The sequence below is a fragment of the Priestia sp. AB genome (genome assembly GCF_028369225.1).
In the GTDB taxonomy this organism is placed as follows: Bacteria; Bacillota; Bacilli; order Bacillales; family Bacillaceae_H; genus Priestia; species Priestia megaterium.
Genome location: NZ_JAQMYN010000002.1, coordinates 576,716 through 634,386 on the forward strand (window position 1 = coordinate 576,716; position 57,671 = coordinate 634,386).

Below are 57,671 nucleotides of genomic sequence, written 5' to 3' on the forward strand. Positions count from 1 at the left end.
CTGTGGAAAAGTTGTATTAATAAAGCGCTCGCAGTCATCGTTGGACGTATCGAGCAGCACAACAGAACCGTTTTGGTGGTGAAGACAAATTGGATCTCCAGCGCCTGTTGTTCCTAAAAACCAATAGTGTTGATAGCGAGATGATAACTCAAATGTTTCGCATAATGTTGTTAGCTTTCCTTTGGATGAAACGAACTCTAGAAATGGTGAAGCTTCTTTGGGCAATCCTTTTTCTATTAGCAACTTCTTTATCTCTTCATCAATATCAAGGGGTGCAAGCTGTTCGGCATCAAACTTCATTCGTTTTTCCTGTCGTTGCATCACATTTGACAACTTCTTTCACTCCTTTTCACCATTTGCTCTTTCTTTGCTTTTGTTTATTATAAAAGAAATCCAGCTCGTATTATATGCTACAAATGAACTTAATTAGACTGAAAATTTTTCCAATCTTTATTTATATAGCCCGATTTCCTCTTTATAAACACAGGTAAAAAGAAACCGATCAGATTTTCTCCAGTGAATTCTGCTTTTAAAAATAATTCTCATTCCCTTCTTCCCTTTTCAGCATACTCTCGCCTCTTATAAACAGGCTCAATCTTTATTATTCCAATTTTTTCTACTTTTTGCAACTAGGACTTATCTCACCATTTCTTATACGAGATTAATAACTTGACAAAATACTAAAATAAGCAACAGTAATTATTTACAAATTTTTAAACTTTATGGTTTAATAGGTATGTAATTCCTGTTTTTTACTATATTTTTTTGGAGGTTTAACATGAAAAAAGGGTCAATTTATCGTTTTATTGCTTTTGCTTTAATGTTCACCTTGTGTTTTAGCCAATTAGGCTTACTGAAAACACAAGCGGCAGGCAATCCTCCTGCTAACGAAAAAACATTAAGCATTGGTAAAGCAGCAAAAGGAACATTTACAGAACCAGAACAAACACATTGGTACAAAATTAATCCTTCTAAGCAAGAGGTAGCAAAATTTTCACACTACCGAATTAAGCTTCAAAGTGATGATGAAGTAAACATCACGGTTTACTCTAGTCTTGAAAATGCCAAAAACAACGTGGCATTTGACCGTTATATGGGATACTCCTACAAAGATGAGCCTGCTCAGCTTGATTTTCCAATCGCTTGGACTGGCCCTTATTATGTGAAAGTTGAGTATTATGGAAGCGAAGACGAAATGATTGAAGAAGACGCGGAAGACGGTTCAACTTCTCCAGAACCACAGCCGGAAGAAAAAACAGAAGTTCCTTACACAATCAGCTATGAAGGCGCTTCACTACCACCTTCTCAAATGGTGGCAGAAGAATGCCCAGCTGAATTGAGTACAAGCCAAAAAGAAAACGGAAAAGGTATTTTAAAAGATTTGCGTACGATTCGTGACGCTGTACTTTCAAAAACAGCAAGCGGAAAAGACCTTTCTTCTCTTTATTACAAAGCCGCTCCGTTTATCAGCTCTAAAATGATTATCGATAAATCGATGCGCGAACAAGTATACAAAGATTTAGTTCAGCTAAAAGGTCTATTTACAGATGTAGCGAAAAACGGCGCATCAAGCACGTACATGATTACAAGTGCTGATCAAAAAGCAATCAATGATTTATACAGCATCGCTTATAAATCCGTTCCGGCTGCTTTAAAGAAAGACTTAGAAAAAGTAGCAGCGCAGACAAAATTAAAAGACGTAACGGAATTAAACGTATCGTCTGTATTAGTAAGAGCTAAGTTAGTTAGCGCAAACAGCGTTTCAATAAAAGCTGAAACTCGCTATATTGTTAAATTAAAAGATGGTGCAAATGCTAAATCATTCAAAACAAAAGCACAGTCAAAATCAGCAAGCATTGAATCTATTAATCCATTAAAACAATCAGCTGCTTCTTTTGATAATATGTTTGTTATTCAATTAGATGACAGCAATGGAAAAAGCTTCAGCACGTCATCTGCTCAAGGTAAAATGACGGCAAAACAAATTCAGGCACTTCCTGAAACTGAATTTATCGAGCCGGTTCAAGAGTACCACGCTCTTTCAATGGATTCACAATATCCGTATCAATGGTCATTAAATAACACGGGTAAAAATGACGGTACTCAGCATGCCGATATTCAATATGAATCGCTTGAAAAGTTACTAAACAGTCAAAAATTAAAAGATACGGTTATTGCCGTTGCGGATACGGGTGTCGATTCATCACTAGCTGATTTAAAAGGCGTGGTGGATACAAAAACAGGCTATAACTACGTGGATCGTTCGTCAAATGCAACTGATGACAATGGACATGGAACTCACGTAGCAGGTATTATCGCAGCCTCTGCAAACAATAACTATTCAATGGCCGGCATTAATTCTCATGCGAAAATTTTACCGGTTAAAATTCTAGACGCATCTGGTAGCGGAGATACAGAACAAATTGCGTACGGTATTAAATACGCGGTTGATCACGGTGCAAAAGTCATTAACTTAAGCCTTGGCGGATCTTACAGCCGCGTGCTTGAATATTCGTTAAAATACGCATACGATCATAACGTAACGGTTGTAGCTGCAAGTGGAAACGACGGTATGGAAGAGCTCTCTTACCCTGCTTCATCCGCCTATGCGATTTCAGTAGGCGCATCAAACCGTTTAGATATCGTATCTGACTACTCAAACTACGGAAAAGGATTAGATATTACAGCTCCTGGCTCTGATATTCCAAGTCTTGTTCCAGACGGAAACGTCACTTATTTAAGCGGAACATCCATGGCAACACCTCACGTGGCAGCCGTTGCGGGATTATTGCTATCACAAAACCCAGGCTTAAAGCCAAAAGACGTTGAAAAACGCCTAACGGATACAGCTAAAGATATTAAATTTGATGAAAAAGATGCTCCTGTATACGATGACGAAGAAAGTCCAGCAGAACCCCCTGCTCCAGGCTACGATTACGTATCAGGATGGGGACGTTTAAATGCGTACAGCGCAGTAAGTGCACAGCAGCTGCAAGCGCAGGTAAATCCATTTGTCAGCACGCAAAAAATTATTACAGGTAAAGCTCAAAGCGGTTCAACTGTTAAAGTAATGAACGGTTCAAAAACACTTGGCACAGTTAAAGCTGATGCAAAAAATACGTTCTCTGTGAACATTCCAGCTCAAAAAGCTGATACCGTTTTACAAGTAGTTGTCACAAACGGAAAAGCAAGTACGAGCATTCGTGCAGTTGTTCAAAAAGCACCTGCCAAACCAGCGGTAAAAGCGGTGACGAATAAAGATGAGTATGTAACAGGAACGTCTAAAGCGAATTTTACGGTAAATGTTAAAAACAGCGCTAAAAAAGTGATTGCTTCAGCAAAAGCTGATGCAAAAGGCGCTTTCAAAGTAAAAATTCCAAAACAAAAAGAAAACACAGTCTTGTACGTCACGGCTACAAACAGCCAACAACAAGAAAGTGAAGAAGTAAAAGTCACGGTGCTTGACGTTATTGCTCCAAATGCACCTAAAGTGAATCCAGTCAGCGACGCGGATACAGCTATTAAAGGAACAGCTGAAGCAAATGCAGCTGTTGTAGCGAAAGTGAACAACAAAGAAATCGGCAAAGCAAAAGCCAATGCAAAAGGTCAGTACAGCATTACGATTAAAAAACAAAAAGCAGGTACAGCAATCAGCGTAACAGCAGCAGACGCAGCCAACAACACAAGTAAAGCTACGACTGTAAAAGCGAGCGATAAAACTCCCCCTGCTGCACCAAGCGTAAATGCTGTCACAACAAAAAGCACGGCTGTAACAGGTAAAGCAGAAGCAAATGCTACCGTAACGGTAACAGTAAACAAAAAAAGCATTGGCTCTGCTGCTGCAAACAGCAAAGGACAATACTCAGTAAAAATTAAAAAGCAAAAAGAAAAAACAGTCTTAAGCGTAACCGCAAAAGACAAAGCGAACAATACGAGTAAGGCAACAACAAAAACAGTGACAAAATAAAGAAAAAAGGCGCTTGGCTTATGGCCAAGTGCCTTTTTGTTATAACAGCTGTTTGTTTTTAAAGTATTTCCACATTCCCCACGTTAACACAATTAACATAACGATAATAACAGCAGTAGCCCAGTGGGAATTCTGATATGGAATCGGTACGTTCATTCCAAAAAATCCGGTTACGAACGTCAGCGGAAGCATAATCGTTGAAATCAGCGTTAAGACATTCAGCTTTTCAGATGAAGTTGCATTGGTAATAGAATAATACGTATCAAGTGCACTGTTTACGAGGTCTCTAAACGTTTCAGCAGAATCTACAATACGCTCTAAGTGGTCAAGCAAATCAATGTAGAAAGGAACATTTTCTTCTCGTATATCGAATTTCCACTTTCCATTAACCGTTAAGAAAATTCGGCGCTGAGGCAGAATAACGCGACGGATTAAGATAATCGTTCTTTTTAACGCCAAGAACTCTTCTGTCACTCCGCGCACTTCTTTGTTGTAGATTTCATCTTCTAATTCATCAATACGCATGTCGATTCGGTCTAAAATCGGGAAGTATTCGTCCGTGATGCCATCAATCAAAGCATATAATAAAAAGTCGGCGCCGCGGTTCATAAACTTTGGATAACGTGAGCACACAGCATCCATTTTGCGAAGCCAGCCCATTTTATGTTTATGAATTGTTACTACGTAATTTGATCCGACAAAGGCATTTAACTCAAGCGTCGTAATCTCGTCATCACTTTCTTCGTTATAGCGAAGCGCGTGAAAAACGAAAAATTTATAGTCTTCGTAATCATCCATTTTAGCGCGAGGACTGTCGTGTAAGCAGTCTTCAATCGCCAATGGGTGAAAATCGAATAATTTAGCAATTTGAGCAAGCTCTTGTCCGTGGACATCATACAAATCAATCCACAGCAAATTATCAGGATTGCGCAATTTCTCATGCACGTCTCCTAAATCAAGATTCGTTACCATTTCTTTTGTTTCATCATCATATAAGTATGTTTTAATCATTGATTTTTCACCTCACATCATTGAGGCATTAAGGAGTATTTTCCTTCGTTGAAATGAGAGGAACACATACACCTTTGTTGCCCCTATCTTGTTTTGCAGTAACCTTCATCGAAATGGGGTCATCAGTGCCCATTCATCTCACCTCCTAATTAGTTGAAGGAACGCTGACTTGTAATACAGCTACTTCACAAAGTTTAATTTTAACATACAATCCAATTCTAGCGTAGCGCTTTTTTCAAAACCTTTTCCTCACCTTTTAAAGTTTCAAACAAAACTTCCGATACTATAAAAGCAGTTATAATCGGCAATCGATAACTAATAAAGCTTGAATCCTCCCGCAAAGGTTCACCTAATCGTAGACGATCAACCCCTCAAGGGGGATCGCCTACGATTAGGTCTAGAAAATCTGCCAGGGCCAAAGACCGGCCATGGTAGATTTTCTACACCGATAAACATTATATGTGTGATGGGGAAAAACGTGTAGGAATTTTTGGACTTTCATCGAATACTTACTTAACAAACTTAGATTACGAAAAGGACTGATGAAACATGCATTTTAAACGTGAAGAACCGTTTCGCTTTTTATTTGAGACTCCCATTGTTGGAACGTTTTCCATTGCTAAATACGACAACAAAGAAATCGATTCTAAGCCAGGTCCTTTGTCTGTTATCGACCTTTCACCAAAAGGAATCAAAATAATCACACCGCTTGATTTACCTATTTTCAACCATCAAATCCAGCTAAAAATCAGCTTTTATTTAAATGAAAAACCCATCCATATTACCGGACTTTGCGTGTGGAAAGAAAAACGGCACACCGAATACCTTTATGGTATTGAAGCGTTTAACGATGCGGAAGAACAAGCAATTTTAATTACAGAGCTCAAAACCTACGCCAAGAAAAAACGAGATACACAATAAAAATAGCGCTCATTTGTTTTACTCCCCTTTTAAGATGGCAATACTACGAACGACTTCGATAGAAAAAGGTGAGACGATGAGCAGCAAAGCAAAAAAAGAGTGGATTGGCGGTCTCGTACTATTTTTACTCGTCAGTTTTGTCAGCATCACATTTGCAGGCTATCATACGGTGAAAGCTGCCGTTGATCAAACGTATGTACCGCTTGAGCATGGGCACAAAACACACGTCAATTTAAAAAAAGGGCAACCGTTTTCCCTGCTTTTAATTCAAGAGAACCATCAAAATACGTCATTTGTATATATGACTGTTAATAAACAGCATGAATCAATAAAAATGACCCACTTGCCAGGGTCAACTCAGCTCGGCAATGAAACACTGCGAACCATTTATCATCGAGGAAATATGAATGCTGTCGTAAAGAACGTCGAAACGTATGCAAAGCTTCCTGTTGATTATTATGTCAAAATGGATCAGCAGGCAGTCGTCGATGCTGTAAATAAATTAGGCGGCATTATCGTCACAAACAAACGTGCTTTTGAACACAGCAACATTGTTTTTCCAAAAGGATCGATTCGCCTTAACGGAAAAGAAGCGCTTGTTTTTTTAAAGGAGCGTAATGAGCAAGACATCTTTACTGCCCATGAAAGACAGCTGTCCGTCGCAAAAGCCATTTTCAGTCAAGCAGCCACGGTACCCAATGTTGCAAAGCTGCATTCTCTTGTATTTACTCTCGCTGATCACATTGAAACCAACGCAACGTTTAATGATATCAAACGGATTCAAAAAACCTATAAGCCGGCCGTTGCTCACGTAGACAAGCAGCAGTTTCCGCAGAACGAATGGAATCAAAAACAAGTCACAACGCGGCTGTATAAGCATTTAGAACGCAGCGAGCTGTTTTTATAAAGAACGCCTCACGAAAAAACCATTGACCATAGGCTCAATGGTTTTTTATGCTACTTATCTTCAGCAGGCACTACTTTTTCATTTATTTTAACCACAATTCGTTCATCCCGTTCATCTTTAAAACAGCTCTTTTGATAAAAAGAATGATCATTAGGCGGCCCAATGATCACCGTATCCGTAATCGGAGCAACGGCTTCTGCTACTTCGCTTGCGCTTACTCCGTATGCTTTTTGAAACACAACCGGAGGCGTTAAGCGCAGCACGTCGGATCCTTCTGTAGACTCAAATTGATCATTGTTAAAAAAGAGATGAAGATGCGCTTCTTCCGATAGAGGTTCAATCCAATGCCACCAGCCCATCGGTATAAAAACAACTTCTCCTTCTTTTATCCGGTAATTGTGCATGCTGCTTGTATCAGGGTCCAAGATAGACACCTGCACTTCACCTGAAACGACGACATCCAATTCCCACGCATTTGGATGCCAGTGCGGTTCTCTCATATGCCCTTTCGTCATATATAAATCAACAAACGCTCCTCCAAGCATGGCAGGCAGCTGAGTTGAGGTTAGCTGATACGCTATATTTTGATCATTTCGTTTGAACAGGACGTTTTGCTTATAGTTTACTGACAGATTAGGCGTTCCTGAGCTTTTTTTAATATTGGAATTATCCGGCACAAATCCAGATTTACTCATAGTGTCATACCCTCTTTTCATTAAAAAGTTATATGCACTATCCTATTAAAACTTTTAGCTAAGGGTGTTTTAATTAGAAAAAATAAAAAACGAGCGTTTCCACTCGTTTTTCATCCGACAAGACGTTCAATTTTCTTTTTCTTCCATACAAATCGATAATAGTTGTACTGCAGAATTAAGCTGACCACAAACGCTGCTGGATATCCAACCCAAATTCCTTTAATCGCAAGAGAGGTAAACTGCGATAACACGTAGGCTACGGGCACTTCTACACACCAAATAGCCATAATACTAAATACCGTAGGCCACAGCACCGTACCGCTTGCTCGCATCGTAGCGGTAATAATTTGCGCATGACCGAAAATCAAATAGCTCCAAAGTGTTATAACTAACAGCTCTTCAGCAATATGGAGCGTGTGCTGACTTGTTAAAAACAGAGCTAAAATTTGATTGGAAAAGAGATAAATAAGTAAAATCAATACGCTGCCAATAACGTAATTCAGCATAATTCCAGAGCGGATAACTTCTTTTAACCGCTCAAATTTATTGGCGCCAATCGACTGCGCCGCAAAAATAGAAACTGCAATTCCTAAGCTGATTGCCGGCATTTGTACATAACTTGCCACTTGGTTCACCGCTCCGTACGCTGCTGTAGCGTCTGAGCCAAATCCGTTTACAAACGTAATAACCGCAATTTCAGAAAGAGAAACTAAAATCATATTGATACTCGCTGGAATCCCTAAACGCATAAGCAGCTTTAAAAGCGTTCCGTCCATTTTTAATGAAATAGATGAGTCAAACTTTAACGGATGATTTTTCTTGCGTAAATAGATAATCATAATAATGAACGTTAATACGGTTGAAAACACCGTTGCATACGCAGCGCCGTAGACTCCAAGCTTTGGCACTCCGATCCATCCAAAAATTAAAATCGGAAGAAAAATGAGGTTTAAGACCGTACTCACAACTAAAAAGTAAAAAGGCGTTTTAGAGTCTCCGGTTCCGCGCATAAACGTCGTATAAACAAAGTATAAAAACAAAACAGGAATCGCCACAAACAAAATGCGCGCGTAGTGAACCGTTACGTCAATAATATTAGCCGGCGTTCCCATAATCCGAAGAATATCCGGAGCAAATATGCTTCCCAAAACAGCAAGCACAATTCCGACTAAAAAGGTAAACGTGAGCGTGGTACCGATAATTTCTTTCACTCGTTTTTCATTTTGTGCCCCGTACGCTTGCCCGATTAAAATCGAACTTCCTGAACCAATTCCAATTGAAAACGACACGAGCAGAAAAAACAGAGGAAAAAAAGCGGAAATAGCGGCTAATGCATCAACTCCAAGCGCTCTTCCGACAATAATACTTCCCGCCAGCTGCCCAACGGACTGCATGGCGTTACTTAACATGAGCGGAATTAAAAACACAAGCATCAGCTTACTGACGGATTTTTCTGATTCCACTACTTCACTTTTAACATGTTGATTCTTCACACCTATTTCTCCTTTGTATCAGCTTTCGGCGAATGATAGCCTTTTTCGCCGTAAGGCTGCAGCTTCTCTAACCATTTCGCTTCCAGTTTCAGCAAATCCTTTTTTGAAAGTGCTTTTTCTTCTTCTCTTTTAATCGTTTCCAGCATCTCAATTGAAAAAGCATCCGCTCCGTACGTATTCCACTCGTTTTGAAGCTCTTTATTTTGATGAGTGTTCGTCTTTAACGTGAACTTTACGCCGTTTAATGTTTTAACGTTAGGCGTAGAGCCAATGTAAATCTTATCGTTGTGAAGGTTTTTAATTTGATACACGCCGCCTTCTGTTTTTACTTCTTTCGCTAGCTGCTTCATTTGTTTTTTATAGTCTTTTGAGTCCATACTCATCTCTGTCTCTCCTTTTCTCCAGTAGCTGCTTCCGTCTGCGCTGCGCTCTAAGAAACCGTATTCAATTAAATAGCGCCGCAGCACGGCGTAGTCGCCATAAAAAGGTGTTAACATATCGTTCACTTCTTTTTCGGTATACGTGCTGCCAAAAGCAAAATGTCCGCTTAATTCTTCAAGAACAACAAGACGGTGTTTTTCTTGCAAGTGAAAGGTGCGAAGAGGTCCGTTTAAACCTTGTGGAAAGTTCTTCGCTAAAATTTTTTCACGCTCTTCATCACTGACGCTGTAGCGCTGACTTCTTCTAGGCGCCGTATTTGTTACGGGTGCCGCCTTTTCTTCTTCCCCGTCGTTCAACAGTTCCATCAGCGTTAAAAACACTTTTGCCTGACGCTCTTTTTTCTTTAACGTAAAGCGGTGATTTCGAATGGTCGATGAACTGCCGATTCCCATTTCTTTTTGAATATCGCTGTCGCTTTTTCCTTCTTTAAAAAACTTCACTAAATTTTTTTGATGATCAGAAAGACCCGTTACCTCTTTATCTAGCCCTATTAAATGATGGAATACAGACCCGTGCTGCTGTTCCACATGAAGCTTCATATAGCGTTTTGCTCCATAAAAAACACCTTCCACCGGATAAATAATGCCTTTTTCAATGCTTTCACCGCACAGTAAGCAGTGGTAGTGATCTTCGCTTTCCCCGTACCCTTTCTTCATCTCTTCAAAAGATGATTCCCAAAACAAATCGTTCACCATAAAAATAGACACCTCTCTATTTTGTTTATTAATTTATAAACAAATATATTATATGTTTATAAATATGTCAATTCTACGTTTATGATACATAAAAAGATGGAGACATAACGAAATGACTCCAATCAACTGCTAAAAGGAACAAAACAGATCAAACCTACGTTGACCATAACAAAAAAACAAACCACGAATCAAACACGTTGATCAATGGTTCGTTTTTTACTTGAGCTAAAATAATTTCGTCCCGGTCTCTTTATTCCATTCACTTAAATACGGAAAATCCTTAGATACGACAGGCTTATCATCCAAAAGCGTAATTAATTCCAAGCGGTTGCCGTCAGGGTCATTAAAATACACGCACGCCGCTGGCATCCATGTATGAACAATCGGCTCTGTTTGGGGCTTTCCAAACGACGTCTCTTCCGGTTCAATGCCTTTTGAACGCAGCCACGTTAACGCTTCATGAATATCTGCTGCTTCAATTCCAAAAGCAAAATGACTGCTTTTCAACTCTTTTTCATCGGTTTCCCAAAGTCCAAGCATCTGCTTTTGTTCCCCAATAAAGAAAAAAGCACAGCGCCTCTCTTCAATTTTATGAACAAAAGTCAGCCCAAGACCTCTATAAAACTCAATCGAATCCTCCAAATCCCGCACCTGCACATGCGTCTCATAAATACTCTTAATCATAGCCTTCCCTCCATCCTTTTCTACTACTATAAGCCATCACACACCAAACAGCTTCCTAACAAAGAATGAAAAATTATCAGTCTTAAGAACGAGAATCCCCAACACAAACATGCAGACCTGAAATTCCTAACAGCACTAAGGTTTTGATCTTGACTTTGACTAAGGTTTTGAGGCCACGCCTTGCGGGGTAGCCTCAAAACCTTAGTTCCAGAAAAACCCCCATGGCTGCACTCTAGCCATGGGGGTTTTTCTACATCGATAAATTAAACGTGAGCTTTTGCGAGGCCGATACAGATACCGCCTGAAATAATCAGTACACTCGCAAGAGATACATAGAATAATTGACGCTTTGTTTTCTTTTCTCCCAAGAAGACAATACCGCCAAAAATGGAAATAACGATACCCATTTGCGATAATGAAAAGCTTGTTGCTACGCCTAGTCTTGATTGAGATAAGAATAAGAACATGTTTCCAGATGCCCAAATTAGACCTGGTAAGATATTACGAATCGTATATTTGTTAAATGGCTTATGTTTGTATGTAATGATTAAACCGCCAATTAACATACCAATTGCTTGCGGGAATAGTGCTGCCCATGCGTCTACGTTGAAGATACGTGCGATAACTACGTAAACTAAGAATCCAAGACTTGAAATGATAAGAGTGATAACTCCTTTTTTCGTTTGTCCTGGAGCCCCTTGTGCCCCTTCTTTTTTACCGTCTAATGAAGAAAGCACGACGCCTGCTAGTATTAAAAGAATCGCAATAGATCCAAGCACAATCGTTTGAAGCGTTGACCATTCTTTAAATACAATAACACCAAAAAGAGCTGTTGATACTAATTGCATACCTGTTGAAATCGGCATTGACTTTGAAACACCAAGGTATGGAACACTTTTAAACTGATTGCTTTGACCTACTGACCAGAACAAACCTGAAACAATCCCGACAATAACGAGCGTTGGTGTTAACACCGGCTGCACAATCATAAACTGAACAAATGAAAGAATCAAAGCTCCAATAATTGTTCCAAGCGTTTGACTGTAAGGCCCACCGCCCATCTTCATACTAACTAAAATCATGCTTCCCCACGCAACGGAAGGAAGAACACCTAGCAAAATATCCATCTTTCTCTTAACCTACTTTCCTATTTCTAATCTATGTACATCGTATGTAACGACTTGCTGCTTTTCTCTCATCAAGGGCAAAGAGCCAAGCACTTATACTCCCTCGAACATTCCCCAAAAGGTTTTGATGCCTACCCCGCAAGGAGGGCAGCAACCGCTTAGGTCTAGAAAATTTGATAGGACTGCTCTTTAGTCCTATCAAACTTTCTACATCGATAAAAATATATAACGTTTTCATAAATGGTGGTAAAACTGCTACTTTTTGCTGCTCGTACTATACTAACACGAACATTTATTATTTAGCTAGAAATTTTTTTGATTATTTTTTAAAAACAGAAAAAATTTTTTTCTTTTTGCTCCGCAGCTTGCTTTTTCCTCTTATGTGATCTTCAATCAACAGAAACGGACGCCTCTGCTGATTGAAAATAAGAAGAGATAAAGCCTTTTCATTTTAGTTAGCTACAGGCTTACAAAATTGCTCTACTACTTCTTTGGCTGGAATGGAGCTGATCGCACCTTTTCCAGTTGTCGTTAAGGCACCGCTTGCATTTGCAAAGCGCAAAATAGCATCGTGGTCGCGGTCAAGAATAGCCGTTAAGTTTTCTTGTGACACATCGCGGCTTAATAGCTGATAAAGGAATCCGCCAATAAACGCATCTCCTGCACCTGTTGTATCAACAACCGCTACTTTGTAACCGTTTGATTCATAGACAGCTTCTTTTGTATAAAGCGTTGCGCCTTCTGCACCTTTTGTAAACACAACTATTTGAACGTCACCTGTAAATAGAGACTGAATTGCTTGCTGTTCATCTTCAATTCCTGTGATAAACGATAGCTCGTCGTCTGAAATTTTGACAATGTGCGCTTGAGGGATAAATTCTAAAATTGTTTGACGGCATAGCTCATGGTCTTTCCACAGCGGAAGACGTACATTTGGATCAAAGCTGATAACGCCGCCTTTTTCTTTCATGCTTTTAATCGCTTTCATATGAGCGTATTTCATAGGACTTTCAACTAAATCAACCGAACAGAAGTGAAGAACATCGTTGCTTGCAAACCAATCTGGGTTAATTTCGTCTTCAGTTAGCAATAAATCCGCTGAAGGATTACGATAGAAGCTGAAATCTCTTTCTCCGTCTTCGCGCAGAGAAACGAAAGCTAAAGCTGTGTTTGCTTCTTCTGTACGATAGACCATATCAGTACCTACTCCTACTTCACGAAGCGTATCTACTAGAAAGTCTCCAAACGCATCTTCTCCAACTTTTGTAATAAGCGCTGACTCATTACCGTATGTAGCAACAACTGCTGCAACGTTTGCCGGCGCTCCGCCTGGCACACGCGTAAACGATTCCACTTCTTTCAATTGAAGACCTTTTTGAGCTGGAATCATATCAATTAATACTTCACCGATACTAAATAACTTACCCATTCTATTCACCTTACTTTTCTTTTTTGTCATATTGTCATACTATGTTCCAAAAAATCCTTAAATCAAATTATACGTCTCAAACATCTTTTTCGTAAAGAGAAATTTCCAATTTATTTTAAAAAATCGTAAATTATCGTTTTTTTCTCACAATCTTTTATGGGTTATCTCCCTTCCATCCCTTGTCAAATCTGGGATTTAAATGACCTTCTTAAATAAAGATCACAGAATAAAAAAAGTTAATTTCCAGTTTAAACTGTTTATCTATTCATTTTTCGTTCGACATCTCTTTCCTTATTTCCTGTTTATTCGCCTCAGATATGCAAATAATGATAAAAATTCGTGTTTTTACCCCTATTTAAGAAGGAATGCAGAAAAATGTGTCGAATAGACTTAGGTAGGTATATGACATTATGTATGTTACACTAAATACAAGGCAAGGAAGGGAGAATCAGTCATGAAAATCAATGTTTTTCTAGACGACTATCGCAAGTGCCCTGACGGTCATGTTTTAGCCGAAACGATTGACGAATGTATTGATCTGCTAAGGTCATTCGATGTTGAACATTTGTCACTCGATCATGATTTACTCAGCAAGACACGGAATGGATTAATGCTCGTGCATTTTATGGTAAAGCATCATTTATATGCCGATCGAATTACGATTCACTCTGCTAATCATTTAGGCAGCAAAGCAATGTACAACTGCTTTAAGGAAGCTCAAAAAGAGCATAAAATGCCAAACAACATTAAAATTCTAAGATGCCCTCTGCCTCTTCGATGATATCTGCACCCTCACACATTCATTTCAACAGAATCTGTCCGATTCAATTCTCACAGACTCCCTGTTTCTATAAAATGAAGAACGATACTGCTTGTTCGATACGTATAGATGTGAATACGCTTTAAGCAGTTTATATTATATAGAAGAAAACCGCTCTAAAATACCGTGATGATAGCTTTAAAAAGCAGACTATATGGTATAAAGAGCGGTTTTTTGCTATTTAGACAGTTTAGCAGAATCCAAGTCAGCTGAGAGAGCAGCCGGCTGATTTTTAACTTCTTTTAGCTGCCTAGCGTTCACGAACCAGTAAATGCTTCCTACAAACAATCCTCCCCCTACGATGTTTCCGAGCGTAACAGGAATTAAATTATGAAATAGTCCAGCAGCCGAAATCGCATCAGGATGCGGAAGCAATAAAGCTAGGCCAAGAAACGTCATATTTGCCACGCTGTGCTCGTATCCTGATGCAACAAATGCAAACAGCATCCAAAAAATGAGCATGATCTTTGCCGCATCGCTTTTAGTGCGCGCAGCCGTCCAAATCGCAAGACAAACAAGCCAGTTGCAAAGAATGCCGCGAAAAAATAATTCACTGACCGGCAAATTCATTTTTTTAGCTGCCAGCGTCATAAGTAAATGGTTCGGTTCAATTCCTTTAAACAAACCGGTTCCGGTAATTAACAAACAAAGCCCAAACGCACCTATCGCATTTCCGATAAAACACCACGTCCAGTTTTTGACCGTATCTTTCCATGTGGTGACTCCCGATAGCGTACTGACTGTATAAACCATATGATTTCCCGTAAACAATTCAGCTCCTGCAAATACGACAAGCAGGAGAGCAACAGCAAAAGATAATCCCATGACAAGAGAAACGACCGGTAAAGAAGCAGAAGCTAAAGGCGCTCCTACCGATAGAGCTAATATAACGCCCAGTCCTACGTAAGCACCCGCTAGCACAGCTAACAGCAAATAACTCGGCAAATGATCATTCACAAGCTTCGTTTTTTCACGGGCTAACTCATTCATTGACTGCAGTGAATTCTTAAGCAAAAGCGTTTCCTCCTTTTATTCATCTTAGACGCATACTTTTTCTTCTGTTTTTTCCAAAAACCATGAAAGAGCAGAAGCTTGCTTCACCACTTCACCAATCACAATCATCGCGGGGTTGCTGACTTGCTGTTCAGCAGCCGTGTCTACGATTGTGCCAAGCGTACCTGTAACCGTGCGCTGATAAACCGTCGTGCCTTGTTCAATAAGAGCGACCGGCGTATCCGCGCTTTTTCCGGCGTCTGAAAGCTGACGGCAAATATACGGCAAGTTTTTAACGCCCATATAAATCGCAAGCGTATCAACTCCTTTTGCTAAATGCTCCCAGCGAATACTTTCCGGCTTGCCGCTTAAACAGTGTCCCGTCACAACGGCAAACGAACGGCTCAGCTCACGATGCGTCACAGGAATTCCAGCATAAGCAGGTGCCGCGATGCCCGCTGTAATACCCGGAACGACTTCAAACGAAATTCCGTTTTGAACGAGCACTTCTGCTTCTTCCCCGCCTCTTCCGAAAATAAACGGATCTCCGCCTTTTAACCGCACGACGGTGTTTCCTTTTCTTGCGTAGCATACAAGCAAATCATGAATATCATCTTGAGAAACGCAGTGATCACCAGGCTTTTTCCCGCAGTAGACGAGTTCGGCTCCTTCTTTTGCATACTGAAGAAGAACAGGGTTCACTAGTCGGTCATATAAAATAACGTCTGCTTTTTCTAAACATTTTGCTGCTTTTATCGTTAGCAAATCTGGATCTCCTGGTCCGGCTCCTACAATGTACACTTTTCCTTGTCTCATCTTCTGCTTCGCTCCTTTGAGTATGTCCCCTTGAATTTTTGTGGCGCGTTGAAAATCAACGCGCCTCGTTACTTATTCTTCAATTAAAAGATACAGCAAATCTCCTTCAACAGACGCTTCGTACGTGTCTACACAGCCACTGTCTGGCTCTTGTACGTTACCGTCATGCAGGCAAATTTTCCAGTCGTGCATCGGACAGAACACCGAGTCGCCGCTCACGATTCCTTCACTTAGCACCCCGCCTTTATGCGGACAGCGATTTTCAATTGCCCGTATTTTTCCGCTTGATAGCTTAAACACCGCAATTTCTTTTCCGTTTACTTTTACTGTTTTACCCAGGCTTACCGGAAAATCATGAATAGACCCCACGCATACTTTTGTAATGTTTTTATTCACCATCTTTATTTCCCCCCAGCATTATGATGTGACAACTGTTTCGAACAGCTCTTTTTTCGTCTTTTTGCTTTCGACGATTTCTTTCCAAGGATCACGGTACGTAGATAACGCTTCGTCCATACGCATATTCAGCTCTCTTCTCGTCTCAGCGTCATCAAGCACTGATTGAATGTGCGAAAGTCCCATGCGCTCAATCCATGCAGACGTACGCTCTAAGTAATTAGCCGTTTCTCGGTAATACTGCAAATACGCTCCTGTAATGTCCATCAATTCTTCGTCTGTTTTTACTTTATACAATAAATCTCCGCCGCGAAGATGCGTACCTCCATTTCCGCCCACGTAAATTTCCCAGCCGCCGTCAATTCCAATAAAGCCAATATCTTTAATACCTGACTCAGCACAGCTTCTCGGACAAGCAGATACAGCCATTTTCACTTTATGAGGCGTCCATAGTCCTTCAAATTTTTTCTCAAGCGCAATTCCAACGCCCATTGAATCCTGCGTGCCAAAGCGGCAAAACTGTTCGCCGACGCATGTTTTCACCGTTCGCAGCGACTTGCCGTACGCGTAGCCAGAAGGCATATCTAACTCTTCCCATACGCTAGGCAAATCTTCTTTTTTAACACCAAACAAGTCAAGACGCTGACCACCCGTCACTTTTACGAGCGGAATTTCATATTTATCAACAACATCTGCAATTTTTCGTAAATCTTCTGCATTTGTGACGCCTCCGTACATGCGAGGAACAACAGAATACGTGCCGTCTTTTTGAATATTTGCGTGCATGCGTTCATTCACAAATCGTGATTCGCGTTCATCAACGTATCCGGTTGGATTCACCATACCTAAATAATAATTCAGCGCCGGACGGCATTTCGAACAGCCTTCTTCATTGTTCCAGCCAAGTACATTCATAACTTCACGCGTATGCGAAAGACCTTTTGCTTTGATTTCTTCGACAACTTCATCTCGTGACAGAGTCGTACAGCCGCAAATCGCTTCTTTTTGAGCCGCTGCGTCAAAGTCAGCGCCAAGAGTATGCTGAAGCACTTCCGCTACAAGCGGTTTACATCCTCCGCAAGAGCGAGAGGCACTTGTACAAGCTTTGATTTCATCAACCGATGAGCATCCTTGTTTTTGGATAGCTTCCACAATCGTACCTTTTGTTACGCCGTTACAGCCGCAAATAATATCATCGGCGCTCATGCTTGCTACTAAGCTTTCACCCGCGTTACCGCCAGATGGCTGTAAAATTGACACTTTTGCGACATCGGATACATCTTCTTGCTTTTGAATCATTGAAAACAGTCGATTTCCGTCGCTGCTGTCTCCAAAAAGAACGGCTCCTACGATTTGATTCCCTCGCAAAACAAGCTTTTTATAAATGCCGTCTTGTTCGTCGAACACTTTGATCGCTTTTTTCTCTTCATCTTCTGTAAAGTCTCCTGCTGAGAACACTTCAACACCTGATACTTTTAGCTGCGTGGATAAAACCGATCCTTCATAAGGCACTTTTTCTGCCCCGCAAATCGCTTTTGCTAATGCTTTTCCTTGTTCATACAGAGGTGCTACCAGTCCATATACCATTCCTCTATGCTCTGCACATTCTCCAACCGCGTAGATGTTTGAAATATCCGTTTGCATATAGTCATTTACAACAATTCCTCGATTTACGTTAAGTCCCGCTTCTTTTGCAAGCTGAACATTTGGCTTAATTCCCACGGCCATCACGACTAAATCAGCTTCTAAAAACGTACCGTCTTTAAAAGATAATCCTTCAACTCGCTCATCGCCGACGATTTCCGCCGTTTGTTTTTCAAGCAAAAACTTCATGCCTTGTTTTTCTAATTCGTTTTGAAGCAATTTGCCCGCTGTTGGATCAAGCTGACGTTCCATTAAATACGGAGCTAAATGAATGACAGATACGTCCATTCCTAGATTTAACAGTCCGCGCGCCGCTTCTAATCCAAGCAGTCCGCCTCCAATAACCGCTGCTTTTTTATACTGCTGAGATGCCTGCAGCATTTCATCCGTGTCTTTTATATCTCGAAAAGCCGTAACTCCTTTTTTATCAGAGCCTGGAATTGGAAGAATAAAAGGAAGAGACCCCGTTGCTAAAATCAACTCATCATACGATTCTACTCTGCCGCTGTTTGTCGCTACTTCTTTTTTTATCGAATCGATACTAGTAACCGTTTCGCCCGTATATAATGTAATATTGTTTTCTTGATACCAGTTCCAATCGTTTAGCGTAATGTCTTCAACATTCGTATCTCCTTGCAGCACTTTTGATAGTAAAATACGATTATAGTTCGGATGCGGCTCGCTTCCGAAAATCGTAATTTCAAACGCTTCGCTTGAAACCTTCAGTACTTCTTCAATCGCTCGAACTCCAGCCATTCCATTTCCAATCAATACGAGTTTCTTTTTTTGCATCTTCCATTCCTCCCCTGGCGTCTATACCTGCTTGTTTCAAAGATATATTTTCTATGCATCTTTAAAGATATATTTAAGATATATGAATTTTCTGAATCGTTCAACTTATGTGTTAGATTATCTAACACAGTTATGGTATGTATGCGATTCCATTGCGTTAACAGCAAGTAAAAAAAATAAGTAGTCTCACTACGTCTTAATTGAGATCATCCTTTGCATTTTATTTTGTGATATTTTTCACAACATTAATTTAGCAAGAATAAATAACCTGAGCTATGATAAAAATCACTCCTATTAAAAATGAGCAATAGCTTCATAGTCTTTTTCTAAAGACTTGGGTTAGTATCCTGGCATCTATCCTTTTATCAGAACAAGGAAAAGTCATAATCTTATAAAACTATAAAAAGACAAGCCCTCCTTCTTTTGAAAGAGGGCTTGTCTTTTTATTCTCCTGTAAACCAATTCACAACATATTCTCCCCACACCTCATTTCCTTTTTTCGTTAAATTACCGCTGTCTTTATTTATATATTCTCCTAAATGAAAGGGCCAAATGAGCGAGTGATTCATATAATATACCCAGTTTGCTTCAGATACTCCCCTGATCGCTTCTACCCCTTCTTCATAGGACTCCGTTTGTGAAATGTAAGGCTGTGAAGGCTGAATCATAAGGGTTTTTTTCAAGTCTTTAAGCTGATGAATCAGCTTGTCTGTATTTTCAAGCGTCTCATCTAGCGTAAGATGCTGATAATCATTTTTAAGAGGTGCTTCAAACAGAATAATGTTTGGCTGAAGTTGATCAATTTGATCGGCAATATGTGAGGATAAAAGCTCATCAGTTGTCCCGTTACCATATGAAAGTGTTTTAACCGTAAATACATCACTTCCATATGTAGCTGCTAGCTCTTTTTTTAACTGCTGTGGCCACCCTGCTTCCTTCGCGGATGTGGCAAGCACAAGAGTCAGAGGCTTTTTATTTGCGATAGATGACTCTATTTGCTTTGTAATAAAGTCCGGAAGATTTTTTGTATAAGCAGATACATCGGAAAACTGTTTTTCTTTATGTACAACAGCAGTTTTTACTTCACTTGCCTGCGCTTCCGTTTGCTCCTGCCAGTGCTGCGTCCCTGCATACATCACCGCCCCGCACAAAACAGCCGCCGCCACATTTACCCCAACCATCGCCTTCATTCAATCTCCCCTTTACAAGTTCTTCTTACAATCTCAGCAAATTGCTTTCATAAAGAAGAACTCAAAATTAGTAGCTCCTGCGAATATACCCTCAAAGGCTCATCCGGATAGGTCTAGCAACTCTACCATCACTGCTCTTCCGTGATGGTAGAGTTGCTACATCGATAATAGATATATAAATAGTATAGATTAGTAGAATTTGGAATGGGGGACCTTTCGTACGTAAAATCTCTACAAATACGTATATACTTCGCATATTTCCTAGCGAAACGTGAAGTTTCCGGGGAAATTACGTCACGTTTCTTAAAAAGAAACATAATATACGTTCATTCGCACAGGTGATCTTCCCCTTGTACAGTAGAGATACCGGCGGAATACAGCAAAAACGCGTTTTTGAAAAAGGAAGGCTGCATGCAAAAAAGCTCATTTGATCAAATTGCTTCATCTTTTCATCCATTAATTGTGTCGATGATTAAAAAATTTCATATTTACAAAGACTACGACGAATATTATCAAATTGCGTTGATTGGTTTATGGAGAGCGTATCAAAAATTTGACGAAAGCAAAGGCTCTTTTTCCGCTTATGCCTACACAACCGTGCGCGGTACGATCCTATCTCATTTAAAAGGCACCATTTTATACGAAGAACGTGAAACACCTGCTGAGCAGAATCTGCTTTCACTGAACGAAGATCTCGCTCTCCCCGTTCCGTTAGAAAGTGAAATCATCAAGCAGCATATCGAACACTTAACAGGGAGAGAAAAAATCTATGTACTCGAACATCTGCTAGAAGGCTACTCATATAAAGATATTGCCTACAAATACGGAGTCTCCACGGGAGCCGTTAAAAACTGGGGAAAAGCAGCTCGCAAAAAGCTAAAAGCCTCGCTTCTTCAAGAGTAAGAAAAGGAGGAAGCTTATGATAAGCTTCCTCCTTTCGTTCATATGTGTAGTCCAAACGATTGTTCATATGTAGGACAAGTTTATTCGATAAATCGAACGCATCATGCCAAGACAACCGGACTTTCTAAACAGTAATTGCGAATAACAGCCGCTCTGGCCAGCTTTTTTTCTAAACTGTAATAAGAAAGCTTAACTGGAATGAACGTTCCATCTTTGAAGTGAATTAGCATGGAGGTTGGATCAACTGTAGCAAGCGTGTGTGAAGTATGAACATGAGAGGCAAAAATCCAGGCACAACTATAGTCATTTGGCGAAGATGTCGGAAACGCAATGGTGGCTTGTGAACGATTAATAACAAGCGGCGTAAGCTGTTTGTACGGAAACATTTTTCGAACGGCGGCAATCGATCCCTTAAACGTACTTAATTCTCGAATGCACGCTTCTTCTAATAATTGCTTACACGTCTTGCTTAGCATATATTCTCCTGCTTCATCCAGCACCTTTGTGCGGTGAATAGGATCATTCACTGGAATCAATGCTTTTGTCGTCAAACCAATTTGATACTTTTCATCATTTGTCATACATCTACCCCCTTTGCTACTTTATAACTATTCTATACTATCGAAACGGGAAAAATCTAGTCTTTTTTTCTCATTATTTGAAATATTTTGAATATATTTTATATCAAAGAAAAAAGCGCTGAAACCAGCGCTTTTTCTCTTAGATGAAAATGTCTAAAATAAGAACCATTGCAAACGCCGCAAACGATAGAATCGTTTCCATCACTGTCCACGTTTTTAACGTTTGAGCCACTGACATATTGAAGAATTCTTTGATTAACCAGAAGCCAGAATCATTTACGTGCGATAACATTACAGAACCTGCGCCTGTTGCTAGCACCAATAGCTCCGGGCTTACGTTTGGCATGGTTGCTGCAATTGGGGCTACAATACCTGCTGCTGTTGTCATTGCCACTGTTGCTGAACCAACTGCTGCACGAATTAACCCGGCAATCACAAACGCTAGTACGATAGGAGAAAGATGTGCATCTTGAGCAAATCCTGCAATCGCGTCACCCACACCGCTTGCTGTTAAAATTTTATTAAAACCGCCGCCTGCACCGATGATTAAAATGATCGAAGCAACGGGTCCAAGACATTCGTTTGTGAATTTTAATAGATCGTCTTTGTTGTATCCTCTTGCAAAACCGAACGAATAAAAAGCAAACACTAACGAAATCAACAGCGCTACGATTGGACTTCCAATAAAGTTTGTTACGTAGCGAATCGTACTTGTTTCTGGATAAACGAACCCAGTGATCGTTGCTAAAAGCATTAATAGTACCGGAAGTAGGATCGTGAATAACGTAATCCCGAAGCCAGGAAGATCTTTATGCTTCGACTCTGTGAACTGCTCCATAATTTCACCAGTTGGCTCTACGTGAACACGGCGTGAAATGAACGATCCGTAAATCGGGCCCGCCACGGCTGCAGCTGGAAATGCCACAACTAATGAATACAAAATCGTTTTACCTAAATCTGCTTTAAAGATATCCACCGCTAGCATCGCTGCTGGATGCGGAGGTACTAAACTGTGAACAACGGCTAAGCCGGCAATTAATGATAAACCAATTTTAATAAGTGATGTACCCGTATGCTTGGCAATTACAAACACAAGTGGAATTAATAGTACAACACCAACTTGGAAAAAGACCGGGATACCGCAAATAACGGCTACAACCATCATTGCCCAGTGTACGTTCTTTTCACCGAATACGTTAATTAACGTGCGGGCAATACGCTCGGCTCCGCCTGACTCTGCCATCATTTTACCTAACATCGTTCCAAGACCAAGAACAATCGCGATAAATCCTAAGACGCTCGCTACTCCTTCTTGGAACGCCGTTACGATATCAGGCAGCTTCATACCTGAAATAAGACCCATAAACAAAGCCGCGACAATCAGTGCTACGAACGGATTTGTTTTAAATTTAGCAATTAAAAAGATAAGTCCGACAATCGATACAATCGCATACAGCAAAAGACTTGCTTCATGACTTAATCCGAATACTGAATTCATATGTTCATCCCCTTAGTGTGACCATTTTTCATGTACGTACATCCAAATAATGTATACGCTTTCAAATATTTTCTAAAGTGAACGCACATCGTACGTTCACTTCTTTCTATTTACTTAGTAATTCAACCGTTTCTCGAAGCGTTGTTTTTGCTCCAACATTCCCAGGGAAAATGATGTACGCAATGCCTGGAAACTTGCTTTCCTCTCCCGTTACCCATACCGGAATGCCCGGCTTGATTTGTCCGGCAACCGTCGCACGCTTTACTGATAAGCCGTTTACGCCAATGTCACTTGACGTAATGCCGCCTTTTGCAACGATAAAGTTTGGACGAACGTTCAAGCGGCGAACAATGCTTGTAACCGCATCTGAAATTTTCACCGATAATTTAAGCTCTTCTTCTTTTTTGCCTTCGCCAAGATCTAAGCGCTCGCGTCTTGTATACACAGCTACCGTTTGACCTTTAGAAATAAGCTTCTCTGCTCCATTGATAATACGGTTCACTTCTGCTTCAAACTTTTCAGGTTCTAAGACAAGATGACAATCAAATTCAATAAATTCAATGAAGCTGCATTTCTTCAATTCTTCTAACTGCTCTGTTGTTTTTTTAACATGCGAACCAACCATAATTAATCCGCCGTTTGACGACTTTTCTTTAATGAGCTCTTCTTTTGTTAACAAATCTTTATCGCTCACGCCGCCCATTACTTTTGTTAAAGCCGCAGCGCTGCGATACATAAAATGCTTTCCAAGCTTCATCGCGCGAAGAAGCGCAATCGTCACAACTTTTACATCTACATAATCCACTGCGTTCACGATCACTTTGTTAAAGTCTTTCACTTCTATTAACTGATTTGTGATCGTCACTAAATCAAGTGCACGAATACTTCCGAGCGAAATATATGTTGTATGACTTGCTTTGAATTTCCCTTCTGACTTTTCTTCTACCCACTGGCCTAAATGAGATTTACTGTAGCCAAACGTACGGTCTTTTGCAAACTCGGTTTCTCCTGCCGGCACCAAGTAGTCTTCATCTTGCACGTAGTGAATGTTATCAATGGTGAATCGTCCGCCTTCTTTAAAGAAAGGAAAGATCACTTCGCCGTCAAGCACTTGATTGGAGTGCTGTTCAACCGTTTTCTTTAACACTTCTGTTTCTAACGGATAGTGACCGCGAAGAGTCGAATCACCTCTGCTGATAATTAAAAACTCTTTATCTACTTCAGCCGCTACCTCTGTAATAACAGCGGCAATGTCCGCGTGGGCTTTTTCCGTTTCAGAAGCGGTAAATCCGCGTGAATTTGTTAGGATAAAAAACATGGAGTTTTCTTCTAAAAATCCTTGCTTGATGCTGTCTTTGGTCCAGTCTGTGTACACGGAAATACCGTTAACCGTTTGAACACCCGTTGGATCATCATCTAGCACGATGATTTTTTGATTAAACGTCAGCAGCTCTTCATCAAGCATTTTTTGTACAAGTGCCTCATCGACCGCTGGAATGTTTTTAAACACATCGCTTACAAGACGTTTTTCATCTTGTTTAATCATGCTTCCACCTTCTTTTTCACTTCAACGTTTGCTAATTTTTCATAGTACTGCACAATTCCGCCGTGATCATCGCTTGCTTTTCCGTCTACTTTTAACGCATGGAAAATTTCCACAAGCTGACTTGAAAGCGGAAGCGGTACGCCAATGTCATGAGCCGTTTCCATCACGTTTGTCATATCTTTTAAGTTAATATCAATGCGTCCGCCTGCTACAAAGTTGCGGTCTAAAATAAGGGGTACTTTTGCATCTAATACAGCGCTTCCTGCTAATCCGCCGCGAATCGCTTGATACATTTTTTCAACGTCAATGCCTGCTTTGGCTGCTAGTACAAGTGCTTCAGACATCGCTGCAATGTTTAAGTTTACAATCACTTGGTTTGCAAGCTTCGCCGTTACGCCGCTTCCGTTTTCTCCAACAAGCGTTATTTCTGCTCCCATCGCATGAAGAATAGATGAAACGCTTTCAAAGATATGTTCATTTCCTCCGACCATAATCGCAAGCGTACCGTCAATTGCTTTTGGCTCTCCGCCGCTAACCGGAGCGTCTAGCATGTGAATTCCTTTTTGTGCAAGTTCAGCCGCAATTTCTTTTGATGCTACCGGTGAAATGGAACTCATATCGATGATAACGCTTCCTTCTTTTGCGCTATGAATTAACCCTTCTTCTCCAAGCACTACGCTTTTTACATGATGTGAAGCCGGAAGCATCGTGATCATCACGTCGCTGTTTGCTGCAACTTCAGCAAGGCTTTCTGCTCCAAATCCTCCTGCTGCTTTCACTTCTTCCACTGCTGCTTTATTAATATCGTAAACCGCTACCTCAAAACCTGCTTTTAATAAATTGAGCGTCATCGGTTTTCCCATAATTCCAAGTCCAATAAATCCAACGCGTTTTGTCATTTTCGTTTCCTCCCCTTGTTGTATACGTTTTCAAATACGTTTTTAAAAAGAATGTATACGTTAAAATATTTTTTGTATACATTTCTGATAATTTTGTATACACTCATCATATTCGCATTTTATTTATTTGTCTAGACTTTTTTTAAATAGAAATTATTTCTAAAAGCGAAACTTTCCGTCCCACCTTTTCAAAAGTTATAGTATGATTTGGGTATACGCGTACAAAATGATAAAAACTAAAGAGAGAAAGAGACGAGATTTCCTCGTGTCGAATGCTAGAGGTGAAGCAGAGTATGTTAAGAAATCAAGGTTCTCGTTCGTCTCATCACCCTTCTTATGAGATGATTCGAGATAAAATTTTAAATGGTGAGCTTGAAGGCGGTACAAAAATTGTCGAAGAAAAATTAGCGAGCGAGCTTGGATTTAGCCGAACGCCGATTCGTGATTCTATTAGACGCTTAGAATATGAAGGACTGATTGTTCGAAAAAAAGTGGTGTCGCCGACAGAAAAAGACTTACGCAACTTGTTTGAAGTGCGAATGCTGCTAGAAGGCTCAGCTTCTAAAGCTGCTGCAACTTTTTTGTCTGATAACGAATTAGAAGAATTAAAGGAATGCGTAGACATCGGAAGAAACGGCTCATTTGAAGACATTATGAGCGCGAATGAACGTTTTCACGCCATTATTGTGAACGCAAGCAACAATGACGTAATGATTAATATCATCGACCGCATGCAGTCGATCATTTATTTATTCCGTCATACGGTCGTATTTTACAACCGCCCGTTTTTAATTGACGAACATGAAGACATTTATAACGCTATTAAAGAACGCAATGCTGAAAAAGCTGAAGCGTTAATGCAGGAGCATCTTCAAAAAGATTTAGAGTTTTGCCTGCATTTGCTTCAGCGAAGACAATAAAAAAGCTGCCAATCGGCAGCTTTTTTATACGTACATCTTTTCTTTTATAGAAATGTCAGCTAACTGTCCGCTGCTGTTTTTGAACACCACGTGTTTCTTTGAAAACTTCGTTGGCGAATCAATACCGGCTGCTGCGGCTAAATTAAACAATCCTTCACGTAATGACAGCACGTAGTTGCACACGCGGTATGACTTTTCTTCAATAATAAGCGCTTTTTGCAGCTTTGGATCTGTTGTCGCTACGCCGACTGGGCACTTATTGTTGTGACAAACCTGCGCTTGAATACAGCCAACAGAAAACATAAAGCCTCTGGCAATATTAACGCAGTCGGCACCCAGTGATAAAGCCGTCGCAATTTTATCAGCCGTTAACAGCTTGCCCGATGCAAAAAGTTTTACTTGATCACGAACGCCATACTTTTTAAGCAGGTCATCCACAAAAGGAAGTCCTGAAAACAGCGGTACCCCCGCTCCGTCCGCTAGTTCTTGAAACGATGCGCCCGTTCCGCCTTCTGCTCCGTCGATCGTAATAAAATCAGGTCCGCTTCCTGTCTCTTTCATATAGGCCGCCATTTCTTCAAGATCATTTGTGTTTCCGACAACCATTTTAATGCCTACTGGCTTGCCGCCCACATTTCGAAGTTTTTCAATAAACTGGAACATTTCAGGATACGATGCAAACTCTTTAAAACGGTTTGGACTGTCTACCGATTCTCCTGGCTTCAAGTTGCGGATTTCTGCGATTTCTTCCGTTACTTTAGAACCGTCCACGTGACCGCCTCGCGTTTTAGCTCCTTGGGCGAGCTTAATTTCAAACGCTTTGATTTGCTTCATTTCGCTTTTCTTTTTAAATTCTTCCCATGAAAATTCGCCTTCTTTTGTCCGAACGCCATAGAGTCCTGGCCCAATTTGAAAAATAATATCGACGTTTCCTTTTAAATGATAAGGTGACAGTCCTCCTTCTCCCGTGTTCATCCACGTGCCGCCTGCTCGTCCTAAACCTAGTGATAAAGCCGTAATTGCGTGGTCACCAAGCGCTCCAAAGCTCATGGCTGATTGACCGATTAATCCTTTTACAACAAACGGATTTTTGCATGAAGGACCTATAACGACCGCTTCTTCATCCCGCAAATAAAACGGATCCGCTTCTTTTTCTTCTCGGTGCTCTCTTCGGCTAAATAAGTTATCCGCGTCCATTTTATATACTTTTGTGTTGATTTTTTTCGTATTATCCACTTTCATTTCATCGCGCTGCTTTGGAAACACCGCGTTTCGAATATAGTAGCCTGGTTCGTTAAAATCACGCTCTGAGCCAAACCCCATCATTCGGTTGAGGTATTTACCTGACTTAACGGTTTGCTCATATTGATTTCTAGAAAACGGCTTGCCTTCATTATTATTTAAAAATAAATACTGACGCAGTTCAGGCCCCATTTTCTCAAAAATATAGCGTATTTTCCCGAGCAGCGGATAGTTTCTCAAAACCGAATGCTCTTCTTGTTTTTCGTCTTTCAGCCAAAGAATAATAGCAATAATAACCGGCACTACAATCACAAGCATCATTACCGCGCCAAAAATAAGTAAAATGATTTCAAACACTCCCATGATATCCCTCCTAAAAAGACTCTCCTGTAAGGAGAGTCACTGATTAAAGCATTCTGCTTAGCCCTTTACGAAGCGGCGGCATTTCAAGCTCATGCTCTTTGAAGAACTTCTTCATGATATGCTTCGAATAACTGGCCGCTTGTCCGAATGAAATTTTGCCTGGAAGCGGCGGTTCATCTGCGACGACCACATCAATTACAACAGGAACATTCGCAAGCGCTGCTTTTTCAAATGCTGTTTCGAGCTCCTCGTATTTTTCAACTCGGTACCCAATCCCGCCGCACGATTCAGCGAACTTCGCAAAGTTCATTTCACCAAGCTGCGTTTGGTAATCCAAGTGACCTTGAAGCGCTTGTTCATATTTAATCATCCCGATTTCACTGTTGTTCAGCACCACTACAACAATTGGCAACTTATACTTCACGGCCGTTACAAAGTCTTGCATCACCATCGTAAAGCCTCCGTCACCGCATACGGCTACTGATTGTTTTTCAGGATGGGCAAGCTTACCAGCAATCGCAGCCGGAAGTCCGCAGCCCATCGTTGCCAGCCAGCTGGAGACTACAAATTTTTGATTCGTTATGCGGAAATGTCTCGCCATCCATACCGTCACGTTCCCGACATCAACAGATACAATCGCATCATCATCAACGATTTTTTGAAGCTTAGGAATGACTTGCTGCGGCTTGATTGGCGTACTCACTTCATTTTCTTCTTTTTCTACGTGTTTCCACCAGTTTTCCATATTAACTTGACACTCTTCTAAAAAACGGCGATTTTCTTGATAATCTAAATTATGCGTAAGCTGTGATAGCGTCGTTTTAGAGTCACCGACTAAGCCGATTGATACAGGGTAGCGTCTGCCAATTTGTGTGGCATCTGAGTCCAGTTGTATTGCTTCGGCTCCATCTGGTAAAAACTCACGGTATGGATACGAAGTCCCAACCATAATTAACAAATCGGTTTCTTCCATTGCTTCATACGCAGGCTTCGTCCCGAGCTGCCCGAGCTGCCCTAGATTATAAGGGTGACGGTCAGGCAGTATTCCTTTAGCGGGAAGCGTAAAAATAACCGGCGCCGCGATTTTCTCCGCAAACTGCGCTAGTTCAAGCTTTGCATGCTTTGCACCTGTTCCTGCTAAAATAACCGGTTTTTTTGCATATTTAATCGCCAACAGCGCTTTAGCTACATCTTCCGGGTCACTATGAGAAATGGATTTTGATACATTCGCAACTGGCATTTTTTCATCAATTTTAATCGTTGAAGACGGAATATCATCTGGAATGACTAATACTGCGACGCCTTTTTTCGCGTAAGCCGTTCGAATCGCTTGCTGCAGCAGATGCGGAAATGATTCAGGTGAATCTACCCGGTGATTAAACACCGACACATCGTCAAAAACACGTTCTAAATTCACTTCTTGAAACGATTCGTTGCCAAGCTTCGCACGAGGCACTTGTCCGGCTAACACTAACACCGGTGCACCGTCTGCTTTTGCATCGTATAAGCCGTTTAATAAATGAATCGCACCTGGTCCTCCAATTGACAGACACACACCGATTTTGCCTGTAATTTTAGCGTAAGAAGATGCCGCCAGTGCGCCTACTTCCTCGTGACGGACTTGAATAAATTCAATTTCATCTTTTTCACTGCGCAGATTGTCCATAAAATGATTGATGGAATCTCCTGGCATACCGAAAATGTGATCGATATTCCATTCTTTTAATACCGACATAGCTGCTTTGCCAGCTGTAGTTTTTATCATATTCAGCCTTCCTTTCTTTAACGTTGTTTCTATTCCATACCACAATGAAAGAAAGACAAAACAAGGGACTTTCCCGTTTTTATGGAAAAGTCCCTTGTTTTCAGCTAAATAATTTAAATAAACTAAATTTTCTCATCGGCTCAGGCTCTAATTGATGCACCGGACGACCGTCGATAATCGCTTCTGCATTTTCAATAAAAAAATAAAGTTCTGACGCACCGTACATATCGGAAATATAATCATACGCTTTTGAAAGTGAATAGTCGTGGTAATTGCGAGCATGAACGCCAGAGGCAATCACGTGGGCTAAGCGGTATTTAATAAGGGTAAATGCCGCTTTTCTTTCTTTTTTTCCGTTTAATCCAAGAATACTAGCTGCGCTTAGCTGAACAAGTACGCCTTTTTTAACAAGCTCATACAAACGCTCGGGTTGATCTCGGAAAATCGGATGACATTCTGGTGAACGTAGAATAGGCACGACGCCTTTTGTTAGAAGATCATACAGCGTTTTTTCAAAATAAGGTGAGATATCATAGTCAGGCAGTGAAAGAAACAAATATTTATCGGTGTGATTAAGTGTAAGAAGCTGATTTCGCTCATAGTTTCGCAGAAGTTGAGGCGATAAAGGGACAAGCTGACCTGGTAATACTTGAAGAGGAATATATGAATTTGTAAGCCATTCATTAGCTGCATTCACATAGAGAAATAAATGGTGTTTCATAAACTCTTGATCACTATCATAAAGAGGCGTCGCCACAACCGATTGAACGCCTTGATCCGCTAAGGAGCGAGCCATCTTCAAGAAGCCGTCTACTTCCTCAGGTCCGCTATCGATATTAGGCAATATGTACGTATGAATATCAATCACTTTATTTCCCTCCCTGCGTTTTGTATAGCTCTATTCTACGACGATTTCTCGTGTGAAACTATGTATTCTTCTCGACATTTACCACCACGAACCCCGGAAAACCGCGTACTTTCCTGTCATCTACTCAACTAACAATATTTTACTATCACTCTATGTGAAAACGCAAACATAATTTGTAAAATAACTCCAAATAATGATGATAAAAGAAGGGATTGAAATAGGTCTTTGTATGCAAATACCCTGATTAAACAGAAGTTAATCAGGGTACAAAGGGAAAAGTTAAAAGATTCCTAGAAATTTTGTTTTTTTGATGCGTTCAGGCGGTAAAGTTTGAATGCCTTGACCATTAAATGCAGCTTCTGCATTTTGCATCAGCAGCTGAGACGTCTCAGCTCCTTTTTCTTTTGTGATGACATCATAAGCCTGACGCAATGAATGCTGCTTGTAGTTATCCAAGCTTGCACCAGAAGCAATCACGTGAGCAAGATTGTGTTCAATAAACTGCATTGCGGCTTTTTTAGCGTGCTTGCCGTTTTTACCAATAACACTATCTGAAGATAATTGTACAATAGCTCCTTTTTTAACAAATTTATATAATGCGTTTTTATGTTCTAAAAAGTATGGATGACGTTCAGGTTCGCTAATAATCGGAACAATTTTATTTAGCTGAATTTCATATACGAGCTGTTTAAGACAATCCGCCTCTTCCTGTTTAGGAATGGTTAACACGATATATTTTTCATTTGAAGCAAGCATAGCACCACGGCGTTGATAAGATTCTGCAAACGTACGATTCGCCAACACTTCCGTTCCTTCTACGATTGTAAGTGGGATATGATTATCTTTTAACGTTTGGTTGGCTTCTTTTACATAAAGAGATAGAGAAGTATTCGTTTCTTTATCATTTAAAGTCGTCGCTACTGCTTTTACGCCTTGACTAACTAAATGTTTAGCGGCATCTACAAACTGTTGCTTGCTGTTTGCTGTTCTGGGTAACATATGGGTGTAAATATCTATCACAAAATCTTCTCCTTGCTTTTACACATTCATTTGGAAATTCTAATATTATGTTCCTCATTTTAGCATACTTTTTTTACCGGAATAATAACCTTTAGAACCATAACAAAAAGCCCATCCGATGCGAACAGGCTTTAAAACAAACTAAAATATACCTAGTATTTTTCCTTTTTTTACTCGTTCTGGCTGTTCTTTAAAGATGGCTTTTCCTTCTGCTACATAGTCAGCATTCCCCATAAACTTATAAAGAGCCTGTGTACCGAGCTGTTTAGATAAGATCTCGTATGCTTTAGGCAATGTATAACTTTCGTATGTATCAGCACTTACCCCTGATGCAATAACGTGAGCCAGTCCGTGGTTAAGAAACGAAAAAGCGGCTTTTTTCTCTTTGCGGCCATTTTTACCGATTAAGCTGCCTGCGGACAGCTGAACAATAGCCCCTTTTTTCACAAGTTCATAAAGCTGATCAGGATTTTCTAGAAAGACCGATTGTCGTTCCGGCTCACTAATAATTGGGACAACACCTTTTAATTGAAGCTGATAGAGAATTTGTTCAGCGGAGCTAAATGTGTATTCGTTTGGAATCTGTAAAAGCACATATTTCGTAGAGCGGTTAACCGTGATGAGTGTATGTTGTTCAAACGCTGTAACGAGACGATCATGAATGATTGCCTTTTGTCCAGGAAGAATGGTAAGAGGAATAAATGAATGCTGTAAGCGTTCGTTCGCTGCGTCTACATGCATTTGAATTGTAAGTTGTTGGGTGTCTTGATTATCATATACCGGCGCCGCTACTACAGACGTTACACCTTGATCAACCAGGGATTTTGCCATGGCTAAAAAAGCAGTCGTATCGCGCGGCCCTTTGTCTACATTAGGCAAGATATTCGTATATAAATCTATCACAGCACATGTCCTCCTTTACTTAATAACGATAATTATATCTAATCTTAATACTGTTTTTGGCAATTTTCAATAAATTAATAGGTTTTCTTACAAAATTTTTACATAGAATAAGAAGTCCTACAAACTATATTAAAAGCAGTTCATCTCAATAAAAAAACCTGTCAAACGACAGGTTTAAGATGCTGTAAAATATTCTTCTAAGTAGCTGCTCCACGCTTTGTTGCCTTTAGCAGTTGGAACGCGCTGCTTCTCTACTAGATAATCTAGGATTTTCTCTGACTTATAATCAGGCCATGCGCTCCAATGATTGACATACTCATAGCCATTGTTTTTCGCAAATTCGCCTAAAGCTTCTGCTTCTTTTGGATAGTTGCTAGCATTATAGATTGGCTGAGACGGCTGTAAAATCGTTACAAGATCTTTATCCGCTTCTGTAATATGAGACATGATGACATTTAAGTTATCGAGCGTATTTGTAATTCCTACAACGCCATTATCATTTAATAAAAACGGCTCAAATAACAGGACGTCGGGCTTTTCTTTGATAATATCTTTGTAATCTTGATTACGAACAAAATCAAGCGTAGTTTCGTCTTTGTATTCAAGTACGCTCGTTTCTACAAGCGAACCATATGTATGATTTAACGTTTCTTTTAACCTTTCAGGCCATGCCTTTGAATCAATAGACGTTGCCTGTGAGCCTACAATTAATAACTTCATCGGCTTTCCAGATGTCTCTGCTTTTTTTAACTTCTCTTTTACGGATTTCGGAAGATTCTCTGCATAGTCTTCCCAATTTCCACTGGCCGCTTTACTAGCGCTGCTGCTTGACGTGCTTTTACTAGAAGCTTCCGCAGACATCTGATGATCCCAATACATTTTACCTGCGACAATAGTAACAATCAACACAACAGCCGCAAAAATATTTACAAATACTTTCATAAACTAACTCCCTTATTTTTTTACTTGTCTTTTCATTATAATATATTTTTTAATCATTTTTTATAAAAAATGATTAAAAATGACATTTTTTTTGATAAGATAGAAGAATAGTTGTGTATTTTGTCACATGATGAATGACACAATCTTTTTATCTAAAAAATTGTAAAGGACGATAAAAAAATGGAAACAGAACACGAAGTACAGCGCAGAAGAAAAAAGCGCAGGTCAAAAAAGAAAAAAGGATTTAAAATTGCTTTAGGTATTATACTTCTTCTTATCCTAGGCGTAGGAATTTATGGATATTCCGTGTACAGTTCAGTGGCGAATACCTTTAATCGTACGCATGAACCTCTGAGCCGTGAAAAATCAGACAAACGCTCTGAAAAAGTAAGTCTGGCAAACCATGATCCTATTTCAATTTTACTGCTTGGAGTAGATCAACGAGGAGGGGATCGCGGACGTTCAGACTCACTTATGCTGCTAACAGTAAACCCTGATAAAAAAGCAGTCAAAATGGTGAGTATCCCTCGTGATACGCGTACTGAAATTGTCGGCAAAGGAAAAGAAGACAAAATCAATCATGCTTATGCCTTTGGTGGCGTTGATATGTCCATTAAAACGGTAGAAAACTTCTTGAATGTACCAATTGATTACTACATACAAGTAAATATGGAAAGCTTTAAAGATATTGTAGATGCCGTTGGTGGTGTTACTGTAAACAACACATTAGATTTCACATATGAAGGACATCACTTTGAAAAAGGACAACTTAAATTAAACGGAGAAAAAGCACTAAGTTATTCTCGTATGCGCTATGATGACCCACGCGGTGACTTCGGCCGTCAATCTCGCCAGCAGCAAATCATTCAAGCTGTTATTGATGAAGGCGCAAGCATTAAATCACTTACGAACTATGGAACTATCCTAGATGCGATTGGCGATAACGTTAAAACAAACTTAACGTTTGATGATATGAAAGAAATTCAATCAAACTACAAAGAAGCACGCAATAACGTCGAACATATTCAAATTAATGGTACAGGTGGAAAAATGAACGGTATTTATTACTATAATGTACCAGAATCGGAACGAACAAAAATTTCCAACACATTAAAAGAAAACTTAAATCTAAACTAAAAAGAACCCCTCCAACTTCGGCTGGAGGGGTTCTTTCAAACAAGCATAAACTTACACACCGTAATAATAGTAGTAGTCACTGCCTTCTTCCATTTTACGATTGTTTAACACGGCACCCAATACTTTTGCATTAGCTTTCAGTAAAAGCTCTTTTGCTTTTACTGCAGCTTCTTTATCCGTTTTGCCACTGCTAACGACAAGAATTGAACCATCTACTTGATTCGCCAAAATCTGTGCATCCGCTACTGCCAGCACAGGAGGCGTATCAAATATAACCATATCAAACTCCTCTTTCATCTCTTTAAGAAGTTCGGTCATATTGTTTGACGCAAGCAGCTCTGCCGGATTAGGCGGAATAGGGCCGCTTGTAAGCAGAAACAGTTCTGGTACTTCGGTTCCTTGAACAGCTTGTCCAAGCGTCGACTGTTTCGTTAATACATTCGTTAACCCCACATGGTTCTCTAAACGGAACGTATAGTGAGCAGTCGGCTTACGTAAATCTGCGTCAATTAATAATACTCGAAGCCCTTGTTGAGCGTAAACGGTTGCCAGGTTTGAAGCCGTTGTTGACTTCCCTTCTCCAGGACCTGTGGACGTTAACACAATAGACTTAATGTCTTGATCTGTATTTGAAAACTGGATGTTCGTACGAATCGTACGATACTGTTCAGCTACAGGATCTTTTGGACTGTTATGAGCTAATAAACGACGCTTTAACGTAAGTAATTTATCATTTTTCTGGTCTTTTCGTTTACGAGCCATACGTTTCACCTCTTTGCTGAGCACGAGTATTTAACGGTGCCCTTACTGCTACGTTTGTTGCTTTTGGTACCTCTTTAATGTTTGTGATAACACCCATTACTGGAAGTTCAAGAATACTTTCGATATCTTGCTCTGTTTTAACTGTGTTATCTAAGTACTCTAGTAAGACGGCTAATCCGACACCAAAAATCAACCCAATGACAATAGCAATTGCAATATTTAATAACGGATGAGGTTTAACAGGAGACACATCACCTTTTACTTCTGCTTTTGAAAGAACACTAACATTGTCAATTTTCATGATCTTTGAAATTTGTTTCTGAAATACTTCCGCTGTTTTATTGGCAATTTGTGCGGCTACGTGTGGAGATGAGTCTTGTACTGTAATTTCGACTACTTGAGAATCTTTAGCACTACTTACAGTTACCTGACCGTTAAGCTCTTCAACCGTACGGTCTAAGTTTAATTCGTTTTTTACTTTATCTAGAATGGCTGGGCTTTTAATAATAACATTATACGTATTTATTAATTGGATATTGGTTTGTACTTCCGCAGCATTATACAATTGTTGATCAGACTTAGCTTGGTTAACTAGAATTTGCGTTTTTGACTCATAGACAGGTGTAAGAACAAAGAAGCTCACAACTGCACTAATTATTGCTGCAATAATTGTAACTAACGCAATTAACCAGATACGTTTCTTAAGGGTCTGAAACAATTCTTTTATACTCATTGTTTCTTCCATGATGACCTCCACATACTTTTTTTGAATCAAAGCAATATAACTATGACTATTATAATAGACATAGTTATATTTATCTATATTTTTTTGGTAATATAATTATATCCTTACAAATTTTAATTTAAGAACTTTAGAATCTTATTAATTGTTGTTTAATAATTATTTTCTAACGTTGCTGACTTAAAAAATGTAAGAGACCCTCTTTCCACTCTCTAGGCTGTTGAAAACCATTCAATTGTAAAGACATATGTTTAAATACTGAATATGCAGGTCGAGCAGCCGGTCGAGGAAATTCTTCTGTAGTACATGGATTCACTTGAATATCTATACCAGCTTCTTCAAAAATAGCTTTTGCAAACTCATACCAAGAACAGCTTCCACTATTAGAAACATGGTAGATACCATATTTCTCGCTGGTTACTATCTCTAGAATAGAATTAGCTAAGTCTAATGTATATGTCGGACAACCAATTTGATCTGATACCACCGAAAGCTCTTTACGCTCCTCGCCTAATTTCAACATTGTTTTGACAAAGTTCGCTCCATGCTTACCATATACCCATGAAGTTCGCACAATAAAGAATTTAGAATGTAAATCACGTACGAATTGTTCACCGGCTAACTTAGTTTTTCCATATACTCCTAAAGGAGAAGTCGGAGAAAATTCGTTATAAGGTTCATCAGTTGTGCCATCAAATACATAATCTGTACTTACATATACAAGCTTTGCTCCTACTGCTTCTGCGGCTACAGCAACATTACGTGTACCGTATGCGTTGATAAGGAATGCTTGGTCAGGCTCTGACTCAGCTAAATCGACTTGTGTATGAGCAGCTGAATGAAGTACGATATCTGGTTTCAAAGTATTAATCACTTCTTGAACCTGTGCTTGGTTTGTAATATCCATCTTATCTCGACCAAATCCATAGACTTCAAAACCTTTTTCAGTAAAGAGCTCGACTAACTCCTTACCAAGCTGTCCATTCGCTCCTGTAATTAAGACTTTTTGACTCATTATTTATCACCATATTGTTTGTTGTAGTAGTTTACATAGTCACCTGATTTAATGTTTTTCCACCAGTCTTGGTTGTCCAAATACCATTGAATTGTTTCAACAATTCCTGTATCAAACGTGTATTTTGGCTTCCATCCAAGCTCTGTTGTTAATTTAGTAGGATCGATTGCATAACGACGATCGTGTCCAAGTCGGTCTTCTACAAATTTAATTAATTCTTTTGGAGCGTTAAGTTTTTCTACAATTAAGTGTACAATTTCATTATTTGTTCGTTCGTTATGTCCGCCCACATTATAGATTTCCCCCGGCTCTCCTTTATGAATAACCAAATCAATAGCAGCGCAATGATCTTTTACATGTAACCAATCACGAACGTTTTTACCATCTCCATAGATAGGAAGTTCTTTTCCTTCTAGAGCATTCGTCACCATTAATGGAATCAATTTCTCTGGAAAATGATAAGGACCATAGTTATTTGAACATCTTGTGATATTAACATTCATACCGAATGTCTCATGGTACGCACTAACAAGCATATCAGCCCCTGCTTTACTTGCAGAATAAGGACTGTTTGGATCAAGAGGCGTTTCTTCTGTAAAATAGCCTGTTTCGCCTAGTGAACCATATACTTCATCCGTTGATACTTGTACATATTTCTTTAGGTTATTAGCTTTTGCTACATCTAAAAGTGCTTGTGTCCCTAACACATTACTCTTAATGAAAATATCTGGCTCTGTAATACTGCGATCAACATGAGATTCTGCTGCAAAGTTCACAATTACATCAATATTATGATATTTAACTAAATGATCTACGAGTTCTCTATTGTTAATATCACCTTTTACAAACGTATAGTTTTCATGACTTTCAATATCTTTTAAGTTTTCAAGATTGCCTGCGTATGTAAGTAAATCATAGTTTACAATACCATAACTAGGATATGTTTCTACCATATGACGTACAAAATTACTTCCAATAAAACCTGCTCCACCCGTTACTAAAATATTCATTATTGAATCACTCCCAAGTAAAATTATTATCTGCTTCTGCTAAAGTTGGATGTTTTGTATCTTTGTCAGAAAGAACTGGATTGTTAAATGGCCAATCAATATTTAAAGTCGGATCGTTCCAAGCAATGCCTCTATCATGCTGTGGAGAATACAGCTCGTCTACTTTATATTGTACCTCGGTATTTTCTACAATTGTACAAAAGCCATGTGCAAAACCTTTTGGTACTAAAAGCTGACGTTTGTTGTCTGCTGATAAAATAAAACCTTGCCATTCTCCATATGTAGGTGAACCCTTTCGGATATCTACAATAACATCATAAATAGCCCCTCTTGTTACACGCACAAGTTTTGTTTGTGCTCTGTCATTTAGCTGATAATGCATGCCTCGCAACGTACCTGGTTGCTGAGATAATGAATGGTTATCTTGAATAAAATCCATATCAATTCCATTTTGTTGAAACATTTCTTTATTATAGCTTTCTGTGAAGAAACCTCTATGATCACCAAAAACCTTTGGCTCAATCAAGATCGCATCTTCAAATTTTGTCTTTATAATATTCATGCTTTTCCACCTACCAATATTTTTTCTAATGCACTTTGATTCGCTAAACGTAGCATGTACTGACCATATTCGTTTTTCTTCAATGGCTCAGCTAATTGAACAAGTTGTTCTTTTGTGATGTATCCTTTTCTAAATGCTATTTCTTCTAAGCATGCTACTTTTAAGCTTTGGCGCTTCTCTACAGTTTCAATAAACGTAGACGCTTCTAATAATGATTCATGAGTACCTGTATCAAGCCACGCAAATCCACGTCCTAATAACTCTACCTGAAGTTTTCCGCGACGTAGATACTCTTCGTTAACAGAAGTAATCTCTAGTTCACCACGAGCTGATGGTTTAATAGATTTTGCAATTTCTACTACATCGTTATCGTAGAAATAGAGGCCTGTAACAGCATAAGTTGATTTTGGAGCTGCAGGTTTTTCTTCAATAGAAATGGCTTTACCTTTTTCATCAAATTCTACTACACCAAAACGTTCAGGATCTTTTACATTGTATCCAAATACTGTAGCCCCTTCAGAGCTGTTTGCTGCACGCTCTAATGTTTTGGTAAATCCGTGACCATAGAAAATATTATCCCCTAAAATTAGAGCCACTGAATCATTTCCAATAAATTCTTCACCGATAATAAATGCTTGCGCTAAGCCGTCAGGTGATTCTTGTACTTCGTAGCTTAAATTAATACCTAAATCTTTTCCATCTCCAAGCAACTGTTCAAAACGTGGAGTGTCTGTAGGCGTAGAAATAATTAAGATATCTTTTATGCCTGCTAACATTAATACAGACAATGGGTAATAAATCATTGGTTTATCATAAATCGGAATTAGTTGTTTAGAAATTGATCTTGTAATAGGGTATAATCTAGTACCACTTCCACCTGCTAATATTATGCCTTTCATATTTCCAGCTCCTTTATTAATTCTTTAAGAATAACGTTTCGTATTCATGAACAATTTTTTTCCATGAATATTCCTCAACGATACGCTTTTTAGCTTTTTTTGACATTAAATTAATTGTATCAATGTTATATAAATCTGCTGAATCTACTAGCTTTGCTAAACTACCTTTATCTTTATTAAAGTAGACTGCCCCTTCAGCTCCTACTTCTCTGTTAAAAACAACATCTAGTAATAAATTAAGTCTTGTAGAGGCAAGTGCTTCAAGTAGAGAAGGATTAGTTCCTCCTACTTCATGACCGTGAAAATAGCCATATGCTTGTTCACGAATTTTTTGAAGTAATTCTTGATCGTATACTGTTCCAACAAACTTAATACGTGAATCTTGGTTAAAGTTTGTACGTTTTAAAAGTTCTTCATAAAAGCTATTTTGTTCTACATTCGAAATAATGACTAAGTCTTTTTTCGAGTTAGATGCCATAAACTCTCTAATCATTAGTTCATAATTATTTTCAGGTACAAAGCGACCAACAATTAGATAGTATTCAAATGCTTCAACGCCGTGTTTTTGATACCATTCAGTTAATTTACTAGAAGTACGGCTTAATGGTGCCTCTTCTACTGTCGCACCATACGCAATAAAAGTGGTCTTTGGAGAATAACGTTGATAATCTTTTTGTATGTAATCTTCTATTCCTCTAGAGTCGCATACTAATAAATCTGCATGTTTAACCATGAGACGTTCAGAAAGTTTCCAATACTGTCTAATATAATAATTCCATTTACTTCGCTTCCACTCATGTCCATCAGGATTCACAAATACTTGGACGCCCATTTTTTCAAGAGCTCTTTTGTATTGAGCGAAGAACGGGCCGATTCGGCAAGCCAGTACATATACTATTGAATTAGTAAGTTTGTTTTCTTTTATATAGTTCAAACATTCTTTCAAGCTTAAAATATCATACAAAACAGCTTTAGCACTTCCGATATTAGGCACTTTCACATTAAAGCAGCGAACATTGTTATGATAGAATTCTTTGTTATCTTCAGCCATACAGGAAACATGATAAGCTATTTCTTCACTAACTTTCATTTTTGTTAAATATTCAACAAATGTTTCAAATCCTCCATATTTAGCTGGAATCCCTTTAGAACCAATAATAAATACATTTTTCATCTTATTTTTCTCCTACAATTTTTTCATATAGTACTTCTAATGATCGACTGTGGTCTTTCATAATAGAATTAAATGTTCCTGTGCAAATATTTTTATTCCAAACAGCCAGCTTATCTCGGTTATGGATAGCATATTTAATTCCTTTACTGATTTCTTCTTCGTTTGGTTCCACTACTAATCCAGTATTATAATTGTCCACAAGATCTTTAAAACCTACGTATGTTGTCACAATTGTAGGAACACCATTAGATAAAGCTTCCAAACCAATGAAACCAAATGTTTCTTTCCATAGGCTTGGCAAAATTAAGATATCTATTTTCTCAAAGATATTTGGAAGTTCTTTGTGTTCATAACGTCCATGAAAAGAGACGTAATCTCGATCTTCATCTAGTTGTACAACTCTATCATTACCATATACATGCAAATGCCAATTCATTTCTTTTTCTTTTAAGAGGTTTTTTAAAGCATTTCTTAATAAAGGAAAACCTTTATATTTTTCTATAGGTCCTAGAAAACCAATTTGTAATGGCTGATCGCTGTTATATTTTTTAATTTTTCTTTGGTCTTTAATATCTTTATGAGTAACTGAAATAATTTCATTTTCAACATTTACATATTTTTCATACTCGATTTTTGTTACTTCACTATTAAAATGAACCATATCCATCATACTTAACATGTTCATATAATAGTTTCTAAGCTGTTGAAATTCTTCTGCAAGCTCCGAATCTTTTTCCACTTCAATACGCTCATCATTAATAGACTGTTGCTCTTCCACGCCTTTGATATTACTTTTTTTCAAAGCTCTTAATTTCTTAATAGAAGAACTATTTTTAAAATTTTTATAAAGATGTGATTGCATAACGGTAATTAATGACTTGCTGTAACTATTGACATTACAGGAAATACATTTTTGTCCACTTTCAAAGTCTTCACAAATTTCGCCTTTGACGTCTAATAAGTTTACTTTCGGACATATCCCATAGTAGTCATGCGTACTAAAAATTAATTTAATTCCATTCTTTCTCGCATGCTCTATAAATTCACTGTGTATGCCCATCAGTGTATGCATATGGATAAGGTCAGGTTTTAAACTCATGAAAAAATCAGAGTATAAGGAACTAACTTTTGGTTCTTCCATAAAGTTAGCGGGTCGAAACACCCCGCCTAATAATGCTACGGGCAAGGGATTTATTAATTCGTATACTTGAATATTTTTATAAGCTTGATTCTTTTTAATTTTTTGCTTTTGGAGTGGGTTAATTTGACCTGGATACAAGAGATATACTTGATGGCCTTGTTGAAGTTGTTCAAGCATTAGATCTATAGAATATTTAGTTAACCCCCCACTTCTATACGGTGGCAGTCCTAAACTGTAATGTAGTATTTTCATTTTACTTCTTCTAATCCTCTTCGACTTTTGACAATTTTGACTGGATTACCTACAGCAACACTATAAGGTGGGATGTCCTTATTCACTAATGTATTAGCTCCTATTACACACCCATCTCCAACGGTTACCCCGTCTAAGAATACGGCGCCTGCTCCGATCCAACAATCATTCCCTATACTAATACCTTGGTTAGTAACTCCTTGTAATCGAATAGCTAGATCTAGCCGATCAAATATATGGTTTTCTGAATGAAACCTAATATTTTGTCCCATAATTACATCTTGTCCAATTGTAATACCGCCTGCTGCGCCAAAATAAGAATATTCTCCAACTCCACTATTCTTGCCTATCGTTACCCCTTTTCCTAAATTTTTTATAGTCCCTGTACATTTAATTTTAGAATAAGCTCCGATACGAACGTTATCTCCTAAAATTACTCCATTTTTAGAAAGGGCATCTATTTCAACACCTTCTTCGATAGTAATAGAACTACCTAATTTAAGAAATTTTTTGTGAAACAGCTTTACATCTTTCCCCAAGAATACAATACCGTCTTTCTTACCTACTCCTATAGCTTTTAACTTACCTCTAAAAACCATAACAGCTCTCCGAAATATAATACTTATAATATCACCAGGCTGAATTTGTTTATCTAATTTAAAATCTTCTTTCTTTATCTTACGAATTAATTTATTTATAAGTCTTTGCATAAATACACCTCCAGTGTATTTCAGTCATACACATACTTTAGAGCTATTGAAAAATGAGCTCTGCTTAAAGATTATTCTTCGAGTGACTTTAATATAAGTTTCCAAATTCTTTCCGAAGAATTACCGTCTGGATAAGTATAATGAGTTTCCAAGCAACGTTTTCTTCTCTCAGTCCAATAGGTACTATTGAAATCCCCTCTTAATAGACTAGTTAATACAGAAGCAAAGTTATCTTTTTCCTTCACAATTATTCCAGGACCAATATTCTCATCCTCAAAATCAAATTCTAATCCTCTTTTTTGACAATACTCTTTCTCGTCAAAAATAAATGAAATAATGGGCTTGTTTAAAGGTAAATATTCGATACAAATAGAACTGTAATCTGAGATTAACGCATCTGATATGCAGAGTGATTGATATGCATCTAAAGCTAAACTCTTGGAAGGGATAATCCTTTCTAAGTTAAGTTTTACTAACAATTCTTCATCAATGGTCCCTCCCAAAGGGTGAGGCCGATATATCATAAAAGCATTCTGCTCTTTCAATAAATCATTAATACACTGTAGATCATTCTCGTTAAATACAGATTCAGACGTTTCATAATCCCGAAAGGTTGGAGCATATAATATAATAAAATCATTTTGGGAAAATTTATTCTGTTTACGCTGGAGTTTATACGTTTGCTCTACTTTAACTACATCAAAATAATAGTCATTTTTGGGTAACCCTAACGGCAAATACTGGTTTTCAGAGTCTTTATCTAATACAGGATTTCTAAATTCTAATTCATTTTGCCTTTCACTTGTAGTTAAAAAATAATCTGCTGACTTCACTGCTTGGAATAATCTCAACGCATATTCGTTCTTTAATTCTTCATCCGAAGGGAACTTTTTTATAGCAGTACCATGCCCCATAGCAATACTAATCTTGTTTCTTCTTTCTAATAAGCGAGTTGGGTAATCAGAGATAATTCCATCACAAGTTTTGAAATGTGTATAATATAACTTTTTTAATTTAGTTACTATTTTCTTTTGATTATTTGATTCTATTAAAACCAAGCGAACACTATTATTTAAAGCATTCCTTTCATAATACTCTATAAAAGGAAGCATATTTTTCATGTTCATTGAATGTACTAAAACACTTTTTTTCATATCTCATTCTTCCTTTTATCTAATGCTTAATTAGACTATTTTCTTCATTTCTAACATCCTTGTTAAATAAAAGAAATGAAGTTATTAATGCCACCCAAAAATAAATATAGCTGACATAATTTAGCGTTGCTGCCATAGGATATGTCATTAAAAAGATTATTAACCCTCTAATATAGTAAGAGTTTGGTTCAGTTGTGCTTTTAGAAGACATATAATTTAATCCTTTAAAAATAATCCAAATCAAGATTATCTGCATCATAATATAAGGTAATATGCCTATATGACTTACAATAGAAAGAATATCGTTATCTATTACCCAATCTTCAGATGGCATAATGCCTCTACCAAATAAGTTACTAAGCAGAGTATTGCTCGTGTTTAAATCTGCCAATCGCGAATACGTCTGAACTCGGCTATTAAAAGTTTCAATATTTAAATTAGGAAATACTCTAGACAACATTTCATATAAACTATTGGATAGAAATACATAAAATAGACCCGCAATCCACTCTATTAAGAACACTATTTTTATTACTTTTACACCTTGTTGTTTAAATACTGTAAACAGGAAGTAATAAAGTAAAAGATTTGCAAATGTTAAATACATATTTCTCGTAAGGGTCATATATAAGCTAGTAACTAATACTATGATTGTTACAATGGTAAAAATAAATTTAGCACGATTTACCTCTCCAACCTTCATTCCCTCTTTTAAATAAGAAAAGTTTGAAAAAGAAATACTTAATGCAAAAACAACTAGTAACCCTAAAGTTAAACCACTGTCTACTAATCCAAATGCTCTTACTTGAGCTCCTAGATCATATAACCAAGTGTATGAAGAACTTACCCCAGATAGATAATAAATTGAGTTAACAATGGGTTCTCCGTTATAAATGGTTTCCACTATTGGATCTCTAAAAATAAATTGACAAATACCCAAGAGTGAATTTATGAAAATAAATATTATGACAATATTTAAAAGCAACCTCAAGTTTATGTTGTTCAATTTCAAAAGAATGATTAAACAAATTAAATAAACTCCATAATACCTTAAAAGAATTTGAATAACTGTTTCTTTATTTGCTATACCTGAACTATTAATGGTTACCCACCACTGCGTGGAAAAAATTAATAGTGCAAATGATACTAACAAAAATTCTCTCATACTTACATGCTTAGTACCTTTGCTAAGGAATCCACCTAAAAGTAAAAAAATAAACAATACAGAAAAAATTTTCCAATCATTTAAAAAATAAGCATTATGAGATATCACTTGAGAGAGGCGTAATGTTAATACCTTAGAAGCAATTAGTAACATTAATACAGCCACAACGCTGGTATATAAATTACTAACTGGCATATTCTTATCTTTCATGTTTTTCTCCTAATTCACACGTTAGTTATTAATCTCTCTATCTACTTGCTCATTGCCTTAAGAAACACTTTGTTTCCTTTAAAAAAATGTTTATACATTCTATTTGATATCGTTCTTTTAGAATGTAGAAAAACAAAATCTTTAACATAATCTCGAGTCGCTAGTTTATTTAAATGACTAACTTCTCTTATAAAATTTAATCTAGCTTCTAAATAAATGAGATACCTGCTTAAAGGAACTGTTTTAAAACTATAAAATGATAAATCGTGGGATATTTCTACATCTATAACAAATAGTTTATATCCACTATTAAATATTTTATAAAAAGTTATATGATCTAAATAATCAATAGGGTATTTTTCATCAAATCCATTTATTGCTTGAATTGCTGCTACTTTAAGAAATGTACAGCTATTTATCCCCGTCATTCTATCTTGTTGTAAACCAGTTACTAGGTTAGTAGGTTCATGAAAATGATGAGGTGTGTCTCCTACCATAAGCGGAGAGACCAACTTATTCTTACTTATTACTCTTGGTGCTACTATGCCCACTTCATCATTGTGGTTGTGGGATGCATAACTAATGAATTGGTTAAGTAAATCCTCTTTTAAAGATGAGTCTTGATCCAATAATAAAACCCAGTCCTCTCGCTCATCTTTTTTTTGAGATAAGAAATCAATAGCATTATTATAGGCTTTGGCTATGCCAATATTTTCCATTTCACCGATATAAGCAACAGGAATATCTTTACATTTACTAGAAAAATTTTTATTGTATTCGTATATTTTCTTTTCATCAGAATTATCAACAATGACAACATAGTCGATAAATTTTTTGAATTTATCTGTTTCTAATATGCTTGCTAACGTATTAAATGTAAGGCATTCATCAATTTTCTGTTTATATACTACAATTATAGGAGTTAACTTAATCATAAATGTCTCCTTACCTCTTAACCTATTTTCCGTACGATAATTGTTCAGCTATATCTTTTTTGTTTCTTCTCATGTATCTTCTTAAAAATTGAAACATTGATGCTCCAACGACAAATTCACAAATCAATACAGAAATTCCCATTCCAAGAGCTCCAAAAAGAAGTGAACCCGTTGTTCCTAAAATTAAATTAAGGATAGCCCCTCTAAAAATTGAATTTCTTACACTCTTTTTTTCATTTACAGCTAGAAGCGTCTGAATACCAAAGAGGTGCCCTAGGCTTATAGCAAATGGAATAAATAACATAACCTGTAATAAGGTTATTTGTTCATTAGCACTGCTTGATCCATTCACTATTTGTAAAATCCATTCACTTTGAAAAACAACTAGAATACTTACTATTAAAAGTATTGGTGGCCACCATCCAAAATATAAGAAAGAGACTGGCATTTTAACTTTTTTTAGAAAAACATAAGGAGAAGTGCTCATCTTTTTACACACGATTGGATAGACTGCCTGAGAAACTGCATTGGTCATGCTGTTAGCTACGCTAATTATTTTCTCGCAAGTAGAATAGAGACCTGTTGCATATAATCCTGCAAACTGTGTCAAAATTATAGGATTTAAGGTTGTATAAAGCGTGCCTATAACGTTCGAAAGAAACATATCCTTTCCACTATCTAGTTCTTCCCTTAAATTCTCCCATCTAACTTTCACAAATTTAATCCCATACTTTTTCATAAGAAATGCAGAGATAATTAATCCCATAATCGCCGGAATCCCATAGACAAAACCCATTAAGTAAAAATCTTCTTTTTGCTTCACATATAAGAACAAAAGAATAATGGTTATACATTTAGAAAAGAAAGTAATAAATGATACGTATACCATTTTATTTAATCCTCTAAACAACCATACAGGTAAAAATGACTGCCCTAAGAAAAATAGATAAAAACCCACTACAAACCATAAATCCTTTTGTGTCATAGTGATAAAGAAAAAAGCTGCAGCTGTGATTAGCAAAATAACTCCAGATAATATAAGTTTATACGTATATATTGTACTAACTAATGTATTATCTACCTTTTCCTTAACAGCAATTTTCTGAGTAGCAGTAAAATTAAAACCATAGTCTGAAATAATTAACAGAAATTGTACTATTGCTAAAGCGGTAGCCACTCTTCCGTAATTTTCTATCCCGATAACTCTAAGTAAATAAGGGATCATAATGATTGGTAGAATATAGTTTAACCCTTGCACTAGACCCATTTGAATAATATTACTTACAGCTAACTTATCTAATTTCATTGCCTAATATCCCTTTTTTCCCAAGTTTAATTGCTTTTAGAATTGAAAAATATCTCTGTAAACCGCCTTTGTTTTTAGGCATATAAAATAAAAAGACATGTACTAAGTAGACCCACATATTAAGAAAGTACATAAACGAATTTGTTTTATTGTTAGTGGTTTCGAAATAAACTCTATTTCGAATATTCATGAGTCCTCTGTATGTGCTGTTGGCACGAAAGAAACTAAAGAACATAGGCTCTTTCTTATTTCTAAACCAAGAACTCTCTAAATCCGTAATCGTACTATCTACGACACAAAAGATTTCATATCCTAGTTTTGTCATACGGTATGTGAAGTCTGTATCATCAACATACAAGTAATAGTCATCATTAGGTAAGCCTACATCTTTTAAAATACTTTTAGGAAAAAGTAACCCTCCATATGGAGCATAATCACATTTTAAAAGGTTGTTACTTACTGAAGCCGGCATCTGCTTTTTTGCTTTATTTTTACCGGGCATTTTACTAATTAAATCAAACTGAAAAAAAGTATTTTCTTTTAATTTTTGCCCACCATTTCTTCTTAGTTCTTTCCAATCTTCTCTATAGGAACATAAGATGTATTTCTCTGAATCTCCTAGAGCCTTTTGAGCATTTGTAAAACCTTTAATGGCATTCTCATTAGGCAAATTATCATCATCTAACAACCAAATTAGCTCTCCATCTTTTTCTAAAGCTTCTTCAATCCCACGTTTAAACCCACCAGATGACCCTAAGTTAGTCGAAGAAGTAATTACTGTTACCTTTTGTGAATGGTTAAATTCCTCTTTTACCTTATCTTGAACCGAATAAGAAGAAGCGTTATCTATAATAATAATAGAGTTAACTTCAGGAAAAAGATGCAACCTTTCAATAATCTGCTTTAAATGACCCCATCTATCCCCATAGGTTACCGTTACAACATTAATACTATTTTCATTAATGAACATTTCAGACTCCCTTTATACACAATAAATTATTAACGCTACTACATAAAAACCATTGTGCTTCTGTTAAATCACGTAGCTAGTGAATCTCGGACTTGAGTAGATGAAATGCCTTCTGTTCTTGGGAGGTATGTAACTTCACAGTATTCAGAAAGAAAGTCAAATTTCCCTTCCCAATCATTTCCCATAACAAAGATATCTACATCATATTTTTTCAAGTCCTGAACTTTTTGTTCCCAACATTCTTCAGGAATTACCTTATCTACATATTTGATCGATTTCAGCAAGTGCTTTCTATGCTCAAACGTATAAAATGATTTTTTACCTTTTAATGCATTAAATTCATCTGTCGAAATACCAACAATTAAATAATCACCTAATGCCTTAGCTCTTTTTAATAAGTTGATATGGCCATAGTGTAAGACATCAAACGTTCCGTATGTTATTACGATTTTCTTTTTCATTTTTTACCTCCATTTTAAAAAGCACTTTTATCTGGAATAATCATAATTTTCACAGTTTTTAACACAAGCTTAACATCAACTTTACAATTTCGTGTTTTAATATATTTAAGATCTAATTCTACCATTTCTTTAAAACCGATATTGCTACGACCGCTTACTTGCCACAAGCCAGTGCATCCAGGAGTTACTAGTAATCTTTGCATGTCGTACTCTGTGTACTCATCTACTTCACGCTGTAAAGGTGGACGAGGACCTACAAGACTCATGTCTCCTTTTAATACGTTAAATAACTGAGGAAGTTCATCAATACTGGTTTTACGAATGAAGCGACCTACTCTAGTTATTCTTGGATCATTCTTCATTTTAAACATAGCACCAGTTGTTTCGTTGTACTTGAGCAACTCTTGAAGTTTCTCTTCAGCATTTGTTACCATAGAGCGAAATTTGTACATATGAAATGATTTTCCATCTTTTCCAATTCTTTTTTGTGAAAAAAATACAGGCCCTTTCGGATCTTCCAATTTAATAATTAGGGCAATCACAACAAAAACAAATGATAGAAATATCAGACCTAGAATAGAGCATGTAACATCCATCAACCTTTTCATTATCAAATATGTGCGAGAGTCATTGACTGTAATTAACGATTGAGCTAATAATGCTTCATTATTTTGGTGGGTCGGCCTAATTGGTTCCTTGTCGTGCAATAATTGTGTCACCATTTGCTCCCCCTCTCTTTATTTAATATGAGCTGCTTCTTTTTCTAGTAAATTTTTCATGATATTTAAAAGGTCGCCTTTAAGTTCCGGATATTGCAGTGCAAATTCTAATGTAGTTTGAATGAAGCCAAGCTTTTCTCCGACATCATAACGTTTCCCTTCAAAATCATAAGCAAATACACGCTGAATTTCATTCAAATTTTGAATGGCATCTGTCAATTGAATTTCTCCACCCGCACCAATTTCTTGCTTTTCCAAAAACTTAAAAATTTCTGGCGTAAATACATAGCGTCCCATAATAGCTAAGTTAGAAGGTGCTGTTCCAGGAGCAGGCTTTTCTACAAAATTACTTACCTCGTATCGGCGGTCTTTATTGCCATTAGGATCTACAATGCCATATCGATGAGTTTGATTATCTGCTACGGTTTGAACGCCAATTACTGAAGATAATGTTTGCTCATACTGATTAATTAATTGACGAAGACAAGGTGTATCTGCTTGGACAATATCGTCTCCTAATAAGACAGCAAAGGGTTCGTTTCCAATAAAATTGCGTGCACACCATACAGCATGTCCCAGCCCTTTAGGTTCTTTCTGACGAATATAATGAATATCAACATTAGATGATTGTCTCACCTTTTCAAGAATATCGAATTTTTCTTTTTCAATTAAATTGTTTTCTAATTCTGGCGTATAGTCGAAATGATCTTCAATGGCTCTTTTTCCTTTACCAGTTACAATAATGATATCTTCAATACCAGAATCAATTGCTTCTTCCACAATATATTGAATAGTCGGTTTATCTACAATCGGTAGCATTTCTTTAGGCATTGCTTTCGTAGCGGGTAAAAATCTTGTACCTAGTCCAGCAGCTGGAATAATTGCTTTTTTTACTGTTTTCATTTTTACTCCTTCTTTCTATCTCTACTTATTTAAATAACCATTAGTTTAAAATATCCCTAAGAATTTCTTCTTCTTAATTTTTTCAGGAATCTCTTTAAAGCAAGCTAATCCATCTACAACTGCTTCTGCATTCTCATAAAACACATAAAGCTGCTGTGCTCCATATTCTTGCTCTATCAGCTCCGTAGCTTCTTTCATACAGAATTGTCTGCCAGATATATTGTGGGCGTCCGAAGCAATAAGGTGAGTTAAATTAGCATTGATTAATTCTAAAGAAAATTTTCTGATTTTTTTACCGAATTTTCCAGTAAGACTACCTGCAGTTACTTGAGTTAAAGCACCTTTATTTACAAAGTTGTACAAAATGTTCGGATCCTCAATAATGCGGGTATTTCTTTCTGGATGCACAATAATAGGTGTTAAACCTGCTGATTGAATATCAAACAGTAATTGTTCAGAAAATCGAGGGATTTGATTAGAAGGAAACTCAACAAACACATATTTGTTATTGTTATTTAAGGTTAAAACGCTGTTAGATCGATAATCTTCTAACATTTCCCCGTAAATCCTACATTCTTGACCCGGTAGAATTAGTAAAGGAATTCCCTCTTGCTTTAACCTTTCATTCAGCTTTTCTACGTCGTTTATAATATGTTGTTTTTCATTTATGTATTTTCCATTCTTATGATGCGGCGTAGCAATAATTGTATGTATGCCTTCTGATACTGCTTGCCTAGCCATTGCTACACTATCTTCAACTGACTTAGCTCCATCATCGACTCCGGGTAATATATGACAGTGGATATCAATTATAATAAGCACCCCTTCCAACTAAAGTCCCAGAAAAAGCAATTTCAATAGTATCATAACGCTTTTATAGGTTCAATGTCTTATTTTGTCGAAAGTCATATAATACGTATATAAAGGTTTTTTATGTCTTATTTTGTTGGTAAAATAATTAACTTCTACTCTTTAATAAAAAGAATGTGGACCGACTTAATGGAAATATCCACACAATTATTCTGAAAAAATACTAAAAATGCAATTTCGATTATTACATGATATAGATTATTTATTTTTACTACATTATACAATACCTTATATAAATGTAAAATCACTCCTAGCAAATGATAGCGTTTTCTTTGTTATTTTCATAAAACTTTTTATTACATTTTTATTACAAATTATATAAATCCGAACTCTATGAAACAGTTATATGTATCTATTTCAATTATCCTGACACACTTTTAAACATAATTTACACCCCTGAATGATAAAACTCTCCTATAACAGATGAATAATATCATCTGTTACAAGAGAGTTTTATTTAAAGTTAAGATTTAGTTCCATAATAATACTGGCTGTTTTTTGATTTAATACGAATCCAAGCAATTTAACATTTGTACTTTCTAGAATACCCTTAGTTTTTAAAGCCACATCCTTTTCTACCGCTCCACTCTTCATAACCAGCATAATGCAATGGCATTGATTCACTAAAACATGGACAGCTGCTACTAGAAGAACTGGAAGTGTATCAAAAGTAATAATATTAAACTAGCCTATACATTTCTTCAAATAAATCTCCCATCGCTTGTAATCCTCATAACTCAGCCATACCCAGTGGAATAGAACCACTTGTCAGGATTCATAAATCTTCGATATGCGAGCTTTACACATCAAACCTACTGTAATCTACTTTTTCAATACATTCGTTAAGCCCATATGATTTTTCAGTTGAAATATATATCGAACTATAGGTTTACGTAAATCAACGCCTACGAAAAAAATCTTTTTCCTGGCTGAGCGAATACTAGTGCTAGGTTTGTTGTAGTTGTTGATTTTCCTTCTTTTTAAAATGAAGAAGTTACGATGATAAAACGAATGTTAATGTTAAGATTAACGTTTGAGAATTGAATATTCGTAAGCAGCGTTCGATATTGCTCCGAAATCAGAGATTTTGGTTCTCATCTAAAATTAAGCTACACATATAAGCTAATTTCTTTGATTCTGTATTTTTTGTTTTTTTAAACTGTGAGTTCCTCCCCTCACTGGCGCTAAAGAAGGAGAAGAAATTAATGATAATTTTAACTCTTCTTCATCAATGAGTGAGGTAAATTCAATAATAGGAGTTCCATAATATGTTCAATAGCTTTCTCATCTTTAATAATGTCATCTACATATTTTAATAGAAATAATAATACACCTACCATTAACCCCTATAACATAACAATAGCGATCATTATATTTAATAGCGGCTGTGACTCAATTGAACTTAACGTTTCATGGAGTTGAGCTTTTGCTAAAATACTCTCATTATCATACTCAAGGTACTTCCTTTTTTAAATACACTTACTGTCGAGTTTGCAATTTTCACTGCTAGCCTAGCATTTGTATCTTGTACAACAATTTCATTGTGAATACTTGTTGTCTCTCTATTAGTAGGTATATTCTCTATTTGTGGCTGCTCCAAACCCCGTAATAAAAATCTTTCTTTTTTCTGTATTAATTGTTACTATGCTCCAAGCTCCAGCAGTCATTAGAGTGTTCCTTTGTGGGCCTCCATCTGGCCGAGCTAAAGCATGCAAAAATGTTATATAATCAATTCCATTTATCACTTGACTTTTTTCAGCATGGGTATGGCCTGATAAGTAACCAATTACAGTCATTTTCCCTTGTTTTTCATAATCTAAATGCATAAAGTCATGCCTGAATTCGTCTGTTCTTTCAGGAATATCAATACTCTTTCCATTTTTAAAAGCCAAAATAATAGCATCCATTACACTAGAATTAACAATTGGAGGATCATTGGGTAAACTCATTGAAGCGTATAAAGGAACATGTGAAATGAATATCGTTTGCCATTCCGAAGAATTGTTCTTGCTAGAAAAGTTCAAAGCTTTAGTAGCTACCCACTTTAACTGTTGGCTAGAAAAAGCATATTTATTAATTCCATAATATTTAGGCTTCCCTGAACTAGTAGTAATAACTGGAACATCATTACTATCTAGTACAATTACCCTAACCTTTACATCATTTATATCTTTATAATAGTATGCTCCTAAGGGATTGTCCTCATCTGTAACGATCTCATTTTTAGATAAATCATCCACATTTTCTTTCCATTCTTTTTCTGTTATCATATCTACAGTCGTGGATTCTTGCGTATCTCTTACATAGTACGAATTGTCGTCATGATTTCCTTTAACTAAATACACAGGTAAATGTGTATCCGCTAGAATTCGTTTCATTTTATTTAAATCCTTTAAGCTTTGACCTTTCTTCTTATAGCCATTAATTATATCACCACCATGAACAATGAAGCGCATAGGTATATCTTTACTTATACTTTGGAGAGAAAAGTATTGTTGTAAACCACCTATACCACTTTCATAATGTGAATCCGTTACAAATCCAAAACTAAAAGCTTCTTTACCCTCTATTTGATTAACTTCATGTTTTACTTTGTCGAGTTCTTCATTTATAATTCTTTGCCTTTCGCTAACTTTATTTTCTTTAAAAATAATTACCGTATTTCTGTTATTATTAACTAGTAGAAATAAAAAAAGAATTATACCAACTAAATTCAATATTAAAAGAATTTTTTTCAATATTTCTCTCCTTTTCACTATAAAATACCTATTGGTATTGGGTTGTTTGTATGGCAATTTTATCATCAAAATGTTTTTTTATACATTACATTTTAGTGATAAATTCTCTTGTTCCATTTAAATTTCTAGCAAATTATAAAACTTTAACTAAACCTAGTTATCTTTTAATATTAAAAGAAAATAGCAAGAACCGGGTTATCCTCCTAAAAACCTCTACTAATTCCTTGCAATTTACTTTAACCTTTCTTATGATTAAGAAAAAATTTTATGAAGAAATGGGTTTTTCTAACATGTTAAAACGAAGCTTATTAATTCTTTTACTATTATCTATCTCAAAGTTCTCTCATACTCCGCATTTACTAGTTACAGATCCTTCCACGTGGACAAATTCTTCCGTTTGGGATCATAACGCTACGCTTTGGTCCATTTTGCATCCGGGCAGCGAGTTTTATACGTCGTATACATACGGATTTGATTTGGAATTCATTCTTCGAAAAATTGCTCACCTTTCTTTTTTCGGCATGCTGGGTCTGCTTTTTTACTGGAATTTAAAGGAACAGCGATATCGTTATGTAAAAGCGTGGCTTTGTCTCGCAGCATTTGCTTTTTTAGATGAAGTCCATCAGGCTTTTATCATTGGCCGGGATGGTCGGATTGTGGATGTAATGATTGATTCGTTCGGAGCAGCTTTAATGTTATTTATATTGTATAAAGTGAGAAAGTCTTCGACGTGATAGAGTTATAGGCGTTGCTGAAAGAATAGATATATAAATAAAAAAGCATCGGGCTCTAGCCTGATGCTTTTTTATTTGTATATAGTATTTTCTACTGCACTCATTACATTTGCCTGAATTTCCTGCAACCTCTTCTCACTTCTATTCTCTGTTGCTTGTTGTAATCATATTGCTTGCGTAAACACGAAGATAACGTACGGCAAACGATAATTCTGGTGTTGGCCACAGCTCTTGGAATACATATGTCTTAATACCGTGCATCCCTAATGTTTTGGCCGCTTCTAAGGCAAGTTCTGATGACTGATGGCGGGAATCATACGCAATCACTACTTCTCGTCTTTTTGGTTCAATTCCATTTCTTTCAATATATTTTGCGAGTCCAGCTGTGACTTTTTGAATACTGTAGATATTCATGCGGTTCGGTCCCGCACCAAGCTCCCCTCTCATTCCGCCTGTTCCAAATTCGAGCTGTTTATAAAAAGCATATTCCCGTTCACGTTCCGCCACGTCATTCATTTGTTTTTTTAATTCACTTTTTAATTCCCTGTAATTGATCCATTTATTCCATTCATTGTTCCACATCACGTTCATCTCTCCTGTCTTTGGTTTATCTATTAGTATTGTGAACGGTTTATATGAACTAGATATGAATTTTACCAGAGACCTTTGTATCAAAATTATTTTAAAATTAAAAATATTTTTCTTTATAAAGAACATTTTTTTAGGATAAACACCTACTGAATATGTTTATATACATTATAATGAACAAAAGACATAAGAAAAGGACGGGCTGAATGTGGTAGGAGCCAAAATTAAAAGTTTGCGGTTAAAAAAAGGATATTCCATTACACGGCTAGCTGAAAAAGCCAAAATTTCAAAATCATATTTATCTCATTTAGAAAAAGGACTAAACAATAACCCTTCTCTTCACATGCTTAATAAAATTGCGTCTTCTCTTAATACAACGATTGATGAATTAATTGAAGCTGAAAATAGTCATCCTGTATCACCTTCAAAACCACTTATTAATAAAGAATGGCTTTACTTAATTGAGCAAGCAATTAAAGATGGCATGACCAAAGAAGAGTTTGTGGAATTTCAATGTTATTTAAAGTTCCGCAAAATGAATGACTTTACAGATTAACTGAAATTCACTAATTTTATAACTCCATTATGAATATTGACCCATTTCGACATTTTTTATTAATAGTATTTTATACAATAACCTTAAGCTACAAATGTGATAACTATTACAAATTCTCCAGATAAGGGAAAAACTATTAAAAAATAGTAACGCAAAGCTTCAGATCTAACGGCACTTATGGCTGCGATGGCTGAACCGTAATGAAGAAGGAAAATATACTGTCAATTGGTCGCGAATGGGTTAACCTGATGCAAGCAGCTCGTACACTAAGACTGACGGTAGAAGAGGCTCGGAAATTTTTATCGAAATTCAAGCGTAATTGAATATAAAAAGCATGCTCTGGTTTGAGCATGCTTTTTCCAGTTTTACCTTTTAAATACGAATTCCTTTTGCCTGACGCTGATCAAATGTATAAATTTCCGTAAATCCGCACTGTTTTGCCATTTCAACTGCTTCTTTCATATGAGCTCCTACGGTTTCAGCAAAGTGCGAATCAGACCCAATCGTTAAGATTTCTCCGCCTAAATCTCGGTATAGCCCGACAACTTCAAGTGCCGGCAGTGCTTCACCAAGCTTTCCTCTCATGCCTGAGGTGTTAATTTCAATTCCAATATTACGTTCAATGGCTTTTTTCAAAATATCCGCCAAAATATCTTTGAACTGATGAAAGTCGTAAATGCCGTACTGCTCAAACGCATAGCGCTTCATTAAATCTAAATGAGCCAACACGTCAATATCCGCTTCGCTTACTAGCTTATACATTTCATTAAAATAAGTGCGGTAAATGGCTTCTTTGTCGTTCAGCTCCAAGTGTTTGCGAAGCTTAATGTTATTAATGTTGTGAACCGATCCTAAAATAAAGTCAAACTTCTCTTGCTTCATTGTTTTTTGATATTCTTTTTTCAAATAGTGAGGCTCACAAATTTCAATTCCTTTTTTAATCACGAGCTGACCTTGAAACTGATCTCTGCATTCAGCTAGTTCTCGTTCGTATTTATCAAAATCCATATGACCGTACGTTGGCGCTAATGGATTTAATGAAAAGTGCTCGGTAAAACAAATTTCGTTTATGCCGTTTTTTACAGCTTGTTCGCACACTTCCTTCATGACTGCCTGTGAGTCAAATGAATTGTTCGTGTGATGATGGTAGTCTACTAGATACATTATTTAGTCACCTCTAGGTTTATTATACCTCTCTCTTGCTTTCCCTGCACATAGATACCCTTTATACCGCCTATCCCGCCTTTTTTCGTTCATAAAGAGTATTTCCAGTAAAAAAAGACATTTTTCCTCTTCCAGTAATCCTTGTTTTCTTATAAACTAACTTAATATAGCAGATGTTCTGACATACAACTTGACAAACAAATTTTACTTACACAAGAGAAAGGAAAGAAGAAATGCAGATTGAAAAAAGTTTCTCTCAAACAAAAAATCCCTTTCTGTCTTACTTAAGCTCTTATGCTAAAAAGATGAAAGGAGAACTAAAA

General features: G+C 37.4%; 54 protein-coding genes and 1 riboswitch (2 of these 55 running past the window's edge). Of the genes, 10 read left to right on the plus strand and 44 right to left on the minus strand.

What is annotated here, in order from left to right; translation table 11 throughout:
- Positions 1-324: the 5' portion of an SUKH-4 family immunity protein gene (locus POF52_RS09170; RefSeq protein ID WP_258469288.1), read on the minus strand. It extends 186 nt beyond the left edge of the window; the window shows 324 of its 510 coding nt (coding positions 1-324); it begins with the start codon at positions 322-324; the stop codon falls past the left edge of the window.
- Positions 325-778: 454 nt separating this feature from the next.
- Between POF52_RS09170 and POF52_RS09175 the strand changes: the two genes are divergently transcribed.
- Positions 779-3,967, plus strand: coding sequence for a S8 family peptidase (locus POF52_RS09175; protein WP_271992023.1), 3,189 nt, complete (start codon positions 779-781; stop codon positions 3,965-3,967).
- Positions 3,968-4,006: 39 nt separating this feature from the next.
- Here the strand turns inward: POF52_RS09175 and corA are convergent, their stop codons facing one another.
- Positions 4,007-4,978 (minus strand): magnesium/cobalt transporter CorA, encoded by a 972-nt coding sequence (gene corA, locus POF52_RS09180; RefSeq protein ID WP_013055874.1) that lies wholly within the window; start codon positions 4,976-4,978, stop codon positions 4,007-4,009.
- A 549-nt stretch (positions 4,979-5,527) separates the two neighbouring features.
- On the opposite strand from corA, the gene POF52_RS09185 reads away from it, so the two are divergent.
- Positions 5,528-5,899, plus strand: a complete 372-nt coding sequence (locus POF52_RS09185) for a PilZ domain-containing protein (protein WP_013082146.1) — start codon at positions 5,528-5,530, stop codon at positions 5,897-5,899.
- A 76-nt stretch (positions 5,900-5,975) separates the two neighbouring features.
- Complete coding sequence (locus tag POF52_RS09190) at positions 5,976-6,806, plus strand: LCP family glycopolymer transferase (RefSeq protein ID WP_271992028.1); 831 nt, start codon at positions 5,976-5,978, stop codon at positions 6,804-6,806.
- Positions 6,807-6,856: 50 nt separating this feature from the next.
- Here POF52_RS09190 and POF52_RS09195 read toward each other — a convergent pair whose 3' ends face one another.
- The 6 genes from POF52_RS09195 to POF52_RS09220 all read right to left on the minus strand — a co-directional run bounded on the left by POF52_RS09195 (position 6,857) and on the right by POF52_RS09220 (position 13,370).
- Entirely contained in the window at positions 6,857-7,501 is a 645-nt protein-coding gene (locus POF52_RS09195; RefSeq protein WP_271992030.1) for a cupin domain-containing protein, read from the minus strand.
- A gap of 110 nt (positions 7,502-7,611) precedes the next feature.
- Complete coding sequence (locus POF52_RS09200) at positions 7,612-8,934, minus strand: MATE family efflux transporter (RefSeq protein ID WP_271992185.1); 1,323 nt, start codon at positions 8,932-8,934, stop codon at positions 7,612-7,614.
- A gap of 62 nt (positions 8,935-8,996) precedes the next feature.
- Positions 8,997-10,130: a DUF2087 domain-containing protein gene (locus tag POF52_RS09205; RefSeq protein WP_271992032.1), complete on the minus strand. Its 1,134-nt coding sequence runs from the start codon at positions 10,128-10,130 to the stop codon at positions 8,997-8,999.
- 225 nt (positions 10,131-10,355) lie between these two features.
- The gene (locus tag POF52_RS09210; RefSeq protein WP_271992034.1) at positions 10,356-10,814 is read right to left on the minus strand and encodes a VOC family protein; all 459 of its coding nucleotides are present in this window, start codon (positions 10,812-10,814) and stop codon (positions 10,356-10,358) included.
- Between the two features lie 263 nt (positions 10,815-11,077).
- Entirely contained in the window at positions 11,078-11,941 is an 864-nt protein-coding gene (locus tag POF52_RS09215) for a GRP family sugar transporter (protein ID WP_013082140.1), read from the minus strand.
- A 451-nt stretch (positions 11,942-12,392) separates the two neighbouring features.
- On the minus strand, positions 12,393-13,370 hold the full coding sequence (locus POF52_RS09220) for a carbohydrate kinase family protein (RefSeq protein ID WP_271992036.1): 978 nt from the start codon (positions 13,368-13,370) through the stop codon (positions 12,393-12,395).
- A gap of 454 nt (positions 13,371-13,824) precedes the next feature.
- Here POF52_RS09220 and POF52_RS09225 point away from each other — a divergent pair, with 454 nt between their 5' ends.
- Entirely contained in the window at positions 13,825-14,151 is a 327-nt protein-coding gene (locus tag POF52_RS09225) for a cyclic-phosphate processing receiver domain-containing protein (RefSeq protein WP_014461165.1), read from the plus strand.
- A gap of 216 nt (positions 14,152-14,367) precedes the next feature.
- Here the strand turns inward: POF52_RS09225 and POF52_RS09230 are convergent, their stop codons facing one another.
- From POF52_RS09230 to POF52_RS09250, 5 genes are all read right to left on the minus strand, one after another.
- Positions 14,368-15,204, minus strand: a complete 837-nt coding sequence (locus POF52_RS09230) for a formate/nitrite transporter family protein (RefSeq protein WP_271992039.1) — start codon at positions 15,202-15,204, stop codon at positions 14,368-14,370.
- A 24-nt stretch (positions 15,205-15,228) separates the two neighbouring features.
- Positions 15,229-15,999: a uroporphyrinogen-III C-methyltransferase gene (gene cobA / locus POF52_RS09235; RefSeq protein ID WP_271992040.1), complete on the minus strand. Its 771-nt coding sequence runs from the start codon at positions 15,997-15,999 to the stop codon at positions 15,229-15,231.
- Positions 16,000-16,071: 72 nt separating this feature from the next.
- Complete coding sequence (gene nirD, locus POF52_RS09240) at positions 16,072-16,398, minus strand: nitrite reductase small subunit NirD (protein ID WP_013055862.1); 327 nt, start codon at positions 16,396-16,398, stop codon at positions 16,072-16,074.
- A gap of 18 nt (positions 16,399-16,416) precedes the next feature.
- Positions 16,417-18,831 (minus strand): nitrite reductase large subunit NirB, encoded by a 2,415-nt coding sequence (gene nirB / locus POF52_RS09245; protein WP_271992043.1) that lies wholly within the window; start codon positions 18,829-18,831, stop codon positions 16,417-16,419.
- 443 nt (positions 18,832-19,274) lie between these two features.
- Positions 19,275-20,021 carry an SGNH/GDSL hydrolase family protein gene (locus POF52_RS09250; protein WP_176583957.1) on the minus strand — a complete coding sequence of 249 codons (747 nt, stop codon included), beginning with the start codon at positions 20,019-20,021 and terminating at the stop codon, positions 19,275-19,277.
- A gap of 411 nt (positions 20,022-20,432) precedes the next feature.
- Here POF52_RS09250 and POF52_RS09255 point away from each other — a divergent pair, with 411 nt between their 5' ends.
- Positions 20,433-20,924, plus strand: a complete 492-nt coding sequence (locus tag POF52_RS09255; RefSeq protein ID WP_116737540.1) for a sigma-70 family RNA polymerase sigma factor — start codon at positions 20,433-20,435, stop codon at positions 20,922-20,924.
- 101 nt (positions 20,925-21,025) lie between these two features.
- On the opposite strand, the gene POF52_RS09260 is transcribed toward POF52_RS09255, so the two are convergent.
- The 4 genes from POF52_RS09260 to garR form a co-directional block, all read right to left on the minus strand.
- Positions 21,026-21,505, minus strand: coding sequence for a competence protein ComK (locus POF52_RS09260; RefSeq protein ID WP_271992047.1), 480 nt, complete (start codon positions 21,503-21,505; stop codon positions 21,026-21,028).
- Between the two features lie 139 nt (positions 21,506-21,644).
- Positions 21,645-23,003, minus strand: coding sequence for a GntT/GntP/DsdX family permease (locus tag POF52_RS09265; RefSeq protein WP_057238872.1), 1,359 nt, complete (start codon positions 23,001-23,003; stop codon positions 21,645-21,647).
- Between the two features lie 106 nt (positions 23,004-23,109).
- On the minus strand, positions 23,110-24,549 hold the full coding sequence (locus POF52_RS09270) for a four-carbon acid sugar kinase family protein (protein WP_271992050.1): 1,440 nt from the start codon (positions 24,547-24,549) through the stop codon (positions 23,110-23,112).
- The gene (gene garR, locus POF52_RS09275; RefSeq protein WP_271992051.1) at positions 24,546-25,448 is read right to left on the minus strand and encodes a 2-hydroxy-3-oxopropionate reductase; all 903 of its coding nucleotides are present in this window, start codon (positions 25,446-25,448) and stop codon (positions 24,546-24,548) included. Before garR ends, POF52_RS09270 begins: the two co-directional genes overlap by 4 nt.
- A 293-nt stretch (positions 25,449-25,741) precedes the next feature.
- Between garR and POF52_RS09280 the strand changes: the two genes are divergently transcribed.
- Positions 25,742-26,368 carry a GntR family transcriptional regulator gene (locus tag POF52_RS09280; protein WP_095379802.1) on the plus strand — a complete coding sequence of 209 codons (627 nt, stop codon included), beginning with the start codon at positions 25,742-25,744 and terminating at the stop codon, positions 26,366-26,368.
- A 24-nt stretch (positions 26,369-26,392) separates the two neighbouring features.
- Here the strand turns inward: POF52_RS09280 and POF52_RS09285 are convergent, their stop codons facing one another.
- The 6 genes from POF52_RS09285 to POF52_RS09310 form a co-directional block, all read right to left on the minus strand.
- Entirely contained in the window at positions 26,393-27,973 is a 1,581-nt protein-coding gene (locus tag POF52_RS09285; RefSeq protein ID WP_271992054.1) for an FMN-binding glutamate synthase family protein, read from the minus strand.
- Positions 27,974-28,016: 43 nt separating this feature from the next.
- Complete coding sequence (locus POF52_RS09290; RefSeq protein WP_271992055.1) at positions 28,017-29,738, minus strand: pyruvate oxidase; 1,722 nt, start codon at positions 29,736-29,738, stop codon at positions 28,017-28,019.
- A gap of 100 nt (positions 29,739-29,838) precedes the next feature.
- Positions 29,839-30,606 (minus strand): tyrosine-protein phosphatase, encoded by a 768-nt coding sequence (locus POF52_RS09295; protein WP_271992057.1) that lies wholly within the window; start codon positions 30,604-30,606, stop codon positions 29,839-29,841.
- A 279-nt stretch (positions 30,607-30,885) separates the two neighbouring features.
- Positions 30,886-31,626, minus strand: coding sequence for a CpsB/CapC family capsule biosynthesis tyrosine phosphatase (locus tag POF52_RS09300; RefSeq protein WP_271992059.1), 741 nt, complete (start codon positions 31,624-31,626; stop codon positions 30,886-30,888).
- Positions 31,627-31,767: 141 nt separating this feature from the next.
- On the minus strand, positions 31,768-32,529 hold the full coding sequence (locus tag POF52_RS09305; RefSeq protein WP_176583964.1) for a tyrosine-protein phosphatase: 762 nt from the start codon (positions 32,527-32,529) through the stop codon (positions 31,768-31,770).
- 174 nt (positions 32,530-32,703) lie between these two features.
- Positions 32,704-33,471 carry an SGNH/GDSL hydrolase family protein gene (locus tag POF52_RS09310; RefSeq protein WP_271992062.1) on the minus strand — a complete coding sequence of 256 codons (768 nt, stop codon included), beginning with the start codon at positions 33,469-33,471 and terminating at the stop codon, positions 32,704-32,706.
- 180 nt (positions 33,472-33,651) lie between these two features.
- Between POF52_RS09310 and tagU the strand changes: the two genes are divergently transcribed.
- Entirely contained in the window at positions 33,652-34,608 is a 957-nt protein-coding gene (gene tagU, locus POF52_RS09315; RefSeq protein WP_271992064.1) for a polyisoprenyl-teichoic acid--peptidoglycan teichoic acid transferase TagU, read from the plus strand.
- A gap of 51 nt (positions 34,609-34,659) precedes the next feature.
- On the opposite strand, the gene POF52_RS09320 is transcribed toward tagU, so the two are convergent.
- The 19 genes from POF52_RS09320 to POF52_RS09410 form a co-directional block, all read right to left on the minus strand.
- Positions 34,660-35,370, minus strand: coding sequence for a CpsD/CapB family tyrosine-protein kinase (locus POF52_RS09320; protein ID WP_271992065.1), 711 nt, complete (start codon positions 35,368-35,370; stop codon positions 34,660-34,662).
- Positions 35,360-36,115, minus strand: a complete 756-nt coding sequence (locus POF52_RS09325) for a YveK family protein (protein ID WP_271992067.1) — start codon at positions 36,113-36,115, stop codon at positions 35,360-35,362. The genes POF52_RS09320 and POF52_RS09325 overlap by 11 nt, the downstream gene beginning before the upstream one ends.
- A gap of 163 nt (positions 36,116-36,278) precedes the next feature.
- Positions 36,279-37,127 (minus strand): dTDP-4-dehydrorhamnose reductase, encoded by an 849-nt coding sequence (rfbD, locus tag POF52_RS09330; protein ID WP_271992069.1) that lies wholly within the window; start codon positions 37,125-37,127, stop codon positions 36,279-36,281.
- Complete coding sequence (rfbB, locus tag POF52_RS09335; RefSeq protein WP_223546409.1) at positions 37,127-38,137, minus strand: dTDP-glucose 4,6-dehydratase; 1,011 nt, start codon at positions 38,135-38,137, stop codon at positions 37,127-37,129. The genes rfbD and rfbB overlap by 1 nt, the downstream gene beginning before the upstream one ends.
- A 7-nt stretch (positions 38,138-38,144) precedes the next feature.
- Positions 38,145-38,699: a dTDP-4-dehydrorhamnose 3,5-epimerase gene (rfbC, locus tag POF52_RS09340; RefSeq protein WP_271992071.1), complete on the minus strand. Its 555-nt coding sequence runs from the start codon at positions 38,697-38,699 to the stop codon at positions 38,145-38,147.
- Positions 38,696-39,598 (minus strand): glucose-1-phosphate thymidylyltransferase RfbA, encoded by a 903-nt coding sequence (rfbA, locus tag POF52_RS09345; RefSeq protein WP_271992073.1) that lies wholly within the window; start codon positions 39,596-39,598, stop codon positions 38,696-38,698. Before rfbA ends, rfbC begins: the two co-directional genes overlap by 4 nt.
- Before the next feature lie 16 nt (positions 39,599-39,614).
- Positions 39,615-40,772 carry a beta 1-4 rhamnosyltransferase Cps2T gene (gene cps2T / locus POF52_RS09350; RefSeq protein ID WP_271992075.1) on the minus strand — a complete coding sequence of 386 codons (1,158 nt, stop codon included), beginning with the start codon at positions 40,770-40,772 and terminating at the stop codon, positions 39,615-39,617.
- A gap of 1 nt (position 40,773) precedes the next feature.
- The gene (locus tag POF52_RS09355) at positions 40,774-42,165 is read right to left on the minus strand and encodes a glycosyltransferase (RefSeq protein ID WP_271992076.1); all 1,392 of its coding nucleotides are present in this window, start codon (positions 42,163-42,165) and stop codon (positions 40,774-40,776) included.
- A complete protein-coding gene (locus POF52_RS09360; protein WP_271992078.1) occupies positions 42,162-42,875 on the minus strand; it encodes an acyltransferase in 714 nt (237 codons plus the stop codon). Before POF52_RS09360 ends, POF52_RS09355 begins: the two co-directional genes overlap by 4 nt.
- Positions 42,876-42,946: 71 nt before the next feature.
- The gene (locus tag POF52_RS09365) at positions 42,947-44,029 is read right to left on the minus strand and encodes a CDP-glycerol glycerophosphotransferase family protein (RefSeq protein ID WP_271992080.1); all 1,083 of its coding nucleotides are present in this window, start codon (positions 44,027-44,029) and stop codon (positions 42,947-42,949) included.
- Positions 44,030-44,048: 19 nt separating this feature from the next.
- Positions 44,049-45,404: a hypothetical protein gene (locus tag POF52_RS09370; protein ID WP_271992082.1), complete on the minus strand. Its 1,356-nt coding sequence runs from the start codon at positions 45,402-45,404 to the stop codon at positions 44,049-44,051.
- A 41-nt stretch (positions 45,405-45,445) separates the two neighbouring features.
- Positions 45,446-46,339 carry a glycosyltransferase gene (locus POF52_RS09375; protein ID WP_271992084.1) on the minus strand — a complete coding sequence of 298 codons (894 nt, stop codon included), beginning with the start codon at positions 46,337-46,339 and terminating at the stop codon, positions 45,446-45,448.
- Between the two features lie 22 nt (positions 46,340-46,361).
- Positions 46,362-47,645, minus strand: coding sequence for an oligosaccharide flippase family protein (locus tag POF52_RS09380; protein WP_271992086.1), 1,284 nt, complete (start codon positions 47,643-47,645; stop codon positions 46,362-46,364).
- Positions 47,632-48,615, minus strand: coding sequence for a glycosyltransferase (locus tag POF52_RS09385; RefSeq protein WP_271992088.1), 984 nt, complete (start codon positions 48,613-48,615; stop codon positions 47,632-47,634). The genes POF52_RS09380 and POF52_RS09385 overlap by 14 nt, the downstream gene beginning before the upstream one ends.
- 68 nt (positions 48,616-48,683) lie before the next feature.
- Positions 48,684-49,076, minus strand: coding sequence for a glycerol-3-phosphate cytidylyltransferase (tagD, locus tag POF52_RS09390; RefSeq protein WP_221782194.1), 393 nt, complete (start codon positions 49,074-49,076; stop codon positions 48,684-48,686).
- A gap of 14 nt (positions 49,077-49,090) precedes the next feature.
- A complete protein-coding gene (locus tag POF52_RS09395; RefSeq protein ID WP_271992089.1) occupies positions 49,091-49,798 on the minus strand; it encodes a sugar transferase in 708 nt (235 codons plus the stop codon).
- A 15-nt stretch (positions 49,799-49,813) separates the two neighbouring features.
- On the minus strand, positions 49,814-50,698 hold the full coding sequence (galU, locus tag POF52_RS09400) for a UTP--glucose-1-phosphate uridylyltransferase GalU (protein ID WP_271992091.1): 885 nt from the start codon (positions 50,696-50,698) through the stop codon (positions 49,814-49,816).
- 45 nt (positions 50,699-50,743) lie between these two features.
- A complete protein-coding gene (locus POF52_RS09405; RefSeq protein WP_271992187.1) occupies positions 50,744-51,511 on the minus strand; it encodes a tyrosine-protein phosphatase in 768 nt (255 codons plus the stop codon).
- Between the two features lie 1,622 nt (positions 51,512-53,133).
- The gene (locus POF52_RS09410) at positions 53,134-54,306 is read right to left on the minus strand and encodes a metallophosphoesterase (protein WP_271992092.1); all 1,173 of its coding nucleotides are present in this window, start codon (positions 54,304-54,306) and stop codon (positions 53,134-53,136) included.
- A gap of 290 nt (positions 54,307-54,596) precedes the next feature.
- On the opposite strand from POF52_RS09410, the gene POF52_RS09415 reads away from it, so the two are divergent.
- Entirely contained in the window at positions 54,597-55,040 is a 444-nt protein-coding gene (locus POF52_RS09415; protein ID WP_271992093.1) for a VanZ family protein, read from the plus strand.
- Positions 55,041-55,181: 141 nt separating this feature from the next.
- Here the strand turns inward: POF52_RS09415 and POF52_RS09420 are convergent, their stop codons facing one another.
- Positions 55,182-55,622 (minus strand): hypothetical protein, encoded by a 441-nt coding sequence (locus POF52_RS09420; protein WP_271992188.1) that lies wholly within the window; start codon positions 55,620-55,622, stop codon positions 55,182-55,184.
- A 214-nt stretch (positions 55,623-55,836) separates the two neighbouring features.
- Here POF52_RS09420 and POF52_RS09425 point away from each other — a divergent pair, with 214 nt between their 5' ends.
- Complete coding sequence (locus tag POF52_RS09425) at positions 55,837-56,184, plus strand: XRE family transcriptional regulator (RefSeq protein WP_271992095.1); 348 nt, start codon at positions 55,837-55,839, stop codon at positions 56,182-56,184.
- Positions 56,185-56,300: 116 nt separating this feature from the next.
- A riboswitch (cyclic di-GMP riboswitch) is annotated at positions 56,301-56,387 on the plus strand.
- Between the two features lie 169 nt (positions 56,388-56,556).
- Here POF52_RS09425 and POF52_RS09430 read toward each other — a convergent pair.
- Positions 56,557-57,348, minus strand: coding sequence for a histidinol-phosphatase HisJ family protein (locus POF52_RS09430; RefSeq protein WP_271992097.1), 792 nt, complete (start codon positions 57,346-57,348; stop codon positions 56,557-56,559).
- A 233-nt stretch (positions 57,349-57,581) separates the two neighbouring features.
- Here POF52_RS09430 and POF52_RS09435 point away from each other — a divergent pair, with 233 nt between their 5' ends.
- Positions 57,582-57,671, plus strand: partial view of an HPP family protein gene (locus POF52_RS09435; RefSeq protein WP_271992099.1) — the beginning only. Its footprint extends 468 nt past the window's final position; only the first 90 of its 558 coding nucleotides appear in the window; it begins with the start codon at positions 57,582-57,584; its stop codon lies beyond the right edge, outside the window.

Excerpts from the sequence above, each read along its gene's own strand:
- POF52_RS09175 (WP_271992023.1), top strand. The coding sequence starts at position 779 with ATGAAAAAAGGGTCAATTTATCGTTTTATTGCTTTTGCTTTAATGTTC.
- corA (WP_013055874.1), bottom strand. The coding sequence starts at position 4,978 with ATGATTAAAACATACTTATATGATGATGAAACAAAAGAAATGGTAACG.
- POF52_RS09185 (WP_013082146.1), top strand. The coding sequence starts at position 5,528 with ATGCATTTTAAACGTGAAGAACCGTTTCGCTTTTTATTTGAGACTCCC.
- POF52_RS09190 (WP_271992028.1), top strand. The coding sequence starts at position 5,976 with ATGAGCAGCAAAGCAAAAAAAGAGTGGATTGGCGGTCTCGTACTATTT.
- POF52_RS09195 (WP_271992030.1), bottom strand. The coding sequence starts at position 7,501 with ATGAGTAAATCTGGATTTGTGCCGGATAATTCCAATATTAAAAAAAGC.
- POF52_RS09200 (WP_271992185.1), bottom strand. The coding sequence starts at position 8,934 with ATGCTTGTGTTTTTAATTCCGCTCATGTTAAGTAACGCCATGCAGTCC.
- POF52_RS09205 (WP_271992032.1), bottom strand. The coding sequence starts at position 10,130 with ATGGTGAACGATTTGTTTTGGGAATCATCTTTTGAAGAGATGAAGAAA.
- POF52_RS09210 (WP_271992034.1), bottom strand. The coding sequence starts at position 10,814 with ATGATTAAGAGTATTTATGAGACGCATGTGCAGGTGCGGGATTTGGAG.
- POF52_RS09215 (WP_013082140.1), bottom strand. The coding sequence starts at position 11,941 with ATGGATATTTTGCTAGGTGTTCTTCCTTCCGTTGCGTGGGGAAGCATG.
- POF52_RS09220 (WP_271992036.1), bottom strand. The coding sequence starts at position 13,370 with ATGGGTAAGTTATTTAGTATCGGTGAAGTATTAATTGATATGATTCCA.
- POF52_RS09225 (WP_014461165.1), top strand. The coding sequence starts at position 13,825 with ATGAAAATCAATGTTTTTCTAGACGACTATCGCAAGTGCCCTGACGGT.
- cobA (WP_271992040.1), bottom strand. The coding sequence starts at position 15,999 with ATGAGACAAGGAAAAGTGTACATTGTAGGAGCCGGACCAGGAGATCCA.
- nirD (WP_013055862.1), bottom strand. The coding sequence starts at position 16,398 with ATGGTGAATAAAAACATTACAAAAGTATGCGTGGGGTCTATTCATGAT.
- nirB (WP_271992043.1), bottom strand. The coding sequence starts at position 18,831 with ATGCAAAAAAAGAAACTCGTATTGATTGGAAATGGAATGGCTGGAGTT.
- POF52_RS09250 (WP_176583957.1), bottom strand. The coding sequence starts at position 20,021 with ATGAAGGCGATGGTTGGGGTAAATGTGGCGGCGGCTGTTTTGTGCGGG.
- POF52_RS09255 (WP_116737540.1), top strand. The coding sequence starts at position 20,433 with ATGCAAAAAAGCTCATTTGATCAAATTGCTTCATCTTTTCATCCATTA.
- POF52_RS09260 (WP_271992047.1), bottom strand. The coding sequence starts at position 21,505 with ATGACAAATGATGAAAAGTATCAAATTGGTTTGACGACAAAAGCATTG.
- POF52_RS09265 (WP_057238872.1), bottom strand. The coding sequence starts at position 23,003 with ATGAATTCAGTATTCGGATTAAGTCATGAAGCAAGTCTTTTGCTGTAT.
- POF52_RS09270 (WP_271992050.1), bottom strand. The coding sequence starts at position 24,549 with ATGATTAAACAAGATGAAAAACGTCTTGTAAGCGATGTGTTTAAAAAC.
- garR (WP_271992051.1), bottom strand. The coding sequence starts at position 25,448 with ATGACAAAACGCGTTGGATTTATTGGACTTGGAATTATGGGAAAACCG.
- POF52_RS09280 (WP_095379802.1), top strand. The coding sequence starts at position 25,742 with ATGTTAAGAAATCAAGGTTCTCGTTCGTCTCATCACCCTTCTTATGAG.
- POF52_RS09285 (WP_271992054.1), bottom strand. The coding sequence starts at position 27,973 with ATGGGAGTGTTTGAAATCATTTTACTTATTTTTGGCGCGGTAATGATG.
- POF52_RS09290 (WP_271992055.1), bottom strand. The coding sequence starts at position 29,738 with ATGATAAAAACTACAGCTGGCAAAGCAGCTATGTCGGTATTAAAAGAA.
- POF52_RS09310 (WP_271992062.1), bottom strand. The coding sequence starts at position 33,471 with ATGAAAGTATTTGTAAATATTTTTGCGGCTGTTGTGTTGATTGTTACT.
- tagU (WP_271992064.1), top strand. The coding sequence starts at position 33,652 with ATGGAAACAGAACACGAAGTACAGCGCAGAAGAAAAAAGCGCAGGTCA.
- POF52_RS09320 (WP_271992065.1), bottom strand. The coding sequence starts at position 35,370 with ATGGCTCGTAAACGAAAAGACCAGAAAAATGATAAATTACTTACGTTA.
- POF52_RS09325 (WP_271992067.1), bottom strand. The coding sequence starts at position 36,115 with ATGGAAGAAACAATGAGTATAAAAGAATTGTTTCAGACCCTTAAGAAA.
- rfbD (WP_271992069.1), bottom strand. The coding sequence starts at position 37,127 with ATGAGTCAAAAAGTCTTAATTACAGGAGCGAATGGACAGCTTGGTAAG.
- rfbB (WP_223546409.1), bottom strand. The coding sequence starts at position 38,137 with ATGAATATTTTAGTAACGGGTGGAGCAGGTTTTATTGGAAGTAATTTT.
- rfbC (WP_271992071.1), bottom strand. The coding sequence starts at position 38,699 with ATGAATATTATAAAGACAAAATTTGAAGATGCGATCTTGATTGAGCCA.
- rfbA (WP_271992073.1), bottom strand. The coding sequence starts at position 39,598 with ATGAAAGGCATAATATTAGCAGGTGGAAGTGGTACTAGATTATACCCT.
- cps2T (WP_271992075.1), bottom strand. The coding sequence starts at position 40,772 with ATGAAAAATGTATTTATTATTGGTTCTAAAGGGATTCCAGCTAAATAT.
- POF52_RS09355 (WP_271992076.1), bottom strand. The coding sequence starts at position 42,165 with ATGAAAATACTACATTACAGTTTAGGACTGCCACCGTATAGAAGTGGG.
- POF52_RS09360 (WP_271992078.1), bottom strand. The coding sequence starts at position 42,875 with ATGCAAAGACTTATAAATAAATTAATTCGTAAGATAAAGAAAGAAGAT.
- POF52_RS09365 (WP_271992080.1), bottom strand. The coding sequence starts at position 44,029 with ATGAAAAAAAGTGTTTTAGTACATTCAATGAACATGAAAAATATGCTT.
- POF52_RS09370 (WP_271992082.1), bottom strand. The coding sequence starts at position 45,404 with ATGAAAGATAAGAATATGCCAGTTAGTAATTTATATACCAGCGTTGTG.
- POF52_RS09375 (WP_271992084.1), bottom strand. The coding sequence starts at position 46,339 with ATGATTAAGTTAACTCCTATAATTGTAGTATATAAACAGAAAATTGAT.
- POF52_RS09380 (WP_271992086.1), bottom strand. The coding sequence starts at position 47,645 with ATGAAATTAGATAAGTTAGCTGTAAGTAATATTATTCAAATGGGTCTA.
- POF52_RS09385 (WP_271992088.1), bottom strand. The coding sequence starts at position 48,615 with ATGTTCATTAATGAAAATAGTATTAATGTTGTAACGGTAACCTATGGG.
- tagD (WP_221782194.1), bottom strand. The coding sequence starts at position 49,076 with ATGAAAAAGAAAATCGTAATAACATACGGAACGTTTGATGTCTTACAC.
- POF52_RS09395 (WP_271992089.1), bottom strand. The coding sequence starts at position 49,798 with ATGGTGACACAATTATTGCACGACAAGGAACCAATTAGGCCGACCCAC.
- galU (WP_271992091.1), bottom strand. The coding sequence starts at position 50,698 with ATGAAAACAGTAAAAAAAGCAATTATTCCAGCTGCTGGACTAGGTACA.
- POF52_RS09415 (WP_271992093.1), top strand. The coding sequence starts at position 54,597 with ATGTTAAAACGAAGCTTATTAATTCTTTTACTATTATCTATCTCAAAG.
- POF52_RS09420 (WP_271992188.1), bottom strand. The coding sequence starts at position 55,622 with ATGTGGAACAATGAATGGAATAAATGGATCAATTACAGGGAATTAAAA.
- POF52_RS09430 (WP_271992097.1), bottom strand. The coding sequence starts at position 57,348 with ATGTATCTAGTAGACTACCATCATCACACGAACAATTCATTTGACTCA.